35 protein-coding genes, 2 pseudogenes and 1 riboswitch are annotated in these 49,042 nt (G+C 69.1%); of the genes and pseudogenes, 28 read left to right on the forward strand and 9 right to left on the reverse strand.

All coding sequences use genetic code 11. The annotated features are described in order from the left end of the window. Positions 1–1,260, forward strand: a 1,260-nt coding sequence (locus tag QZ772_RS06310) for a putative inorganic carbon transporter subunit DabA (RefSeq protein ID WP_295524084.1), incomplete at its 5' end; no start/stop codon positions are given. Between the two features lie 178 nt (positions 1,261–1,438). On the opposite strand, the gene QZ772_RS06315 is transcribed toward QZ772_RS06310, so the two are convergent. From QZ772_RS06315 to QZ772_RS06325, 3 genes are all read right to left on the reverse strand, one after another. Beyond that, positions 1,439–2,005 carry a fasciclin domain-containing protein gene (locus QZ772_RS06315; RefSeq protein WP_295524086.1) on the reverse strand — a complete coding sequence of 189 codons (567 nt, stop codon included), beginning with the start codon at positions 2,003–2,005 and terminating at the stop codon, positions 1,439–1,441. 985 nt (positions 2,006–2,990) lie between these two features. Further along, complete coding sequence (locus tag QZ772_RS06320; RefSeq protein WP_295524088.1) at positions 2,991–3,740, reverse strand: anti-sigma factor; 750 nt, start codon at positions 3,738–3,740, stop codon at positions 2,991–2,993. Positions 3,741–3,783: 43 nt separating this feature from the next. Next, positions 3,784–4,362 carry a sigma-70 family RNA polymerase sigma factor gene (locus QZ772_RS06325; RefSeq protein WP_295524089.1) on the reverse strand — a complete coding sequence of 193 codons (579 nt, stop codon included), beginning with the start codon at positions 4,360–4,362 and terminating at the stop codon, positions 3,784–3,786. A gap of 239 nt (positions 4,363–4,601) precedes the next feature. Here QZ772_RS06325 and QZ772_RS06330 point away from each other — a divergent pair, with 239 nt between their 5' ends. From QZ772_RS06330 to QZ772_RS06375, 10 genes and pseudogenes are all read left to right on the forward strand, one after another. Beyond that, positions 4,602–5,150, forward strand: a complete 549-nt coding sequence (locus tag QZ772_RS06330; protein ID WP_076511607.1) for a DUF3455 domain-containing protein — start codon at positions 4,602–4,604, stop codon at positions 5,148–5,150. 177 nt (positions 5,151–5,327) lie between these two features. Further along, a complete protein-coding gene (gene glgB / locus QZ772_RS06335; protein WP_295524091.1) occupies positions 5,328–7,277 on the forward strand; it encodes a 1,4-alpha-glucan branching protein GlgB in 1,950 nt (649 codons plus the stop codon). Then, positions 7,274–9,340, forward strand: a complete 2,067-nt coding sequence (locus QZ772_RS06340; protein ID WP_295524093.1) for an alpha-1,4-glucan--maltose-1-phosphate maltosyltransferase — start codon at positions 7,274–7,276, stop codon at positions 9,338–9,340. Before glgB ends, QZ772_RS06340 begins: the two co-directional genes overlap by 4 nt. Before the next feature lie 34 nt (positions 9,341–9,374). Continuing rightward, positions 9,375–12,728, forward strand: coding sequence for a maltose alpha-D-glucosyltransferase (gene treS / locus QZ772_RS06345; protein ID WP_295524094.1), 3,354 nt, complete (start codon positions 9,375–9,377; stop codon positions 12,726–12,728). Beyond that, positions 12,725–13,381: pseudogene (locus QZ772_RS06350) on the forward strand (hypothetical protein); the annotation flags it as partial. The gene treS and the pseudogene QZ772_RS06350, both read left to right, overlap by 4 nt. A gap of 280 nt (positions 13,382–13,661) precedes the next feature. Then, positions 13,662–15,572, forward strand: a complete 1,911-nt coding sequence (gene treZ / locus QZ772_RS06355; RefSeq protein ID WP_295524096.1) for a malto-oligosyltrehalose trehalohydrolase — start codon at positions 13,662–13,664, stop codon at positions 15,570–15,572. Positions 15,573–15,664: 92 nt separating this feature from the next. Beyond that, entirely contained in the window at positions 15,665–20,764 is a 5,100-nt protein-coding gene (treY, locus tag QZ772_RS06360) for a malto-oligosyltrehalose synthase (protein WP_295524098.1), read from the forward strand. A 95-nt stretch (positions 20,765–20,859) separates the two neighbouring features. Next, the gene (locus QZ772_RS06365; protein ID WP_295524100.1) at positions 20,860–21,099 is read left to right on the forward strand and encodes a DUF3606 domain-containing protein; all 240 of its coding nucleotides are present in this window, start codon (positions 20,860–20,862) and stop codon (positions 21,097–21,099) included. Between the two features lie 70 nt (positions 21,100–21,169). Beyond that, positions 21,170–22,336, forward strand: a complete 1,167-nt coding sequence (locus tag QZ772_RS06370; protein ID WP_295524102.1) for a DUF3182 family protein — start codon at positions 21,170–21,172, stop codon at positions 22,334–22,336. Beyond that, positions 22,320–23,096: an alpha/beta fold hydrolase gene (locus QZ772_RS06375; protein WP_295524104.1), complete on the forward strand. Its 777-nt coding sequence runs from the start codon at positions 22,320–22,322 to the stop codon at positions 23,094–23,096. The genes QZ772_RS06370 and QZ772_RS06375 overlap by 17 nt, the downstream gene beginning before the upstream one ends. Positions 23,097–23,118: 22 nt before the next feature. Here the strand turns inward: QZ772_RS06375 and QZ772_RS06380 are convergent, their stop codons facing one another. Beyond that, positions 23,119–23,919, reverse strand: a complete 801-nt coding sequence (locus tag QZ772_RS06380) for an IclR family transcriptional regulator (RefSeq protein WP_295524105.1) — start codon at positions 23,917–23,919, stop codon at positions 23,119–23,121. Between the two features lie 188 nt (positions 23,920–24,107). Between QZ772_RS06380 and QZ772_RS06385 the strand changes: the two genes are divergently transcribed. The 9 genes from QZ772_RS06385 (at position 24,108) to QZ772_RS06425 (ending at position 32,669) form a co-directional block, all read left to right on the forward strand. Further along, the gene (locus tag QZ772_RS06385; protein ID WP_295524107.1) at positions 24,108–25,076 is read left to right on the forward strand and encodes a tripartite tricarboxylate transporter substrate binding protein; all 969 of its coding nucleotides are present in this window, start codon (positions 24,108–24,110) and stop codon (positions 25,074–25,076) included. 3 nt (positions 25,077–25,079) lie between these two features. Further along, positions 25,080–26,279 carry a CoA transferase gene (locus tag QZ772_RS06390; protein ID WP_295524109.1) on the forward strand — a complete coding sequence of 400 codons (1,200 nt, stop codon included), beginning with the start codon at positions 25,080–25,082 and terminating at the stop codon, positions 26,277–26,279. Next, positions 26,276–27,157 (forward strand): citryl-CoA lyase, encoded by an 882-nt coding sequence (locus tag QZ772_RS06395; protein WP_295524110.1) that lies wholly within the window; start codon positions 26,276–26,278, stop codon positions 27,155–27,157. The genes QZ772_RS06390 and QZ772_RS06395 overlap by 4 nt, the downstream gene beginning before the upstream one ends. A 285-nt stretch (positions 27,158–27,442) precedes the next feature. Beyond that, positions 27,443–28,141, forward strand: a complete 699-nt coding sequence (locus QZ772_RS06400; RefSeq protein WP_295524111.1) for an HAD family phosphatase — start codon at positions 27,443–27,445, stop codon at positions 28,139–28,141. A gap of 59 nt (positions 28,142–28,200) precedes the next feature. After that, positions 28,201–28,533: a hypothetical protein gene (locus tag QZ772_RS06405; protein WP_295524112.1), complete on the forward strand. Its 333-nt coding sequence runs from the start codon at positions 28,201–28,203 to the stop codon at positions 28,531–28,533. Between the two features lie 154 nt (positions 28,534–28,687). Beyond that, the gene (locus QZ772_RS06410; RefSeq protein ID WP_295524114.1) at positions 28,688–29,308 is read left to right on the forward strand and encodes a hypothetical protein; all 621 of its coding nucleotides are present in this window, start codon (positions 28,688–28,690) and stop codon (positions 29,306–29,308) included. Then, entirely contained in the window at positions 29,305–30,543 is a 1,239-nt protein-coding gene (locus tag QZ772_RS06415; RefSeq protein WP_295524116.1) for a PrsW family intramembrane metalloprotease, read from the forward strand. Before QZ772_RS06410 ends, QZ772_RS06415 begins: the two co-directional genes overlap by 4 nt. Positions 30,544–30,698: 155 nt before the next feature. Next, positions 30,699–31,136 (forward strand): tripartite tricarboxylate transporter TctB family protein, encoded by a 438-nt coding sequence (locus tag QZ772_RS06420; RefSeq protein WP_295524118.1) that lies wholly within the window; start codon positions 30,699–30,701, stop codon positions 31,134–31,136. 9 nt (positions 31,137–31,145) lie between these two features. Further along, entirely contained in the window at positions 31,146–32,669 is a 1,524-nt protein-coding gene (locus tag QZ772_RS06425) for a tripartite tricarboxylate transporter permease (protein WP_295524119.1), read from the forward strand. Between the two features lie 30 nt (positions 32,670–32,699). On the opposite strand, the gene QZ772_RS06430 is transcribed toward QZ772_RS06425, so the two are convergent. The 3 genes from QZ772_RS06430 to QZ772_RS06440 form a co-directional block, all read right to left on the reverse strand. Continuing rightward, positions 32,700–33,221 carry a MarR family transcriptional regulator gene (locus QZ772_RS06430; protein ID WP_295524121.1) on the reverse strand — a complete coding sequence of 174 codons (522 nt, stop codon included), beginning with the start codon at positions 33,219–33,221 and terminating at the stop codon, positions 32,700–32,702. 84 nt (positions 33,222–33,305) lie between these two features. Further along, on the reverse strand, positions 33,306–35,057 hold the full coding sequence (locus tag QZ772_RS06435) for a thiamine pyrophosphate-requiring protein (RefSeq protein WP_295524122.1): 1,752 nt from the start codon (positions 35,055–35,057) through the stop codon (positions 33,306–33,308). A gap of 9 nt (positions 35,058–35,066) precedes the next feature. Beyond that, positions 35,067–36,044, reverse strand: a complete 978-nt coding sequence (locus QZ772_RS06440) for a tripartite tricarboxylate transporter substrate binding protein (RefSeq protein ID WP_295524123.1) — start codon at positions 36,042–36,044, stop codon at positions 35,067–35,069. A 236-nt stretch (positions 36,045–36,280) separates the two neighbouring features. On the opposite strand from QZ772_RS06440, the gene QZ772_RS06445 reads away from it, so the two are divergent. Both QZ772_RS06445 and QZ772_RS06450 read left to right on the forward strand, forming a co-directional pair. After that, entirely contained in the window at positions 36,281–36,490 is a 210-nt protein-coding gene (locus tag QZ772_RS06445) for a hypothetical protein (protein ID WP_295524124.1), read from the forward strand. Continuing rightward, a complete protein-coding gene (locus QZ772_RS06450) occupies positions 36,475–36,750 on the forward strand; it encodes a LysR substrate-binding domain-containing protein (protein ID WP_295524125.1) in 276 nt (91 codons plus the stop codon). Before QZ772_RS06445 ends, QZ772_RS06450 begins: the two co-directional genes overlap by 16 nt. A gap of 51 nt (positions 36,751–36,801) precedes the next feature. Here QZ772_RS06450 and QZ772_RS06455 read toward each other — a convergent pair whose 3' ends face one another. Next, positions 36,802–40,686, reverse strand: coding sequence for a hypothetical protein (locus QZ772_RS06455; RefSeq protein WP_295524126.1), 3,885 nt, complete (start codon positions 40,684–40,686; stop codon positions 36,802–36,804). A gap of 295 nt (positions 40,687–40,981) precedes the next feature. Further along, positions 40,982–41,090: riboswitch (TPP riboswitch) on the forward strand. A gap of 116 nt (positions 41,091–41,206) precedes the next feature. On the opposite strand from QZ772_RS06455, the gene thiC reads away from it, so the two are divergent. The 5 genes from thiC to QZ772_RS06480 all read left to right on the forward strand — a co-directional run bounded on the left by thiC (position 41,207) and on the right by QZ772_RS06480 (position 46,502). Continuing rightward, positions 41,207–43,072 carry a phosphomethylpyrimidine synthase ThiC gene (gene thiC, locus QZ772_RS06460; RefSeq protein ID WP_295524128.1) on the forward strand — a complete coding sequence of 622 codons (1,866 nt, stop codon included), beginning with the start codon at positions 41,207–41,209 and terminating at the stop codon, positions 43,070–43,072. Positions 43,073–43,184: 112 nt separating this feature from the next. After that, a complete protein-coding gene (locus QZ772_RS06465; RefSeq protein ID WP_295524129.1) occupies positions 43,185–43,391 on the forward strand; it encodes a hypothetical protein in 207 nt (68 codons plus the stop codon). Between the two features lie 251 nt (positions 43,392–43,642). Then, positions 43,643–44,464: a DUF3047 domain-containing protein gene (locus tag QZ772_RS06470; protein WP_295524131.1), complete on the forward strand. Its 822-nt coding sequence runs from the start codon at positions 43,643–43,645 to the stop codon at positions 44,462–44,464. 10 nt (positions 44,465–44,474) lie between these two features. Continuing rightward, positions 44,475–45,467, forward strand: coding sequence for a VTT domain-containing protein (locus tag QZ772_RS06475; RefSeq protein WP_295524133.1), 993 nt, complete (start codon positions 44,475–44,477; stop codon positions 45,465–45,467). A gap of 108 nt (positions 45,468–45,575) precedes the next feature. After that, a complete protein-coding gene (locus QZ772_RS06480; RefSeq protein WP_295524135.1) occupies positions 45,576–46,502 on the forward strand; it encodes a class I SAM-dependent methyltransferase in 927 nt (308 codons plus the stop codon). A 77-nt stretch (positions 46,503–46,579) separates the two neighbouring features. Here QZ772_RS06480 and QZ772_RS06485 read toward each other — a convergent pair. Continuing rightward, positions 46,580–47,623: pseudogene (locus QZ772_RS06485) on the reverse strand (AraC family transcriptional regulator). Between the two features lie 118 nt (positions 47,624–47,741). On the opposite strand from QZ772_RS06485, the gene QZ772_RS06490 reads away from it, so the two are divergent. After that, positions 47,742–48,923, forward strand: coding sequence for an isovaleryl-CoA dehydrogenase (locus tag QZ772_RS06490; RefSeq protein WP_114804611.1), 1,182 nt, complete (start codon positions 47,742–47,744; stop codon positions 48,921–48,923). Positions 48,924–49,042 lie beyond the last annotated feature (119 nt).

Genomic DNA, 49,042 nt, shown 5'->3' on the forward strand with positions numbered 1-49,042 from the left:
GACGCGGACGCCGACCCGTCGTTGCAGCAGCAGGTCGCGCAGGCCCGGCAGCATCGTTTTGCGATGGGCGACCAATGGCACGCCGCCAGCCGCTGGCCGGGCGCGGCCTTCTCCTTCGTCGAGGCCGCGGGCCTGGGCTATCTGGGCCGGCTGGGCCGCTGGCTGCGGCCGGGTGTGCAGGAACGCGCGCGCGACGACCTCGATGGCCTGCCCGCGCGCTACCGTTCGGTGTGCCGGCCGCAGCTGCTGGGCCTGGATGCCGACGCACGCGTGGCGCTGGCGGCGCGGGTGCTGCAGTCCATGGGCCTCGTGCGTGGGCTCGCGCCCCTGGTGCTGCTGGTGGGCCATGGCAGCCAATCGGCCAACAACGCGCATGCAGCGGCGCTCGACTGTGGGGCGTGCTGCGGCCAGACCGGCGAGGTCAATGCGCGCAGCTTGGCGCAGCTGCTCAACGATGCAGCCGTGCGCGACGGCCTGAAGGCGCAGGGCATCGACGTGCCCGCGGCCACCGTGTTCGTGGCCGCGCTGCACAACACCTCGACCGACGAGATCGAGGGCTTCGACCTCGACCGGCTCCCGCCCGACGCCCGCACCCGCTGGGACCGGCTGCAGCCCGTCATCGAGGCCGCCGCGGACCAGGTGCGCCGCGAGCGCGTACCGCGCCTGGGCCTGGATCCGAAGGCGCCGGCAGAGGTGCTGCGTCGTCAGCTGCGCCGCCGCGCCAACGATGGGGCGCAGACGCGTCCGGAGTGGGGTCTCGCGGGCAATGCCGCCTTCCTGATCGCACCACGCCATCGCAGCCGGAACGTGGACCTGGGCGGGCGTGTCTTCCTGCACGACTACGACGCCGCGCAGGACCCGCAAGGCCAACTGCTGACCCAGCTGATGACCGCGCCCATGCTGGTCACGCACTGGATCAACTGGCAGTACCACGCCTCCACCTGCGACCCCGTGCGGCTGGGCAGCGGCAACAAGCTTCTGCACAACGTGGTGGGCGGCACGCTGGGAGTGTTCGAAGGCAATGGCGGCGACCTGCGCATCGGCCTGTCGCGTCAGTCGCTGCACGATGGCCAGCGCTGGGTGCATGAGCCGCTGCGGCTCACCGTGGTCATCGACGCGCCGCGGGCGGCCATCGATGCGGTGATCGCCGGGCATGCCGTGGTGCGCGACCTGCTGGCCAATGGCTGGCTGCATCTGTGGCGCTTCGAGGGCCAGGCCTTGCAGCGTCTGGCGCAAGGCCAGTGGCACATGCTGGCCTGAAGGCACGGACGCACAAAAGAAAAAGGGCCCGCCGTAAAGCGGGCCCCAAGACAGTCCGGGTGTGGAGGGGAAGCAAGAGTCGGAGAAGATCGGACTGCCGAGAACGAAGTATGTCGGGGTGCCCTGAGTGGCACCTGACGGTCCGCACGCAAAGGTAACGGACCGTTCTGCGCCTTCGTTACTTGGGCAGCAGGACCTTGTCGACGACGTGGATCACGCCATTGGACTGGTAGACATCGGCGATGGTCACGTCGGCCGAGCCGCCCTTCTCGTCGGTGATCTTCACGGTGCTGCCGCTGCGCGTGGCCTTGAGGCTGCCGCCCGCCACGGTCTTGAGCATGGCCTGGCCCTTGCCGTCGTCGATCATCTTCACGAGGGCTGCCGAGTCCACCTTGCCGGGCACGACGTGGTAGGTCAGGATGGTCGTCAGCTGGCCCTTGTTCTCGGGCTTGAGCAGCGTGTCGACGGTGCCGGCGGGCAGGGCCGCGAAGGCCGCATTGGTGGGCGCGAAGACGGTGAAGGGGCCCGGGCCCTTGAGGGTGTCGACCAGGCCGGCGGCCTTGACGGCGGCGACCAGCGTGGTGTGGTCCTTGGAGTTGACGGCGTTGTCGATGATGTCCTTGGTGGCGTACATCGGGGCGCCGCCCACCGTCACCTGGGCCGATGCGCCGATGGCGGCACCGCCGAGTGCGAAGGCGGTGAGGGTGGCGGCGAGGATGCGGGTGGTCTTCTTCGAGAAAGTCATGCAAGGCTCCTTGGGCTGTTGTACCGCCGGATATGCGGCAGGCTCTCCAGATACGGGCCTGTGGCAAGGCTGGATGGCATCGGCCTGTACGGCGTCGGGGAATGCATCCGGCGCGCGTCCTTTTGCGTAGACGCGCGCGAACTGCGGGTGCACGTTGGCGTTCGCAGGTGCTGTGCTGTGCTGTGCTGTCCTGTTGAGCGCTCTGGAATGGGCTTTCGCTTGCGTTGGTTGATGGGGCGCAAGTGCTGCGCCGCGAAGCGGCAGAGGGCACCGGCATGCGCGCTCCCGGTGCACGCTCGCGCTGACCGACTTGTTGCACGAGTGATGTGCTCGCCCTCCACCGACGTGCTTTCGGCACTGCGCGGCGCCGCGAATAGCACCTCCGCACGCACACCGGCGCCCTCCGCCTCGACGGTGTGTCCGAACGGCCGTGTTTGGCGCTCAAGGCTTTCAAATCCGTTCGGCCAGAACCGCCGGGTTTGGTGCTCAGGGCTTTCCAATCCGTTCGTCCTGAGCCTGTCGAAGGGCGGAACGGCGCCGTTCGCGATGCCCGATGTTCCCCCGATCGATGCATCACAACCCCCATGGGGTGGGGCTTCGACAGGCTCAGCCCGAACGGTGGTCGGTAGGCTGGGCTTGAAGTTAGTCGGTTGGCCCGGCCTGAACAATCTAGGGCCGGCTCCCCTGCGTGGCGCCTGGGCCCAAACCCCACGACCCGGAAAAGAAAGGGTTCGCGCGCAGCGTCGAGGCGGAGGGCGCCGGTGTGCGTGCGGAGGTGCCATTCGCGGCGCCGTGCAGTGCCCCAACCATGTCGGTGGAGGGCGAGCACTCATCTGGCAAGGCAAGCCGGTCAGCGCGAGCGTGCGCCGGGAGCGCGCAGGCCGGCGTCCTCTGCCGGTTAGCGGCACAGCAGCGACACGCGCAGAACCGCAAGCGACTCAGGTGCCGCCCGACCCCATCTACCCAAGCACCGCAACGAACCCCATCACAGCGTCTTCTCGATCAACGCCCCATGGAACAGCACCGGCCCCGTCGGCCCACGGTCGCCGGGCACGCCGCCCTTGGGTTCCAGGCTGACCGCAAGCGCCGGTGCCTGCTGCAGCATCTGTGCGCTGGCCGCCAGGCGCATGCCCGCGGGCGAATCCACCACCCCCAGCGACTGCGGCGTGCGCCCGGGCGGCAGGGCCCACAGTTGCAGCGACCGGTCCGGCGCCACGTTGAAGTCGCCCACCCGCTGCAGCGTGAGCTGACGGTGCTTCGCATCGAAGGTCACCAGCATCGAGGCGGCCGAACGGTCGTCGTTCAGCACAGCCACGTACTTCACCTGCTGCGCCTCGCGCGCCTGATGCCAGAACTGCAGGCCGATCACGCCCGCCAGCACCGTGGCCGCCAGGCCCGCGGCCGAGGCCCCGCGCCATATCGCCAGGCTTCCCCACCAGCCGGTGGTGCGGGCCGGCGGCGTCGATGCCGCCTTCTGCTGGGCCAGACGGCTCTCCTGCAGGTCGGCGTCGACCAGGTTGCGGATGCGGGTCCACACCGCGGCGGGCGGGTTCACCGCGGGCGCGAGTTCGACGAAGCCCGTGAGCCGCTCGCGCCACAGCAGCGCGCTCGCCCGCACGGCGGGCTGCTCGCGGGCCAGGGCCTCGAAGCGTCGGCGTGCGCCGCCGCGCAGAGTGCCCAGGGCATGGGCGGCCGACAACAGGGCCAGCAGGCGGGCATTGGCGGCGATGTTCATGAGAGTCTCCTCGGGCCGTTGGCGGTGGAAGGACGAGGCCGGGTCATGACGCCTGCTCCATGCAGCCGCGCAGCTTTTCCAGCCCGCGCCGGATCCAGGTCTTGATGGTGCCCAGCGGCTGCGCCAGTCTGGCGGCCAGTTCGCTGTGGCTCAGGTCGCGCAGATAGGCCAGCGACAAGGCCTCGCGCTGGGCATTGGGCAATTGCTGCAGGCACTGGTGCAGGAGCCAGGCCTGCTCGCTCGCATCGGCCAGCTCCTGCGGACCGGGTTCGGCCGCGGGCAGGGTGTCGGCCAGCGTCTCGCTGAACTCCTGCGTCACGTCGCTGCCCTGGCTGGTCTGGCGGCGCAGCAGGTCGAGTGCCCGGCTGCGCACGATCAGCGACATCCAGGCCATCGGCGGGCTGAGCGTCGCGCGGTAGTCGGGCGCCGAGCGCCAGATGGTGAGGAAGGCCTCCTGCAAGACGTCCTCTGCCCACTCGTGCTGCCGCACCACGCGCATCGCGAGGCCGAAGAGCCGGGACGAGGTGCGTTCGTACAGCACCTGGAGGGCGGAGGCGTCGCGGCGGGCGACACGGTCGAGCAGACGCAGCAGCTCGTCGTCGGGCGTCGTGGCAAAAGGCATCAGGGGATTGTGCTGGAGCGGCGGCCATCCGTCGGGTACGCACGCCACGACCGGACGGATGCGGGTCGCTGCCGCCGTCGAATTCACAAATCCTTCAACTTTCGCAGGGTATGCATCCGCACCATGGCAGCCGCCGTAAGTCGAGGAGGGGCAGGCAGCAAGGACAGGTCGCGGAGGGCGACCGCCGACTGCCACCCCTGAACCTCAACCCTGTTGCTGCCCATCGAAAGGAGCATTCCATGCGCATGACCGCCCCCCTGGCCACCGTGGCCGCCGCCGTCCTTCTGTCCGCCTGTGCCACCGCGCCCATGCCGGCCCCGTACTCCCAGGCCAGCCTGCCCGCACCGGTGCAGGTCCCGGCCGGCCAACGCGTGGCCCTCGAGACGGTGGGCGCCGGCACCATCACCTACGAATGCCGTGCCAAGGCCGACATGGCCGGCCAGTTCGAATGGTTCTTCGTGGGCCCCGACGCCCGCCTGATGGACCGCAGCGGCAAGGCCATCGGCCGTTACTACGGCCCGCCCGCCACCTGGGAGAGCATGGACGGCTCCAAGGTCACCGCCACGCAGGTCGCCGTCGCGCCGGGCGGTGCCGGCAACATCCCGCTGCAGCTGGTCAAGGCCAACCCGGCGATGGGCATGGGCGCCATGCAGGGCGTGAGCTACATCCAGCGCGTGGCCACCAAGGGCGGCGTCGCACCCATGATGCCCTGCGGCCAGGCGACCCTGGGCCAGAAGCAGGTTGTCAACTACCAGGCCGACTACATCTTCTACAAGCCGACGATGTAAGGCACATTTCCCTCTCCCCTTGCGGGAGAGGGTCACAAGACGGGGCGGCGGCCGGACCCCCCGTGTTGTTCGGGCAGGACGTGGGCATCCGTCCGACAAGGCACCGCGGCTTTGCCGTCCGGCCTCCTTCCTGCTGGCGGGGTACAACCTTCGTTGACCTTCACGCCCCCCGGCATCATGTCCTCAGCCTCTGCTCCATCCTCCCGATTCGGCCCCCTGGACGTGCACCTCTTGCGGGAGGGCAGCCATGCGCGGCTGTACGAGCGCCTAGGCGCGCACCCCGACGGAAGCCATGGCTTCCGTTTTGCCGTCTGGGCTCCGAACGCCAGCCGTGTCAGCGTCATCGGTGACTGGAACGGCTGGAACGACGAAGCCGACCGGTTGCAGGTTCGCCCCGACGGCAGCGGCGTGTGGGAATGTGAGGGCATCCCGGCCAAACCCGGTCAGGCCTACAAGTACCGCATCTGGGGCCCCGATGGCCGCTATGTCGGCGAGAAGGCCGACCCCTTCGCCTTCAGTGCCGAACTGCCTCCGGCCACCGGCTCACGCATCTGGGCCGGCGCGCATGAATGGGGCGACGCCGCCTGGATGAAGGGCCGCGCAGCGCGCAACGCCCTCGACGCGCCCATGAGCACCTACGAGTTGCACATGGGCTCCTGGCGCCGGCGCGACGGCCAGTTCATGGGCTACCGCGAGCTGGCGCATGCCGTGGGCGAATATGTGGGCTGGATGGGCTTCACGCACGTGGAGCTGATGCCGGTCACCGAGCATCCCTTCTATGGCTCCTGGGGCTACCAGACCACCGGTTACTTTGCGCCGACGGCACGCTACGGCTCGCCCGAGGACTTCATGTACTTCGTCGATCACCTGCACCAGCAGGGCATCGGCGTCATCCTGGACTGGGTGCCCTCGCACTTTCCCACCGACGCGCACGGCCTGGCCGAGTTCGACGGCACGCACCTCTATGAGCATGCGGATGCACGGCAGGGTTTCCATCCGGAATGGAACTCGGCCATCTTCAACTACGGCCGCAACGAAGTGCGCGCCTTCCTGATCTCGTCGGCGCTCTACTGGCTGGACCGCTTCCACATCGACGGCATCCGCGTGGACGCTGTGGCCTCGATGCTTTACCTGGACTACGCGCGGCAGCCGGGCGAATGGATCCCCAACGTGCATGGTGGACGCGAGAACCTGGAGGCGGTGTCCCTCCTGCAAGACCTCAACCGCGCCGTCTACCGCGAGCATTCCGACACCTTCACCGTGGCCGAGGAATCGACCGCGTGGCCCAACGTGTCGCGGCCCATCGAGATGGGCGGGCTGGGCTTCGGCATGAAGTGGAACATGGGCTGGATGCACGACACGCTCGACTACGTGCACGACGACCCGGTCTACCGCCGCTACCACCACCACCGCCTCACCTTCTCGCTGGTGTATGCCTTCACCGAGAACTTCGTGCTCCCGCTCTCGCACGACGAGGTGGTCTATGGCAAGGGCTCGCTGATCGGCAAGATGCCCGGCGATGAATGGCAGCAGTTCGCCAACCTGCGGGCCTTCTTCGGCTACATGTGGGCGCACCCCGGCAAGAAGCTGCTCTTCATGGGTGGCGAGTTCGGCCAGCGGCGCGAATGGACGCACGAGGGCGAGCTGGAATGGTGGGTCAGCGACCAGTGGGGCCACCGCGGCGTGCAGCAGTTCGTGCGCCAACTCAACCGCGTGCTGCGCGAAGAGCCGGCCCTGCATCAGCTCGACTTCGACCCCGCCGGCTTCCAGTGGCTCGAGGCCGACGATTCGGACCGCAGCCTCTACATGTTCCTGCGCAAGCCGCAGGGCGGTGGTGCGCCGGTGCTCGTGATCTGCAACATGACGCCCGTGCCCCGCCCGGGCCTGCGGGTGGGCGTGCCGGTGGCCGGCAACTGGACCGAACTCATCAACAGCGATGCACAGGAGTTCGACGGCAGCGGCTGGGGCAACCTGGGCGGCGTCCAGACGGTGCCGGTGCCCTCGCACGGCCAGGCCCAGTCGCTGGTGCTGGCGGTGCCCCCCCTGTCCACGCTCTACCTGCGGGCGCCGCTGTCGCCCGATGTCTCCGACGTCTCCGGTGTTCTCGAGAAAGGTCCTGTCCGATGAGCGCTCCCGTTCTGCTCAGCGCCCAGCCCCTGGTGCATCCCATCGGTCTCGAAGACGGCCGGCAGCGTGCCGTCATCGATGCGGTGCTGCCCTGCGTGGACAACGGCCGCTTCGCCGCCAAGTGCGTCGCCGGCGAGCCCTTCGCGGTCGAGGCGCACTGCTTCGCCGAAGGCCATGACATGCTGCGCGTGATGCTGCACTGGCAGCGCGAGGGCGACACCACCTGGACCGAGGTGGAGATGGCGCTCAAGTGGAACGACGAATGGCATGCGCGCTTCGTGCCGCCGGTGCCGGGCCGCTACCGCTACACAGTCGAGGCGTGGGTCGATGCCTTCGAGTCGTGGCATCACGAACTGGAGCGGCGCGTGGACGCCGCGGACATCCGCATCGCGGCCCGCGTGGGCGCGGCCGAGATCCTGGCCGCCGCCGGCAGGGCGCGCGAGGCCGGCCAGTCGCAGGACGCCACGCGCCTGCAGGGATGGGCGCATGCGCTGGAGGCCCGCGCGGCCGACGCGAGCGAGGATGCCGCCCTGCTCAAGGCCCATGCCCTGGACGAGGGCTTGGCGGCCATCGTTCGCCGCTATCCCGACCGCAGGCATGCCACGGCGCTCAAGCCCGGCTTTCCCCTGGTGGCGGACCGGGCGCTGGCCCGCTACTCGACCTGGTACGAGCTCTTTCCCCGCTCCGCTTCGCCCGAGCCCGGCCGCCATGGCACCTTCGCCGATGTGCAGGCGCTGCTGCCCGGCATCGCGAAGATGGGCTTCGACGTGCTGTACTTCCCGCCCATCCACCCGGTGGGCCGGATGCAGCGCAAGGGCCGCAACAACGCGCTGGTGACGGAGGAGGGCGACGTCGGCAGCCCCTGGGCCATCGGCGCGGAGGAGGGCGGCCACGACGCGATCCTGCCTGCCCTTGGGACGCACGAGGACTTCCGCGCGCTGGTCAAGACGGCCCGCGGCCATGGGCTGGAGATCGCGCTGGACATCGCCTTCCAGTGCGCCCCCGACCACCCCTGGGTCCAGGAACATCCGGCCTGGTTCAAGTGGCGCCCCGACGGCACCGTGCAGTACGCCGAGAACCCGCCCAAGAAATACCAGGACATCTATCCCTTCAACTTCGAGAGCGAGGATTGGCAGGGCATGTGGGTCGCCCTCAAGGGCGTGCTGGACCACTGGATCGCCCAGGGCGTGACCGTGTTCCGCGTGGACAACCCGCACACCAAGGCCTTCCCCTTCTGGGAGTGGGCAATCACGGAGGTCAAGCGCGAGCACCCGGAGGCCATCTTCCTGGCGGAGGCCTTCACCCGCCCGAAGGTGATGCACCGGCTGGCCAAGCTGGGCTTCTCTCAGTCGTACACCTACTTCACCTGGCGCAACACCAAGCAGGAGCTGGTGTCGTACTTCACCGAACTCTCGACCCGTCCGGGGCTGGACTACTTCCGCCCCAACGTATGGCCCAACACGCCCGACATCCTGCATGCGCAGCTGCAGACCGGCTCGGACGCCATGTTCCGCCTGCGGCTGGTGCTGGCCGCCATGCTGAGCGCGAGCTACGGCATCTACGGGCCGGCCTACGAGCTGAAGGAGCATCTGCCGCGCAACGAAGGCAGCGAGGAATACCTCGACTCCGAGAAATACCAGCTTCGCCACTGGGACCTGGGCCGGCCGGACAGCCTGGCACCCTACATCGCGCATCTCAACGCCATCCGCCGCGCGCATCCCGCGCTGCAGCGCAACGACGGCCTGACCTTCCTGCCCATCGACAACGCCCAGCTCATCGCCTGGGCCAAGCAGTCGCCGGACGGGCAGGACGTGATCGTCACCGTGGTCAACCTCGACCCGGACCACGCGCAGTGGGGCATGCTGGACTTCGACCCGGTGGCGCTCGGCCTGGGCGTGGAGCCCGGCCAGTGGTTCCAGATGCACGACCTGCTGGGCGGCGAGCGCTTCCTGTGGCAGGGCGGGCGGCATTACATCCGCCTCGATCCGGCGGTGAACGTGGCACATGTCATGCAACTGCTGCGCAAGACGCGCAGCGAGCGCGACTTCGACTACTACCAATAACAGCAACAAGTCACTGAAAGAGGAGGCGCGCCGCATGACGCAGACCGCACCCCGCCTGGCTCTGGAGAACGTCGAGATCGACAGCTCCGAGGATCCCACCTGGTACCGCGACGCGGTCATCTACCAGCTCAACGTCAAGGCCTTCAACGACACCAACGGTGACGGCATCGGCGACTTCAAGGGCGTGACCGAGCGCCTGGACTACGTGAAGGAGCTGGGCGTCAACACCATCTGGCTGATGCCCTTCTATCCCTCGCCGCTGCGCGACGACGGCTACGACATCAGCGAGTACTGTGCGGTCAATCCGCAGTACGGCACGCTGGAGGACTTCAAGGAGATGCTGGACGCGGCCCATGCCCGTGGCCTGCGCGTGATCACCGAGCTGGTGATCAACCACACGTCCAGCGACCATCCCTGGTTCCAGCGTGCGCGCCATGCGCCGGCCGGCTCGCCCGAGCGCAACTTCTACGTCTGGAGCGACACCGATCAGATCTACCAGGGCACGCGCATCATCTTCACCGACACCGAGACCAGCAACTGGGCCTGGGACCCGGTGGCCAAGCAGTACTACTGGCACCGTTTCTTCAGCCACCAGCCCGACCTCAACTTCGACAACCCCGAAGTGCTGGAGGCGGTGTTCGGCATCATGCGCTTCTGGCTGGACATGGGCGTGGACGGCTTCCGGCTGGACGCCATTCCCTACCTGATCGAGCGCGACGGCACCAGCAACGAGAACCTGCCCGAGACGCACGACGTCATCAAGAAGCTGCGCGCCGCCATCGATGCCAACTACACCAACCGCTTCCTGCTGGCCGAGGCCAACATGTGGCCCGAGGACGTGCGCGAGTACTTCGGCACCGGCGACGAGTGCCACATGTGCTATCACTTCCCGTTGATGCCGCGGATGTACATGGCCATCGCGCAGGAAGACCGCGACCCCATCGTCGAGATCCTGCAGCAGACCCCCGACATCCCCGAAGGCTGCCAGTGGGCGATCTTCTTGCGCAACCACGACGAGCTGACGCTCGAGATGGTTACCAACCGCGAGCGCGACTACATGTACAGCACGTACGCGGCGGACAAGCAGGCGCGCATCAACCTGGGCATCCGCCGCCGGCTGGCCCCGCTGATGGGCAACGACAAGGACCGCATCAAGCTCATGAACGGCATGCTGCTGTCCATGCCCGGCTCGCCCATCATCTACTACGGCGACGAGATCGGCATGGGCGACAACGTGTTCGTCGGCGACCGCAACGGCGTGCGCACGCCCATGCAGTGGAGCAACGAGCGCAATGCCGGCTTCTCGAAGGCCGATCCGCAGCGGCTGTACCTGCAGCCCATCATGGACCCGATCTACGGCTACGAGGCCGTGAACGTCGAGTCGCAGCTGCGCGACCAGAGCTCCCTACTGCACTGGACGCGCCGCATGCTGGCTGTGCGCAAGACCAGCCGCGCGTTCGGGCGCGGCCGCAAGACCTTCCTCAAGCCCGGCAACCGCAAGGTGCTGGCCTACCTGAGCGAGTACGAGGGCGAGGTCATCCTCACCGTCTTCAACCTCTCGCGCGCCGCGCAGCCGGTGGAGCTGGACCTGAGCGCCTTCAAGGGCCGCGTGCCGGTGGAGCTGCTGGGCCGCACCGCCTTCCCGCCCATCGGCGAGCTGCCGTACATGCTGACGATGCCCTCGTACGGCTTCTTCTGGTTCCGCCTGGCCACCGACGTGGACGTGCCCAGCTGGCACCAGGAAGGCCTGCAGCTGCGCGACCGGCCAGTGCTGGTGCTGTTCGACGGCTGGTCCAGCCTGTTCCGCGAGCGTGTGATGCCCTGGCGCATCGGCATGGCCGACCGGCTGCGCGAGCAGTTCGAGGTCGACGTCATGCCGCGCCACCTGGAGGTGCAGCGCTGGTACGCCGCCAAGGGCGAGCCGATCCAGCGCGTGGGCATCGCGGACCACGCGGCCTGGGACGGCGGCGAGCGCGCCTATGTGCTGCCGCTGCTGGACGTGCAGGCGGGTAGCGGCAGCGGCCGCTACTTCATGCCGCTGGGCATCGCCTGGGAAGAGCTGGACGAAGAGACCATCAAGCAGTACGCCCCCGCCGTCGTCGCCAAGGTGCGCCAGCAGGCGCAGGTGGGCGTGATGGGTGACGCCATGTACGACCCCGCCTTCGCGCATGCCGTGGCGGTGGCGATGGCGCAGGGCCTGGTGCTGCCGGCCACCGGCGGCGAGATCCGCTTCACCGGCAGCCGCGACCTGACGGGCGTCGATGCCGCTGCCATCCAGGCGCTGCCCGTCAGCCGGCCCAGCGTGGCCAGCAGCAACACGGCGCTGACCTTCGGCGACCAGCTCTTCTTCAAGTGCTACCGCCGCGTGCAGCCGGGCATCAATCCCGAGCTGGAGATCGGCCGCTTCCTCACGGAGACGGTGCGATTTGCCAACTGCGTGCCGGTGGCTGGTGCCATCGAGTACCACGGCAACGACGGCACCGTCATGACGCTCGGCCTGCTGCAGGCTTTCGTGCCCAACCAGGGCGACGCCTGGGACTACACGCTGGCCTATCTGGAGCGGGCCCTGGCCGAACACCAGGCCGCACCCGAGGCCGCACAGGTGGACCACGGCGCCTTCCTCACGCTCATGCGGCTCCTGGGCCAGCGCACGGCCGAGATGCATCTGGCCTTCGCTTCGGCGCCCGCCGACGACGCGGCCTTCGCGCCCGAGCCATTGACCACCGAGGACCGCGAGGCGCTGCGCCTGCGCGCCCACGACGATGCACGCGCCACGATGAGCCTGCTGGCCGAGCGCCTGCCCACGCTGGGCGAGGGCGCCCAGGGCGACGCCCGTCAGCTCATCGAGCGGCAGTCGCAGTTGTTGGAGCGCATCGCGGCATTCGACGGCGTCGGCACCGGCGGCATCAAGACTCGGCTGCATGGCGACTACCACCTGGGCCAGGTGCTGGTCTCGCGCAACGACTTCATCCTCATCGACTTCGAAGGCGAGCCGGCCCGCAGCATCGACGAGCGCCGCGCCAAGGGCCCGGCCCTGCGCGACGTGGCCGGCATGCTGCGTTCGTTCAACTACGCGCGCTGGTCGGCCCTCAAGCGGGTGGCGCAGAACGTGGACGAGCTGGCGCGCCTGAATGCCGTGGCCGCCGACTGGGAAGCCGCCGTGCGCACTGCCTACCTGGGCGGCTACCGCGACACGTTGGCCCATGCCGGCGCCGAGGCGCCGGACGAGGCGCTGATGTCGCTCTTCGAGATCGACAAGGCCCTGTACGAACTGCGCTACGAACTCAACAACCGCATCGACTGGGCCCAGGTGCCGCTGCAAGGGCTGCTGGCCCTGGCACGCGCGCCGGGCACATCCGATGCTTCACGCGGAGGTGAGCAACCATGAACGACTTCAGCATGCAGCTGCTGCCCCTGCGGGCCTTCCTGTACCAGATCGCGGCCTTCCTGCCGCGACTGCTGTTCGCGGCCCTGGTGTTGGTGGGCGGCTGGCTCATCGCGAAGGTGGTGCGCTTTGCCGTCACCAAGGCGTTGCGGGCCGTCAACTTCCCGGTGCTGACCGAACGGGCGGGGCTGGACGGCTTCCTGCGCCAGGGCGGGGTGAAGGTGGACACCACTGGCCTGGTGGGACTGCTGGCCTATTGGGCCGTCATCCTGGCGGCGCTGATCATCGCCTTCAACAGTTTGGGGCTCACCTACATCACCGACCTGCTCGGACGGGTGATCTGGTTCGTACCCAATGTGTTCGTCGCGCTGCTGGTGCTGGCCTTCGGCGCCTACTTCGCGCGCTTCGTGGGCGATGCCGTGCGCACCTACGGCCGCAACGTGGGCATGCCCGACGCGACCTTCTTCTCGCGCATCGCGCAGTACGCCATCCTCGTGTTCGTGATCCTGATCGCGCTCGACCACCTGCGCATCGGCGGCGACATCGTGCGCGAGAGCTTCCTGGTGATCCTGGCCGGCTTCGTCTTCGCGCTGGCCCTGGCCTTCGGTCTGGCGGGCAAGGACTGGGCAGCGCGGCACATCCAGCAATGGCTGCCGCCGGAGGGCGACGGCGCGCCGCGCACCGGCAGTGCCGTGGCTGCCGCCGTGGCGGCCTCGTCGCCGGCGGCCCAGGCGGCTGCGGCCGATGCCGCCGCCGCCACCACGGTGCTCGACCCGCTGCCCGAAGTGCAGACCACCCCAACGCCGGCCGCGCCACAGGTGGATGGCGAGACGCTGCCGCGTCCCGCCTCGGCCCGCGGCGCGGACGATCCGCTGATCCCGCGCCGACCGGTCGATCCGCCGCCCCCTCTTTGACATGGAAAGCTGAAAGCGAACGATGAGACGTGAGCACAAGATGCCCTTCGGCGCCACGGTGCTGGAGGGCGGAGGCGTTCGTTTTCGCCTGTGGGCGCCGGGCGTGGCCGAGGTGGTTCTGGAGCGGCGCGCACGCGGAGCTGCCTGGGCCACCCACCCCATGAAGGCGATCGGCAGCGAGGGCTGGTTCGGCTGCGATGTGCCCATGGCCGCGGCCGGCGACGACTACCGCTTCGTGTTGCCCGACGGCCTGAAGGTGCCCGACCCGGCGTCGCGCCACAACCCCGACGACGTCCATGGCCCGAGCCGCGTGGTGGCCCCTGCCGCCTACGAATGGCACGACGACGACTGGCAGGGCCGGCCCTGGCGCGAGGCGGTGGTCTACGAGCTGCACATCGGCAGTTTTACGCCCGAAGGCACCTTCGACGCCGCCCGCAAGAAGCTGCCCGAGCTGGCCGCGCTGGGCGTGACGGCCATCGAGATGATGCCGGTGGCCGACTTTCCCGGCACCCGCGGCTGGGGCTACGACGGCGTGTTGCAGTTCGCGCCCGAGGCCTCGTACGGCCGGCCCGAGGCGCTCAAGGCCTTCGTCGATGCAGCCCATGGCCTCGGCCTCATGGTGCTGCTAGACGTGGTCTACAACCACTTCGGCCCCGAAGGCAACTACCTGCATGCCTACTGCCCGCAGTTCTTCAACCCGGCGCACCAGACGCCCTGGGGCGCCGCCATCAACTACGACGGCGACCATGCGCGGCCGGTGCGCGACTTCTTCGTGCACAACGCGCTGTACTGGATCGAGGAGTTCCGCTTCGACGGCCTGCGCATGGATGCGGTGCATGCCATCCGCGACGACTCCGATCTGCACATCGTGCGCGAGATCACCGAGGCCCTGCACAAGGGGCCGGGCCGCGAGCGCGCGGTGCATGTGGTGCTGGAGAACGAACACAACCATGTGCACCTGCTCACCCGCGATGCCGAGGGCCGTCCTCGCGACGCCACGGCGCAGTGGAACGACGACTTCCACCACGCGGCCCATGTGCAGGCCACCGGCGAGATCGACGGCTACTACCTCGACTACGCCAGCGAACCCAAGGCGCTGGTCGGCCGATCGCTGGCGGGCGGCTTCATCTACACCGGCCAGCCTTCGGTGATGCGCGACGGCGATCCGCGCGGCGAGCCGGCCGATTCGCTGCCGCCCACGGCCTTCGTGTCCTTCCTGCAGAACCACGACCAGATCGGCAACCGCGCCTTCGGCGAGCGCATCGAGGCGCTGGCGCCAGCCCACCGGCTGCGGGCCCTGCGCGCGGCGCTGCTGCTGTCGCCGCATGTGCCGCTGATGTTCATGGGCGAGGAATGGGCGGCCAGCGCGCCCTTCCTGTACTTCTGCGACTTCGGCCCTGAACTGGCCCAGGCCGTGACCGACGGCCGCCGCCGTGAGTTCGGCCGGTTCGAAGGATTCACCAGTGCCGAGGCGCGGGCGCGCATCCCCGACCCCAATGCCGAGAGCACCTTCACGGCCAGCCGCCTCGACTGGGCCGAGCGCGATCAGCCCGGCCACCGCGAGCGCGTGCACGAGGTGCGCACGCTGCTGGCCGTGCGCAAGCGCCGCGTGGTGCCGCATCTGCCGGCCAAGGCCGGCAGCGGCCGCTGGCAACTGGCCGGCGACCTGCTCTTCCTGCAGTGGGAGATGGTTCCCTCGCAGCCGGACGGTCTGTGCTGGCTGCAGATGGTGATCAACCTGGGCGACACCGAGCAACTGGGCGCCGCCCCCACCGGCCGTGTGTTCCACAGCTGGGGCTGCCATCTGGCACCGGGGCCCAGCCCGCGCCTGCCATTGCTGGCACTGTCGCCAGGCGGCGGCTGTGCGGCCCTGCTGCAGCTGCCTTCCTTCGACGACGACGACGACGCTATTTCCGTGTTCGAAGCGCCTTGAGAAGATGTGAACGATCCGCCAAGCCCGCCCGGCCAGGACGGATCATTCGCACCCTCTGACCCTCTCACCGTTCCTTCTGCGACTGCACTTCCATGCTCGACGCCCTTTATCGCGCCTGCGCCCGCTGCGGCCTTGCTCCCCGCTATCACGACGTCTGGGGCCGCGAGGTGACCGTCGAGCCGCAGCACCTGGCCAGCCTGCTGCATGAGCTGGGGCTGGGCCGCCACGGTCCGCACGACGAGGCCGCCTGGCAGGCGGAGATCGACGAGCTGGACGCCGCCGAATGGCGCAGGCCCCTGCCGCCGGTGGTGCTGGCGCAGGCCGATTCGCTGCGGGTGCCGCTCACGCTGCGCTGGCCCGAAGGCGAGATCCCGCCGCCCTGGACGCTCCAGCTGGAGCAGGGCGGCGCGCACGAGGGCGTGATCGACTTCGGGCAGGGCGAGAGCGGGCGCCGCCACGTCGACGGGCGCACCGTCATTGAGCGCCCGGCAGTGCTGGATCTGCCCGAAGCGCTGCCCATGGGCTATCACCGGCTGCGCGTGGGCACGGCCGAGGTCCTGGTCATCGCCGCGCCCGCTTGCTGCCAGCCGCCTCCGGGCGATGCCGAGGGCGTGCGTCATTGGGGCGTGGCTGCGCAGCTCTATGGCCTGCGCTCGGACACCCAATGGGGCATGGGCGACTTCGCCGACCTCGGCCGGCTGGTCGAGCAGGCGGCCGGGCTGGGCGCCCAGGCGGTGGGTCTCAATCCGCTGCATGCGCTGTTCCTGGACGATCCGGCGCAGTGCAGCCCGTACAGCCCGTCGTCGCGGCTGTTCCTCAATCCGCTCTACATCGCCATCGAGGCGCTGCCCGAATACGCCGACTGCCTGGAGGCGCGCCGCCTGGTGGAGTCGGAGCCCTTCCAGGCGCGGCTCAGCCACCTGCGTGCGCAGTCGCTGGTCGACCATGAAGGCGTGGCCGCCGCCAAGCTCGAAGTGCTGGCGCTGCTGCATGCGCATGTGCAGGCCCGTCGCAACACGCCGGAGCCCGGCCTGGTCGCCCGGCAGCGCGAGGAGGCCTTCCGCGCGTTCTGCCGGGAGCGAGGCGAGGCCCTGCAGCGCCACGCCACCTTCGAGGCCCTGCGCCGCCATCTGCGTGCCCGCGACCCCGACTGCTGGGGACCGCCCTGCTGGCCCGCGGCCTACCGCGATGCTGGCTCGGCCGAAGTCAGGGCCTTCGCCCAGCAGCATGCGACGCAGGTCGAGTTCCAGGCCTGGCTGCAGTGGCTGGCCGCCAGCCAGCTCGATGCCGCCGCACGCCAGTGCCAGAGCCGCGGCATGGCCCTCGGCCTGTACCTGGACCTGGCCGTGTCGGTGGACCGCCATGGCGCGGACGCGTGGGCCGGCGGCGACGTGTTCGCACCCGGCGCCAGCGTCGGCGCACCGCCCGACGCCCTCAACCAGCTGGGCCAGGACTGGGGCCTGCCGCCCATGCGGCCCGCCGCCCTGCGCGCCAGCGGCTACGGCCTGTTCATCGAGGCGCTGCGTGCCAGCATGCGCAACGCCGGCGCGGTGCGCATCGACCATGTGATGGGGCTGACGCGGCTGTTCTGGATCCCGCCCGGCGAGAAGGCCGCGAGCGGCGCCTACGTCGCCTATCCGGCCGAGGAGATGATGGCCATCGTCGCCCTCGAAAGCCGGCGCCAGCGCTGCGTCGTCATCGGCGAGGACCTGGGCACCGTCACCGACGAGACGCGCGCCCTGATGCAGCGCTATGGCCTGCTGTCGTACCGGCTGATGGTGTTCGAGCGCGAAGGCGCGGCCTTCAAGCGGCCGGCGGCCTATCCGGCCCAGGCCCTGGCGGCGGTGAGCACGCACGACCTGGCGACGCTCGAAGGCTGGTGGTCGGGCGACGACCTGCGCGAGCGCATCCGGCTGCAGCTCTATCCCAGCGACGAGATGGCGCGCCAGCAGCTGGCCGAACGTGCCGCCGACCGCGTTCAGCTGGCCTTTGCGCTGGAGGACGCCGGCCGGCTGGATGCCGAGGCCGGCGCGCGCCTGTTGGGCAGCGGCGACTTCGGCACCGAGGCGGCAGCGGCCGTGCATGGCTGGCTGGCCCAGGCGCCTTCTCGGCTCCTGATGGTGCAGGCCGAGGACCTGCTCGGAGAGCGTGGCCAGGCCAACCTGCCGGGCACGGTGAATGAGCATCCCAACTGGCGCCGGCGCCTGGCGTTGCCGGTGGAGCAGTGGGCGCAGGCGCCGCGTGTGGCGGCCATCGCTGCCGCCGTCGCGGCCGAGCGTCCCGCGGTGGGTGGCGCGGCGGCGGCGGAAGGCCCGGTGCGGCATCCGCTGCGCCTGCCGCGGGCCACCTACCGGCTGCAGTTCCATGCCGGCTTCACCTTCGACGATGCCATCGCCATCCTGCCCTACCTGCAGCGACTGGGCATCAGCCATGTCTACTGTTCGCCGCTGCAGCGGGCGCGGCCGGGCAGCACGCATGGCTACGACGTGGTGGCGCATGACCAGATCAATCCCGAGCTGGGCGGCGAGGCCGGCTTCATGCGCTTCTGCGCCGCGCTGCAGCGCCATGGCATGGGCCAGATCCTCGACCTCGTGCCCAACCACATGGGCGTGCTCGGTGGGGACAACCCCTGGTGGGAGGACGTGCTGGAGAACGGTCCCGCCTCGCTCTACGCCAACCATTTCGACATCGAGTGGCAGCCCGCCGATCCAGAGCTGGCGGGCAAGGTGCTGCTGGCGGTGCTGGGCGGCGCCTATGGCCAGGTGCTGGACGACGGAGAGCTCAAGCTGGCGCTGGACGCGGCCACCGGCCGGCTGTCCATCCACTACCACGACCACTGCTGGCCGGTCGCGCCCGAGAGCTATGCGCCCGTGCTGCGTTCGGCCGAGCCGTTGATGGCCGGTACTGAGGACTCCGCGGCGCTCGCTGGCGTGGCGCAGGCCTTCGCATCGCTGCCCACCGGCGCCGACGAGGCCGCGCGGCGCGCCCGCGACAAGACCGCCGCCCAGGCCCGCCTGGCCGCGCTGCTCGGTGAATCCACCGCCTTCGGCAGCGTCCTGCAGTCGGCCGTGACGCGCTGGAACCATCCGCGCCACCGCGAGGCGCTGCATCAGCTGCTGGAGGCGCAGCACTATCGGCTGGCCTTCTGGCGTGTGGCCTCGGACGAGATCAACTACCGACGCTTCTTCGACGTCAATGAGCTCGCCGCGCTGCGCATGGAGCGGCCGGAGGTCTTCGAGGCCACGCATGCCCTGCCGCTGGACCTGGTGGCGCGCGGGCTGGTCGACGGCCTGCGCATCGACCACCCCGACGGCCTGCACGATCCTGCGGTGTACTTCGACCGCCTGCAGCAGGGCTTCGCGCGGCGCACCGGCCGCCGCCTCGCGGCCGACGACGGCAGCGGCCGGCCCGAGCGGCCCCTGTACGTCGTCGCAGAAAAGATCGCCGCCGGCCACGAGGAGGTGCCCGAGGCCTGGGCCATCCATGGCACCACCGGCTACCGGTTCGCCAATGTGGCGGCCGGTGTGCTGGTGGACACCGAAGCCGAGGCCGCCTTCGAGCGCATCTGGCGCGGCTTCACCGGCGAGCTGGCGCCGTTCCACGAGGTCGAGTACCAGGGCAAGCGCGCCGTGACGCGCAATGCGCTGGCCTCCGACCTGACCATGATCGCCGCCGCGGCACTGCGCATTGCCCGCGCCGACCGGCGCACCCGCGACTACACCCTCAACAACCTGCGGCGCGCCCTGGCGGAAGTGGCCACCTGCATGCGCGTCTACCGCAGCTATGTCACCGCGCGCGGCCTCTCCGACCAGGACCGGCACTACATCGACGATGCCATCGAGGCCGCGCGCGAGCGTGGCGAACTGGCCGACGACAGCATCTACGACTTCGTGGGCCAGGCCCTGCGCGGCGAGTTGCATGCCGGCAATCCTGTGCTGCATCCGCAGGTGCTGGCCCTGGCGGCGCGCTTCCAGCAGTTCAGCGCGCCGGTGGCGGCCAAGGGCGTGGAGGACACGGCCTTCTACCGCTGGTACCCGCTGGCCTCGCTCAACGAGGTGGGCGGCGATCCGGCCACCTTCGGCTTCACGCTGGAGGAGTTCCACGAAGCCAGCGCCGACCGGGCCCGCCGCTGGCCGCACACGCTGCTGGCCAGCTCCACCCACGACAACAAGCGCGCCGAGGACGTGCGCATGCGGCTGCATGCCCTGTCGGAGCTGCCGGCCCTGTGGCGCCTGGCCCTGCGCAGGTGGCATGCGCTGACCGAGCCCGAGGCGCAGGTGGCCATGCTCGAACATGGCGTGTCGCCCTCGCGCGCCGACGAGTACCTGCTGTACCAGACCATGCTTGGCATCTGGCCGGCGGCCGGCGCTGACCAGCAGGCCCGCGAGGACCTGGCCGAGCGCCTGGTGCGCTACATGCACAAGGCTGCCCGTGAAGGCAAGCGCCACACCAGTTGGGTCACGCCCGACGAGGAATACGAGGGCGCCCTCGAGATGTTCGTGCGCGGCGTGGTCGACAGCGAAGAGTTCCGCGCCGACTTCGAGCCGCTGGTCGCACGGCTGGCCTGGTGGGGCGGCCTGAATTCGCTCGTGTTCACGGCGCTCAAGTTCTGCTCGGCCGGCGTGCCGGACACCTACCAGGGCACCGAGTGCCTGGACTTCAGCCTGGTCGACCCCGACAACCGCCGCCCGGTGGACTACGAAGCGCGCAGCGAGTTGCTGGCTGGCCTGGAGGCGCTGGCCGCACGGCCCGAGCGCATGCCCGAGGCGCTGGCGGAACGCATGACGCCCGCACGCCTGGGCGAGGCCAAGCTGTGGACGGTCTGGCGCCTGCTGCAGATGCGCCGCGAGCAGGCGGCGTTGATGCGCGACGGCGACCATCGGCCGCTGATGGCCAGCGGCGATGCCGACGACGCCGTCATCGCATTCACCCGACAGGCGGGCCAGGATGCGATGGTCTTCGTGGCCGGCCGCTTCTTCGCCAGCCAGGACGCGGACCGCCGCGATGCGCCACCGCCTGCCGGCTGGGACGCGCACCCGTGGGCGGGCACCCGCCTCACGCTGCCGCGCTGCGACGGCGGATGGCGCGACGTGCTCAGCGGCCGCCATGTCGAAGGCGGCGAGGTCGCCGTCGACACCCTGCTGCAGACGCTGCCCTGCGCCGTGCTGGTGCCCGCGGAACACGCCGTGTAGGCCCTGTCCTGCGCGGGTGCCCGCCTGCGCCTGCTGCGTTTGGTCACATGGCGCCGTCATCATGGATGTCTACCCAAGGTCCGACGGAGACAGCCATGACCACTCTGCAAAGTGCCGTGTTCCCCGGCAGCGTGCTGCAGCACCCCGAGCGCATCCACCTCGACTGCCGAGAGGACGTGAGCTACTGGATGGGCGAGTTCGGCGTCACCGAGTCGCTGCTGCGCCTGGCGGTGGAGCGCGTGGGCGATTCGCCCGGTGCCGTGCGCCGGCTGATGCGCGATGGCTGGGGTGCCCGTCCGCCCGCGGCCGCACCGTGGCCGACGCTCACTGCCTGAAAGCACCTACGCGGCCGGCCGGCCGCCTTCGCAGCATCGGTCCATTGCCACCGGACACTGGAGAGCACCGATGCCCGTTCTGGATCTCGAGGATGGCCGCGCCCATCCGCTGATGCCCGCGCCGGGCGCTCCGCCTGGCGAAACCTGGCTGTGGCACATGGCGGGCCGCGGTTACGACAGTGCCCATGAGCGCGCCGCCCGCACCGATTTCGCGCAGCGGCTGGCCAGCCTCCAAGGCTTCCGCTTCGTCGGCGACTTCGACCCTCAGCGACCCGCCAGCGCGCCGCAGTACGTGGTGCCCAACGACACCCTCACGTCTTCCGATGCCACTGCGGCCGGCATCCAAGGCCCGCATGACCTGTTCGGCGGCGTGGTGCCCCATCCCTTCGTCGCCACCAAGGCCATCACCCATCCGCTGGTGGCGCCGGATGCGGCGCAGCCCGAGGGCTGGTCGGCCGACTTCCACACCCACGCCGCCGATGCCGTGCTGCATGGCTACACCGCATTCAGCCTGGCCGACGCCCGCCGCGCCGGCCGGCTGGTGCTGGCCCGAGGGCCGGTGCGCGTGAAGGCTGTGCGCGGCACCGCCGGCCGTGGCCAGAGCGTGGCCCACGACACCGAGTCGCTGGACCGCCAGCTGGACGCGCTGGGCGACCCTGCCATCGCCGCCGACGGCGTGGTGCTGGAAGAGAACCTGCGCCATCCGGACACGGTGAGCGTGGGCCAGGTCATCGTCGGCAGTCTGGTGCTCAGCTACCACGGCCATCAGCGGCTGACCTACGACAACCAGGGCGAGGCGGTGTATGGCGGCTCGCAGCTCACGCTCGTGCGCGGCGGCCTGGACGTGTTGATGGCCGAGCCCTTCCTGCCCGACGCACTGCGTCTGGCCGTGGCGCAGGCCCGCAGCTACCACGCGGCGGTGGAGCGCTGCTACCCGGGCTTCTTCGCCTCGCGCATCAACTACGACGTGGCCCAGGGCATGGACGTGCACGGCCAGTGGCGCTCGGGCGTGCTGGAGCAGTCGTGGCGGCTGGGCGGCGCCACCAGCGCCGAGATCGCCGCGCTGGAGCGCTTCCATGCCGACCCCACCCTGCAGCGCCTGCGCGCCGCCAGCGGCGAGTGCTACGGCGACGAGGTGCCGCCCGAAGGTGCCCAGGTCTACTACCGCGATGTGGACCCGAGCGTGGGCCTCATCACCCGCTATGCGCTGATCCTTCCCGATGCAGACCCAGCTTGAGACCCTGCAGATTCCTGTCGACGGCCAGAGGATCGACGGCACGCTGGTGGCCGCGGCCAAGGTGCCCGGCGTGCTGCTGGTGCACGGCTGGGACGGCAGTCAGGAACAATACCTCGCCCGTGCCCGCGAGATCGCCGCACTCGGCTGCGTGTGCCTGACCTTCGACCTGCGCGGCCATGCCCGCCATGCTGCCCAGCGCCTGGATGTGACGCGCGAGGACAACCTGCGGGACGTGCTGGCCGCCTACGACACGCTGGCCGCCCATCCCGCCGTCGACCCCACCGCCATCGCCATCGTCGGCAGCAGCTACGGCGGCTATCTGGCCGCACTGGTGACGGGCCTACGCCCCGTGCGCTGGCTGGCCATGCGCGCGCCCGCCCTGTACCGCGACGAGGACTGGGAGGTGCCCAAGGGCCAGCTCAGCCGCAGCGATCTGGCCGCCTATCGCCTGACCTCCATCGCGCCGGAGGCCAACCGCGCACTGGGCGCCTGCGAGGCCTTCCGGGGCGACGTGCTGGTGGTGGAGTCGGAGCACGACAGCACCGTGCCGCACCCGGTCATCGCCAACTACCTGGGGTCGTTCCGTGCGGTCCGCTCGGTCACCTACCGCGTGCTGTCGGGCGCCGACCATGCCCTGTCCAAGGAAGGCTGGAGAAAGGCCTACGGCGCGCTGCTGGTGACGTGGATGACGGAGATGATGCGCGGGCTGCATGTGGCGCCGGACATGGCCGCCTCGCGCGCTCCGGTCAGCCCGCCCTGAGTCGCCCGCCTGCCACCCGCCTTCAGGTGGGTTCGTTCGTGGCCTGCTGGTGCAGCGCGTCCAGGCTCGCCGCGAAATTTGCCGGGTTGCCTCCCAGCGCCGCCGTGGCATTGCGGGCGGCCTCCAGCACCTGCCGGCAGGCGCTGCGCATGGCGTCGCCCTGTTCGAGCCGCTGGCGCGGGCCGGAGATGGCCAGCACGCCCTGCAGCTCGCCGCCCACGCCGAATACCGGCGCGGCGGCGGAGGCCGTCTCGGGGTCGCGCTCGCCCCAGGAGGTGGCCCAGAACTGGGCGCGGATGGCGTCGGCTTCCGGCAGCTCGGGAAGGTCGGGCTCGCCTTGCAGGCCGAAAGCCATCAGCACCTTGCCGGATGCGCCCTGGCCGATGGCGTAGCCCTGGCCGATCTGCACCGAGGCGCGCACCGAGCGCGCCGGCTCCACGCGGAACAGGGCCACCCGCTGCAGACCGTGCCGCACGTAGAAGGAGGCCGTCTCGCCGCTGGTGGCGCTGAGCCGCTCCAGCAGCGGCTCGATCACATGCCCCACTTGGAAGGAGTGCTGGTACACCGCCGCCAGCCGCAGTGGCTGCGGCCCGATGGCGTACTGCCCGTCCGGCAGGCGCCGCACGAAGCCGCCGTGCTCCAGCGCGCCCAGCAGGCGCAGCACCGTGCTCTTGTACAGGCCCGTGCGGCGCGACAGCTCCGACAGCGTCAGCCGCGGGTTGTCGGCGTCGAAGGCGGCCAGCAGCGCGAAGGCCCGGTCGAGCACGGCCACGCCGCTGGACTCGGGGGCGTCGGCGGGAGAGGAGGCGTCGTCGTCGGTCATGGCGGCAGCGGGGCAGAAGGGGCGGTTCGCGGGAGCGGCGCGCAGTGTGACATGCCCGCGCTCCGGCCTTCCTGCGCGGGATGTGCCGAGGGTTAACCCGATAGTCCAAGCGGATGAGGCGGCCTAGAGTTCTGTCTAACGGATTTGAGTTCTGTGCAACAGAACAGCCGCCATCCAGGAGACTCCCCTTGAAGACCTTCCCCCGTCTGGCGCTCTGCGCCACGCTGGCGCTGCACGGCGCCCTGGCCGCCGCGCAGGCCGGCTTTCCCACCCAGCCCATCAAGATCGTCGTGCCCTTTCCGCCGGCCGGCGGCACGGACGTGCTCACGCGGCTCGTGGTCAACGAGATCACGGCCAAGGACACGCGCTGGAACTTCGTCATCGACAACAAGCCGGGGGCCGGCGGCAACATCGGCCTGGACGCCGTGGCCAAGGCCCGCAAGGACGGCTACACCTTCGGCGCCGGCCAGACGGCCAACCTGGCCATCAATCCCGCGCTCTACAGCCGCATGCCCTTCGATGCGGCCAAGGACTTCGCGCCGGTGGTGCTGTTGGCCTCGCAGCCGGTGGTGCTGGTGGTGCGGGCCGATTCGGCCATCCACACGCTGGCCGACCTCAAGACCCAATCGAAGAGCCGCCAGCTGACCATGGCCTCGGCCGGCACCGGCACGGTGGGCCACGTGGCCGGCGAAATGTTCGCGCGCCGCGCCGGCATCCAGGTGATGCATGTGCCGTACAAGGGCGCCGGCCCGGCCATCACCGACATGCTGGGCGGGCAGACCGACATCTATTTCGCCACGCCGCCCAGCGTCATCTCGATGGTCAAGGCCGGCAAGCTGCGCGCCGTGGCCGTCACCTCGGGCCAGCGCATCGAGGTGCTGCCCGACGTGCCGACGGTGGCCGAGTCGGGCTACCCCGGCTTCGTCGCCGAGGACTGGAAGGCCCTGGTGGCGCCCGCAGGCACGCCGGCCGAGGCGGTGGATGCGCTCAATGCCGTGGCCAATGTCGCGCTCAAGCGCCCCGACGTGATCGCCCGCCTGCGCGACGAGGGCAGCGCGGCCCGCGGCGGCACGCCGGCCGAGCTGGGTGCCTTCATGAAGAGCGAGCAGACGCGCTGGGGCACGGCCGTGCGCGAGTCCGGCGCGCGGGTGGATTGAAGGATGGGTGCTTCGTTGCAGGGCATCCGCGTCCTCGATCTCACCAATGTGCTGGCCGGGCCCTTCGCCTGCCACCAGCTGGCCCACATGGGCGCCGACGTCATCAAGGTGGAAAGCCGCCAGGGCGGCGACCTGGCCCGGCAACTGGGGGCCGACCCCGAACTCAACCGCCGCCACATGGGCGTGTCCTTCCTGGCGCAGAACGCGGGCAAGCGCTCCATCACCGTCGACCTCAAGAAGCGCGAAGGCAAGGAGGTGCTGCGCCGCCTGGTGCGCACGGCCGATGTGTTGGTGGAGAACTTCCGCCCCGGCGTGATGCAGCGCCTGGGCCTGGGCTACGACAAACTGCTGGCCGAGAACCCGCGGCTCGTCTACTGCGCCATCTCCGGCTTCGGCCAGGACGGCCCGCTGCGCGACCTGCCGGCCTATGACCAGATCATCCAGGGCATGTCGGGCACCATGAGCATCACCGGCGCGCCCGACAACGCGCCCTACCGCGTGGGCTACCCCATGGCCGACACCATCGGCGGCATGACGGCGGCCTTCGCCATCGCGGCGGCACTGGCCGACCGGCAGCGCACCGGCGGCACCTTCATCGACGTCTCCATGCTCGAAGCGGTGATGGCGACCATGGGCTGGGTGGTCTCCAACCACCTGATCGCCGGCCGCGCGCCGCAGCCCATGGGCAACGACAACTTCACCGCCAGCCCTTCCGGCACCTTCCGCACGGCCGACGGGCTGCTCAACATCGCCGCCAACAAGCAGGAGCAGTTCGAGGCCCTGTGCCGCGTGGTGGAGCGGCCCAACCTGCCGCAGGACCCGCGCTTTTGCGAGCGCCAGGGCCGCCTGCAGCACCGCGCCGAACTCAAGGCCCTGCTCGAAGCGGCGCTGGCCGCGCGCACCACCGAGGCCTGGTGGCCGCTGCTCAACCAGGCCGGCGTGCCGGCGGGGCCGGTCTACACCGTGGGCGAGGCGCTGGCGCATCCGCAGGTGGCCGGCCGCGGCATGATCGGCCGCTTCGACGACGTGCCGGGCGTGGGCCGCGACATCCGCGTGGTGCGCACCGGCTTCAAGATCGACGGCCAGGCGCCGCGCGTCGACACGCCGCCGCCCACGCTGGGCCAGCATTCCAGCGAGATCCTGGCCAGCCTCGGCTACTCGGCCGGGGAGATCGCGCAACTGCAAGACGAACAAGCCATATGACCGATCCCGCATCCCTGCCGGCTGGCGCTTCCGCCGGCGGCGCCAAGCCTGCCCCCGATGCCCGCCGCACCACCGAGGACTGGTGGCGCACCTCGATCATCGACATGTCGCCGGGCGTCATCCGCTACCGCGGCTACCCGATCCAGGACCTGATCCGCGAGCGGGTGAGCCTGGCCCAGATGATCTGGCTGATGACCCGCGGCGACCTGCCCACGCCCGGCCAGGCCGCGCTGCTGGAGGCCGCGCTGATGGCCGCCGTGGACCACGGCCCGCAGGCGCCCAGCATCGCCATCGCCCGCATGGCCGCCACTTGCGGCGTGGGCCTGAACAGCGCCATGGCCTCGGCCGTCAACGTGCTGGGCGACGTGCACGGCGGCGCCGGCGAGCAGGCGGTGGAGCTCTACGAGGACATCGCCGCCCGCATCGATGCCGGTGCCGACGAGGACCGCGCCGTGCAGCAAGGCCTGAACGCCTTCATCGCCGCGCGCGGCAAGGTGGTGGCGGGCTTCGGCCACCGCTTCCATCCGGTGGACCCGCGCTCGGCGCCGCTGCTGGCGCTGGTGGACGAGGCCGCGGCGGCCGGCGAGGTGGGCGGGCGCTTCGCCCGCATCGGCCGCGCGGTGGAGGCGCGCCTGTCTGCCACCAAGGGCAAGCCCATTCCCATGAACATCGACGGCGCCACCGCCGTCATCTATGCCGAGTTGGGCTTTCCGGCGCCGCTGGCGCGCGGGCTGTTCTGCCTGTCGCGCTCGGTGGGCGTGCTGGCGCATGCGTGGGAGCAGACCGCGCAGAACGTGCGCATCAAGGGCCCGATTCCGCGGCAGTACCAGCCCACCTACGACGGCCCGCCGCAGCGCGAGGTGCCGGCCCGGCGCTGACGATGGCGCACCGTCGTCTGCGGGCGCGGCGGCGGGGCAGGGGCGCGGCGGCGGGGCAAGGGCGCAATGCCAGTCAGATAGCCCGTTCGCCCTGAGCTTGAGACAACCCGTTCGCCCTGAGCTTGTCGAAGGGCTTGCGCCAGGCTTCGACAAGCTCAGCCCGAACGGACTTTGATGAACTGCCTGGCATTGGGGCAGGGGCGTGCATGCGGGGCGCAGAGGGGCATCGGCGGCTATGCTCGCCGGCTTTCCGTCGTCTTCCTTTCCCCAGCCTGACTGCCCCGCATGTCCTCTGCCGCATCCCCCTTCCCCTTCGACGCCGTGCTCTTCGACTGCGACGGCGTGCTGGTCGATTCCGAGCCGATCACCCACCGCGTGCTGGTGACGATGCTCCACGAGCTGGGCTGGGCCATCACCGAGGAAGAGGCGATGCAGGTCTTCATCGGCAAGGCCGTGAAGGACGAGGCTGAGCTGATCTACCAGCGCACTGGCGTGCGCATCGACCGCGCCTGGCTCGACCGCTTCTGGGCCCGCCGCAACGAGGCGCTGGAGCGCGAGCTGGTGGCCATTCCCGGTGCTGTGGAAGCCGTGCGCGCGCTGCACGACCGGCTGGACGGCCGCATCGCCTGCGCCTCGGGCGCCGACCGGCGCAAGGTCGAACTGCAACTGGCCAAGGTCGGCCTGCTGGACCTGCTCGAAGGCCGCATCTTCAGCGGCCACGAGACGCCGCGCAGCAAGCCGCATCCCGACGTGTACCTGGCCGCCGCCGCCGCCCTGGGCGTGCCGGCCGCGCGCTGCGCCGTGGTGGAAGACACCGTCACCGGCGCCACCGCGGGCGTGGCCGCAGGCGCGACCGTCTTCGGCTACAGCCCGGGCGGGCCGGGCCACAGCGGCAGCCAGGCCTTGCTGTCGGTCGGCGCGGCGACCACGTTCGAGGACATGGCCCGGCTGCCCGCTCTGCTGGCCGCGTGGTCCGGCCGCTGAGCCCGGCCTCTGCCCCGCGTCCGTCGCGCCGCCGCCCTCGCCGCCTTGCCCCTGCCACCATGGGCGACCCCCGACCCCATCGCGTCATCCACCTGCAGCCCGAAGCGCCGGAGAAGCCGCCCTATGGCGCCCCGTGCAACGGCTGCGGCGTGTGCTGTGCGCATGCACCCTGCCCGTTGGGCATCGTCGCCAGCCGGCGCACGCAGGGCGCCTGCGCCGCGCTGGTCTGGCAGGGCGAGGCGCAGGTCTACCGCTGCGGGCTGATCGTGCAACCCGAGCGCTGGCTGCCGCGCCCACTGCGCCGCGCCGCCCCGCTGCTGGCGCGCCTGGCCCGGCGCTACATCGCGGCGGGCAAAGGCTGCGACGCGCACTTGGAGACCGAGAAGGGATGAGCGCCCGCCCGGCCGCTCCGAAGGGCGCTCGCACCGCAGGCGAAGCCGGAGGTTCCCGATGCGCCCGCCCGGCCGCTCCGAAGGGCGCTCGCACCGCAGGCGTCCCAATGCTCGCCCGCCCAGCCGCTGGCATGCGCGTTGCACGCCGGTCGCCATGACCTCGCCATCCCGTGTCAGCGCCGTGCAGTCCGGCCATGGCAGCATCGCCGGCATGCCCGCCGCTCCTCGTCCTGGCCAGTCCACCTGGCCCGCCACGCTCGCCCTGGCGGCCGCCATGGTGCTGTACGTGGGCGGGCTGCAGCTGTGGGACCAGCTCACTCCGAGCGCGCGGGCCGTGGCCCAGGGGCAGCCGCTCACCATCGGCCCCGCCCGCTTCGTGCCCGCTCCCGGCTGGCAGATGGACGTGGCCCGCTCGCGGCCCGGCCAGTCCTTGGTGCTGGTCAAGAGCGGCCACAGCTTTTCGGTGCAGACCGCCGCCTGGCATGGCGACGCCGACGGCCTGCTGCGGCGCGAACAGCGGCTGCTGGAGCGCGGCTACCGCCTGCGCGTGGAAGGCGAGCCCTCGGGCTTCTTCACCGACTGGGGCCTGCAGGGCACCACCTTCGCCTACTACGGGGCGCGCACGAGCGGCCGGCTGTGGCTGGTGATGGACGAGGCGCGTGCCACCGTCGTCACCGTCGACTTCTACGGCCCCAACCAGGACACCGACGCCGGCGCGCAGGCGCTGACCGAGGCGCAGGACATGCTGGCCTCGATGGACCTGGGTGCCGCATGAGACCGCTTGTCGTGCCGGTCGCGCCTTCACCCGCATCCGCCCATGAGCCCAAGGCCCTGGCGCGCCTGCAGGCCTTCGAGGCCGAGGAGCCCTTCTTCCAGCCGCGGCGCGCCGCCTTCTGGCTGATGGTGGCGCTGCTGCTGCTCGGGCTGTGGTCCATGGGCCAGCTCTACCTGTCGGGCCTGCGTGTGGTGCCGGTGGCGGCGCTGCTGGCCACGCTGGCCTGGGCGCTGTATGCGCGCCTGTTCATGGCCGCCTTCGGCGCCATGGACCTGCTGGCGCAGCACCGGCCCGCGGCCTACGGCCTCGCCTTTGCCTGGGGCGGCCTGGCCGCGCCCACGCTGGCGGCGCCGGCCAACCGCGCCATCCAGAGCCTGGCGGCCAAACAGGTCTCGCCCGAGTTCGCCGCCACCTGGGGCCCGGCCCTGGCCGGCCCCATCACCGAGGAATTCCTCAAGCTCGCGGGCGTGCTGCTGCTGGTGCAGATGGCGCGCCGGCAGTTCCGCACCGAGCTGTCGGTGCTCATCGTCGGCGCCATGGCCGGCCTGGGTTTCCAGGTGGTGGAGAACCTGGCGTACACCGTGCGCGCGGCCATCAACTTCCCGCTGGAGAACCAGGTCTACCCGGTGTTGTGGAACCTGCTGAGCCGCGGCGTGCTGTCGGGCCTGTGGACCCACGCCGCCTTCAGCGCGGTGGCCGCCTATGGCGTGGCCTGGTACCTGCGGCACACCGAGCGCAGCCGGCCGGTGCGTGTGGGCGTGGCCGTGGCCTGTTTCGGACTGGCCTGGGCCATGCACTTCGTCTGGAATTCGCCCTGGCTCGAAAGCTGGTTCCCCAACAGCAGCCTGGGCGTCAGCCTGCTGATGGTGACCAAGGGCCTGCCCCTGCTGCTGGCCGCGGTCCTGATCTGGCGCGCCGCCACGCGCGAGACCGGTGCCTACCTGCATGCCCAGGCCGAGGCGCTGGTGCCCGAGCGCGACCTGCTGGCCGACGACGAGCGCGAGCGCCTGGGCGATCCGCTGGAACGCCTGCGCGCCCGGCGTGCCATCGGCCGCGACTACGGCCGCCGCGCGCGGCGGCTCAAACGCCGGCTGCAGCGTGAGCAACTGCGGCTGGTGCTCAAGGCCTCCATCTATGGGCGGGGGCGCAGGACGCTGAAGAACGAGCGGCGAATCCGGCGCCTGCGCGAGACGCTCGGCGTGCTGATGGAGCCGCGGGTGGGGCGCCTGCCCTGAGGGCGTCAGACCACCGGTGCGGGCGGATGAAAGCTTGCCAAACGGCAATGTGACGTTCACGTGCTGCGCGAAGGGCGCGACCTAACATTCTTCGGCACCCCCCAGGGTGGCGGCACTGCGCGATTTTTGGCAGTGCCGAAGCAACGAAGGAATCCATGAAGCACAGAGACACGCACGACCTGGTCGGCGGCATCGCCCTGGTCGTCATCGGCGTATTTTTCGGCCTGTATGCCAGCCGCTACACCATGGGCACCGCCGGCCGCATGGGCCCCGGCTACTTCCCCATCGTCCTGGGCTGGCTGCTCGCGCTGCTGGGCCTGCTGGTGGCGTTGCCGGCGTGGTGGCGGCAGGGTTCGCCCATCAAGGTGCAGTGGCGCAACCTCGCGACCGCTACTGCCAGCATCGTGCTGTTCGCGGCGCTGCTGCAGACTGCGGGCGTGGTGGTGGCCTCGGTGGCCACGTCGATGGTGGCGCTGATCCCGGCGTGCATCCCGATGCGGCAGAAGCTGATGGTCTCCGTGGCCGTGGCTGTCCTGACCGTGCTCATCTTCGTGGTCGGCCTGCAGATGAACGTCCCCACCTGGCCCTGGTAAGCAAGACCCATGGATCTGGCGAACAACCTTCTTCTCGGGCTCCAGGTGGCGATGGAGCCGATGACCCTGGCCTATTGCTTCTTCGGCGTGTTGCTGGGCACCGTCGTCGGCGTGCTGCCGGGCATCGGCGCGCTGGCGGCCATCTCGCTGCTGCTGCCCATCACGTACCACATCGAGCCGACGGCGGCCATCATCATGCTGGCGGGCGTGTACTACGGCGCGCAGTACGGCGGCTCCACCGCGGCCATCCTGCTCAACCTGCCGGGCACGCCGTCGTCGGCCGTCACCTGCCTCGACGGCTACCCCATGGCCCAGAAGGGGCGGGCGGGTCTGGCCCTGTTCATCACCACCATCGCGTCGCTCGTCGGCGCGATGACGGGCCTGGTGCTGCTGGTGCTGTTCTCGCCGGCCATTGCCGAGATCGGGCTGAGGTTCGGCCCGGCCGAGTTCTTCTCGATGATGGTGCTCGGCCTGGTGGCCGCCTCGTCCATGAGCATCGGCTCGGCGGCCAAGGGCCTGGCCATGGTGGTGCTGGGGCTGCTGATGGGCATGGTGGGCACCGACGTCAATTCGGGCGTCGCCCGCTTCGACTTCGGCATCATCGAACTGACCGACGGCATCAACCTCGTGGCGCTGGCCATGGGCCTGTTCGGCGTGGCCGAGGTGGTGCGCTGCATCAACTCGCCGGACATGGAGCGCAAGCCCGAGCCGGTGTCGATGAAGTCCATGGTGCCCTCGCGCGCGGAGTTCCGCGAGAGCGTCGCGCCCATGATGCGCGGCTCCGCCCTCGGCGCGGCGCTGGGTGCGCTGCCGGGCGTGGGCCCGTCCATCGCGGCCTTCATGTCCTATGCCATCGAGAAGCGCGTGGGCCGCGACCCCAAGGCCTTCGGCAAGGGCGCCATCGCCGGCATCAGCGCGCCCGAGTCGGCCAACAACGCCGCGGCGCAGACCGCCTTCGTGCCGTCGCTCTCGCTGGGCATTCCGGGCGATGCGGTCATGGCGGTGATGCTGGGCGCGCTGATCATCCACGGCATCCAGCCGGGGCCGATGCTGATCAGCGAACAGCCGGCGCTCTTCTGGGGCCTGGTCGTGAGCTTCGCGCTGGGCAACATCATGCTGGTGATCCTGAACCTGCCGACCATCGGCATCTGGGTCGCACTGCTGCGCATTCCCTTTGCCTGGATGTATCCGGCCATCCTCGTCTTCGTGGCGCTCGGTGTGTACAGCGTCAACAACAACGAGTTCGACATCTACATGGTGGCCGTGCTGGGCGTAGTCGGCTACGCGCTCATGGTTCTGAAGTTCGAGCCCGCGCCGCTGCTGCTGGGCTACATCCTCGGCCCCATGCTCGAAGAGAACCTGCGCCGCACGCTGCTGCTGTCCCGCGGCGACCCGATGGTGCTCATCGAGCGCCCGATCAGCGGCAGCCTGCTGGGGGTGACGGCGGTAATGCTGGTGTGGACGATCTGGAGCACGGTGCGCAGGCAGATCGCCGCAAAGCGGCAGCTGGACCTGGCGGAAGCCGCCGCCTGACGCCTGCCGGCGCGCAGGCCGGCGCCGTCATCAGACGGCGTCGTCCTCGGCCGTCAGTGGCCCCTCCGAGGTCTTGAGCACGTCGAGCACCGTGTCGCACATGGCGTACATCTGGTCCACGAAGGCCGGGCCCAGGGCCGCTTCGAGTTCCTGGTAGACGGCCTCCATGTCCTCGCTCACATCCGCGAACATCTGGTTGGCCCGCGGCGAGAGCGACACATGCTGCCGGCGTTGATCGTCCGGGTGCCGCTCGCGCTGCACCAGTCCCATGCCTTCCATGCGCGCGAGCACGCCGCTCAGGCTGGGGCTGGAGATATGGCAGATGGCGCAGAGCTCCCGCGGCTCCAGCGTGCCGCGCACATGGAGCGCGCGAAGGATGCGGAACTGCTGCTCCGTCAGCCCCGTCTTCTTGAGCACATGGCGGAAGCGGCCCACGATGGCGGCACGCACCTGCAGCAGCAGCAGGGGAAGGTTGCGCCGCGGCTGCGCGCGGGCTGAAGGGGCGGGGGAGGGTCGACGCTGGCTGCTGCGCGCGGCGGGCTTGTTCGTCAAGATGCGGCTTCGGTCGGGCGGCCTCCCGATGGGGCGGCCTGCGGGTCGCCCGGATGGTACTGGAGCCCCCTTGCTCAGCACTCCTCAGAGCGGCGCGATACGCGCGTGCAGCAAGGCGCTGCGCCCTTCGTCCAGCGCGCGGATGCAGCGGGCGACGGCCGCCTCGACATCGGCCGGATCGACCAACCGCTCGCCATGCGCGCCCGCCGCCTCGGCCACGCCGGCGAAGTCCATGCCGGTGGGCAGCACCGAGGCGTACTCGTCCGTCGCGTAGGCCCGGCCCTTGGGGTACATGCGCAGGGTGGCTTCCTTCACCGCGGACCAGCCGCCGTTGTCGAGCACGACGGTGAAGATCGGCAGGCCGTACTCCCGCGCCACGGCCAGCGTGGAGGTGGCATTGCTGAAGTAGAAGGTGCCGTCCCCCACGAAATGCACCACGCGGGCGTCCGGCCGCGCCAGCTTGACGCCCAGCGCCGTGCCGGCCGAAAAGCCCAGCCCCCCGCCCGGCAGCCCCAGCAGCGTGCCCGGCTCGTTGCGGGGCACCTGGTCGAACACCGTGAGCGTGTTGCGGATGCCTTCGTTGATCACGGTGTCGCGGCTGTCCAGCGCCCGGTGGATGGCGGCGCACAGGAAGGCCGGGTTGATGGCGCCGCGCTCGCCGGGCGCCTGCGCCGCGGCGTCGATCCTGCGCTGGCGCTCGGCATGTTCGCGTTCGAGCTTCCTCGTCCGCTCGGCCGCCCGTGCCTCGAAGGCCGGTGTGGCGAGCGACTTCACGGCGTCGATCAGCTGGGCCAGCAGCAGTTCGCTGTCGCCCTCGACGCGTGCGTGGGTGGCAAAGCCCCACATCGGCATGTCGCGCTTGATGGCGTCGAGGTCCATCTGCGCCCACCAGGCGTTCGGGTTGACGCGCGTGGTCTTCGGCACCCAGGGCACGTCGACGTCCAGCATCAGGCCGACGTCGGCCTTCTCTGCGAAGGGCCCAGGCAGGTAGCCGGCAAAGCAGGGGCTGTCGCGGCGGATGTTCAGGTGCACGCTGTTGAACTCGCACACGCGCATGCCGATGAGCCGCGCCAGCGCGTCCACCAGGGCGGGCGTGCGCAGATGGCGGCCGGCATAGGCGGTGACCAGCAGCGGGTCTTCGCTGGCCACGAGCTTTTCCGCGATCTGCTGGATCGGCGCCGGATGCGTGCCGCCGGCCTTGACGGGCCGATGGCTGGCCGCCGGAAAAGGATGCAGCTCCTGCGGCGGGCAGGGCGCGGCCAGCATCTCGCGCGGCAGCATCAGGTACACGGGGCCCGGCGGATCGCTCTGCATCACCGAGTGCGCGCGGGCGATGACTTCGGCGGCCATCGATGGCCAGGGCAGCGTGTATTCCCACTTGACGTAGGGGCGCACCACGCTGCCCTGGTCGAAGGGTTCCTGCACGAAGTGCACATAGGTGTCGCGCCCGCCATCCACCTGGTTGAAGGTGGTGGCCGGCGCGCGGCCGGCCATCAGCAGCACCGGCACGCGCGCGCGGAACAGGTTGTGCATGGCCATGGCCGAGTTGGCCGTGCCGGCATCCACATGCACCAGCACCGCCTGGCCGCGGCCGGTGGCGATGGCGTAGCCCCCGGCCATGTGCAGGGCCGTGTTCTCGTGCGGGCAGAGCACCACCTGGGGCAACGTCCGCCCTTGCTCGCGCCACCGCGCCATCTCTTCGATGAGCGGCGCGTGGTCCGTCCCCAGGTTGCAGAACAGGTATTCGACGCCGTGGTTCAGCAGCGCCTGCAGCAGATGATGCGAGGCCGTGTGGGCGGTGGTGTCGTCGTCGTCGGGGGAGCGTTGGAATTCCATGGGGCGTGGTCAGTTGGTCTGCGCGGCGAGGCCAGCGGCCCGCACGGCCGGCGCGAAGGCGCTCTGCTCGGCCTGGATGCGCTTGCGGACGGCATCGGGCGCGGCGTAGTCGGCCTCGTGGCCCAGACGCACGAAGGCCTCGCGCGTGCCGGGGTTGGCGAGTACCTTGTTCAGCTCGGCGGACAGCTTGTCGACCACGGCCCGCGGCGTCTTCGCCGGCGCGTAGAGCGCGAGCCACACCTCGAACTCGGTGCCCGGAAAGCCGGCCTCGGCCAGGGTCGGCACGTCCGGCAGAAAGGGCGAGCGCTTCTCGGATGCGACGGCCAGCGGGCGCAGCTTGCCGTCCTGGATCTGCGCGTTGAGCGGCGCCAGGTCGGCCATCACCATCACGGTCCGCCCGGTCACCAGATCGGCGATGGCGGGCGTGAAGCCGTTGTAGGGCACGTGGATCATCTTGGCGCCGGCGCGCTGGATCAGCATCTCGGTGCCGATGTGCGCCATCGAGCCGATGCCGTTGCTCGCATAGGCCAGCGCGCCGTCGCGCGCCTTCGGGTCGGCGAGCAGGTCCTTCGCGCTCTTGTAGGGCTGCGTGGCCGACACCGCGAGGAAGTAGGGCAGGCGCGACACCTGCCCCACCGGCGCGAAGTCGTTGAGCGGCACGAAGGGCAGCTTGGCCTGCGTGAGCGGCAGCAGCGTCATGGTGGAGCCGCCCGTCAGCAGCAGCGTGTAGCCGTCCGGCGCCGCGCGCGCCACGGCCTCGGCCGCGATCACGGTGTTGCCGCCGGGCTTGGACTCGACGACGAAGTTCTGGCCCATCGCTGTCCCCAGCGACTGGGCCACGAGGCGGGCAGCGGCATCCACGCCGCCCCCGGGGGCGTAGGGAATGAGGATGCGCACGGGCTTGGACGGATAGGCCTCCTGGGCCAGGCCGGCCCCCGCGACCACGGACAGCGCGACCGCGAGGACGTAACGAAGTAGCTTCACCATGTCTGTCTCCTGAGTCGTGACTGCCTGGGGCGTCGCTCGGGTGGCAGATCACTAATATGTGAGCGATTTGGGGATGCTAGGGGGGAAGGGGGGGTGGGGGGTCAGCAGTTACCCGGAGGGGGCTTCGCCGCGGCGATGTGCGCGGTGGCCGCTGTGCGACGGACAGGCGCCTGTTCCCCTTGACGCAGCGGGGGGCCGCCATCGCGTTCCGGATCGTCCCCCTTCACGAGCTTGACGTGGTGCAGCGCAAGCTGGTGCGTCTGCCGTACAGCGTCCACGTCGCGACAGCCTCACCCGACCCGGTGCTCGGCGATGGCGCCGGCTTTCGGCTCATTACGCACGACACCTCGACCGGCCAGTTCCCGGACATCGCGTGGCTGAAGAGCCGCTTTCCCAATGCCCGGCCGCTGCTGGCGTCCAACAACGCAACGTGCAAGCTCGCATAAGCAGCCAGGGCATCGGCATCGCCGTGCTGCCCCAGGTGATGGGCAAGCAGCTGGGCGGCCTGCGCCGGCTGAGCCTGCCGGAAGAGCCGCCCGCCCGGGAGATCTGGATGGGTTACCGCGACCTGCGGCGGCTGAACCGTCTGCGGACATTCATTGCGATGGTGAATGAGCATTTGGCGGGGCTCCAGGGGGTGAGCTGTGTTTGCCTGCTGCGTAGTTGGTGCCAGCGTCACAGGGCGAAGATGGCAGTAAGGCGCTGATTTGAGCGCTCTGGGACCGCGGTATGTGGAGCGGTAACGCCTCATCAATTCCTACATGACGACGCAGTCCTTGGCCGACCATTGAGAAAACGCCCGATGAATATGTGCGTAAGTCTGAAAGACACGCTGTCTCTCCTCGGTGCGTAGCAATTTAGGCCCGTCCATCTTTTTGAGCCAATCACGCTCGCCCCAATTACACCAAACTAGAACCTGGCGGGTTTCATTTAGGTAATGGCGAAGCAGGTCTGCCCGAATATAGAACAACTGGTGCTTGTTGCCAAAATAGCCCTCACCTGCTCGCCGATAGAGTGTGGCGGGCCGTCCACTTGAATCGAAGAAGTCGATTCCACGGTCTCGACAAGAGATACCAAGGCGCTGGATTAGACTCGGCGCGGGAATGTCGAATCCTGAGACAGTGTTATGCGGGGAGTGATAGGACTCCCATCTGAACCCGATGGAGGGTAGCTCAATTTTGACACCTGGAATATGGCGGGTGACGGGAATTTTGAATTCAAGAACAGAACCCTCTTGGTCGCCAGTTGCTGCATCTGGCAATGAAATGCGCTTAATGGTGAGCGACTGCTGTTTTCCGACGCTGAAGTCCTGCTCATAGTTTTCGAACGCCCATCTCAGTTGCCGGCGGTATCGATCATTGCGGTTTAGAAGAGACTGCGCAAAGTTGTGACGGTGACCTGGTTCGCCAGCGAACAAGTAATACTCATCGGCTCCATCTGGGATCTTGTGATTTCCAGGGTAATCAATCGACATGAACTTCGAGCGAAGTGTGTCTACATCCTTCTTGGCAACGAAAACGCCTCGCAGGAAAGCAAACAGTTCACGGTCATGAGCAGCATCAGTCCCTTGGACAAATCCTTCAACGAGCACCCAATCGCCTTGGTGTCCGTTGATTTCCGGGACCACCAGGAGGGACTGCCAACTTGGGGTGTAGCCGCCTGCAACCCAGTCCTCAGTGCTCGCAGCAGGTGACCCGAATAGGTCCGGCAAAGGCGGTGTCCAGTCGGGCGGCGCTTTGGGAAAAGTGGGATCTGCCCCACAGTCGGCAGGCCGGACGTCCTGGCGCCAATCCGGTAGCTTTCGGTGCGCATTGCGTTCTCCCCACATCTCAAAGTATGCGATCCAAGAGTACTTTTTCCCGTAGCGGTCGACCTTGTTTTCGTCGCGGGCATTCCAGGAGGTTTGGCCGATTTCGGAATCTAAGCGTTTGAATCGCTCGTCTCGATATCCTAGGTCGAATATGCGGCGCTCGATCTTTGCTCGTACTTGTACGTACTCAGGTTTCGTCTCGTCATAGTTCGCCCTATTGGGTATTAGAGAGCCGATCGTGTAGTTGCCGAAATCCATCTGGATGGCGTGGCCGATGGCATCCTGGATCGACGCGTCAGGCTTCCCGTCGCTAGCGAACCGCGACAGAGTGTTCGGGAATGGCCGACTTAGGTGGCGGGTAGCCGTCTTCGGCAACTTTACACACGCGGCTCGGTGGGCAACTTCAATGATGCCAAGCGCGTAGTCCCGCATAAGGGCGTGGTGCGTTGCATAGCGCGCTCGCGGAGCGAACATTCGCCGATAAAGCTTCTGCGCCAAGTCTCCAAGCTGCGGTCGAAAAGATGACGCATTCTTTGAATCGATTAAAGAGAGGGTCGTACCGTAAGCGGCTGCAAGCACTCGCTCTGGCAGGTATGGGTCGTTGAAGTCTAGGGATTTCACAGCGTGGGAGAACAATACGTCCGGATATTGCTCTCCGATTAGCACGAGTGCCTTGGTCGCCAAGTCGCGGTCGGCGCGAACAACCGTAGTTAGGACCAAAGAAAACAGCACAACAAGTTCGGCGGCTGTGGCCCGCGTCATTGTCACGGCATCCAGCTTCTCCGCCCACGTCAGCAGCCGATGAATCGTCGGCGAGGCATATCTACGTCGCAAGTATTCTGACCAGCGCAGGTCGCGGTCCGCCATGGGAAAGCGCGACAGAAACTTGTACAGTCGCTCGGCATGATAGGGATGATCGGGCTTTGTCGCGACCGCGGCCAACGCGTCTACGACGCGCTCCCAGGCCCGCGAATCGGCGCTCAAGTAATGGTTGATGACCAACCGCGTGCCCTCGGTGAATGCGGTCGGATTTCTCCAGAACAGTCCCTCAATGAACGGCTCGAAATACGCGTCGAGGTTTTGTGTTTCCCTTGGCAGTAAGAAAAGAAGCTCGCATTGCCTGGGAGGGAGCTTGGTCCTTACGCGCTCTGGGAATTCAGTGATCAGGGCTTGCGCCCACCCAGGCTCTGCGTATTGGCCGAAATTTGGATCAGTCAGCCGGAAGACCCTCGCGAGAGGGGAGGTGGCTGCAAGACTGCTTTTGATGGCCGCGGGGGTGGACGTATCCAGGTATGCCTTCAGCAGGTGCCTAGCGATCAAATGATCGCTGAACCGTTGATAAGGCATCCGATACACCAATCGAGACTTGTACTGTCCGGACCGAGTTGAGTACCAGATGACGTCCTCCTCGATGAGCCCATTTGTTCGCATCGCTTCCAGAAGCTGGCGCCGTTGAACAGGGCGTAACGCAGGTGCGCTTGCCCCAATGATTCGGTCAGCCTCTGACGGGAGGACATAACCGCGGAATTTCGCTGCCATACAAGGTGCGAAGCCGGAAACCCGTTTGTCGGCAAGCCGGTCGTCTCCCTTCAGCAAGATCCAACATCCTTTATCTTGCAGCCCGAAGGCTCGCTCGATCGGCTGCGCAACGCGATTGACGAACGACTCCAACACGAACGTCATTCCCCGCTGTCCGGAGGCAATCCCCGCAAACCCTTTCGCAAGCTTCTTGCCCGAAAGGCTTTGTAGCGATTGGCAAATGAGCTTCAGCGTAAGCGGGCGAGAGAACTCGCGATCCAGCAGCGGAACCTCAGGGAGCGGTAGTTGGTAATACTGAAAGAAGGCTGCCTGTGCATCGAACTCCTGGTCGTCGAAGCCAGAGTGCCGAAGGCGGTGAAATTTCTCCAGGTCGGTCTTCTCAATGGCCATTGCCTCAAACGGCGTCCGACACGTCACGACCAACCCGACGTTGGGATGGTCGGCGACAAGTAATAGCAGTGTGCGGATCGCTTGCCGCCACTCGCGCCTTCGTCCCTCATTTACTCCATCGACGATGAAGACAGTCCGACCCTTTGCTCCTCGACCAGCGTCCTCCAGCTCGGCAAACCTTTCATTGATCGATGCTGGTGCGCCTAGACGTGCGCATAAATCTGCAAGTACGTGACCCTCGAAGTTCTTTGCTAGCACTAAGACTGTTGGAGACCCGTTAGCAAGCCGTTCGCTGGTGACGTCGCACAAAAAGTGCGTTTTGCCAGTGCCCCACTCACCACGAATTAGGAGGCTGGGGTCGAAAAGCAGCTTGAACGAGGCGCTTTTGGCGTATTCTGTCTCGTCACGAATGACGCTCAGGCAGCGGCTGATAGCATTCAAGTTGGTGCGCGCAGCGTTGCGCGCGGCAGAAGAACTTTCGTCCGGCGCAAGTTTGGCCTCCTCGGCCCGCCAATGGGCGACGTCCTCCAGCAATCTGACTTCGATCTGGGTGAGGCGTGCAACCCACTCCTCGCCAGCGTTGGCATCACGCGAACGCAGACGGCTCATCATTGCTGGGAGTGAAATGCTGGCTGTCTCAAAAATTTGGTCGATGTCCGCTCGTCGCTGGCTATGACTCTTCGCATGGCTCCATGCTTCGCCGAAATCATCGAGGACCGCCTGGAAGCGCCGTCTCGCAGGATCGCCACATGAGATGTTGTCGATGGCGGTGGATAACGCGGCGATCCGAAGATTAGGCGCTCGTGGATCTACGCCGGGCGTATATCTTTGCCCTGCTAGGCATATTTGTTCTCTGCAAAGACTGGTCAGGGCCGCTGAGAGGGATGGCTGATCAAAAGGCATTTTTGTCCTTTACCAGTAGGAGTGCCTAGCTGTCCCTGCGGGACGGCTTTACTTGCGCTTCTTGGATCGTCGAACGAACGCGTGTAGTTCGCAGGAACAGCAACTACGACTTGTATCGTCACAACGGGCTGGACCACGCAGCGTATCCACCAACGTCACGCTATTTGTTCGCCCTTGGTCTGTCATGGCCCAGCGATCCCGATTGTCTGAACAAGCCGCCTAAGCGTCCGCTCAACCGTATGGTTCACCCAGCGGCGGACGCTCGCCCCACATCATCCACCCCGCGCCTAGAATCGCCCCCGCTCCGGGGTGCACGTATGGCGTGCTGAGACGGCGGACCTGACCGCCGGAACCGCGAACTTGATCTGGTTAGTACCAGCGTAAGAAGAGCTGCAGCGCCAAGGCGCGTGTGTCCGTCCATCCGTCCGTCGATCCATCGGCGGGGCCGGGCCCACTCGCATCCCCCTTGGCGCCGATGGCGGGGCATCCATCCACCCATGTGCTTTGGAGAGTCCGCCCCATGAACGCCCCCGACAAGTTCGCCCATCTGCTCGCGCTGACGCGTGAGCCCTTTCCCGCTTCCATCAAAGGCCGCATCGCCGGCAGCCGGCCCGACCTGCAGGTGCCGGTGCGCGACGTGCGCCTGACCAACGGCGAGACGGTGTCGCTCTACGACACCTCCGGCCCCTACACCGACCCCAACGCCGAGATCGACGTGCGCCGCGGCCTGGCCGGCGTGCGCGCGGCCTGGATCGACGAGCGCGGCGACACCGAGAGCTACGAAGGCCGCATCCGCCAGGCGCTGGACGACGGTGCCAAGCATGCCGAGCAGCAGGCCCCGCAGGAGCACGAGCGCATCACCCAGCTGCGCGCCGAGGCCGCGGCGCTCCAGCGCCAGCCGCGCCGCGCCAGGAGCGGCATGAACGTCACGCAGATGCACTACGCCCGCCGCGGCATCGTCACGCCCGAGATGGAGTACGTGGCCCTGCGCGAGAACGGCCGCCGCGAATGGATGGCCGAGTACCTGGCCGACGAGGAGCGCGCACGCCGCGTGGCGGGCAACCCGCTCGGTGCGTCGATCCCCAAGATCATCACGCCCGAGTTCGTGCGCGACGAGGTGGCCCGCGGGCGCGCCATCATCCCGGCCAACATCAACCACCCCGAAGTCGAGCCGATGGCCATCGGCCGCAACTTCAAGGTCAAGATCAACGCCAACATCGGCAATTCGGCCGTCACCTCCAGCATCGAGGAAGAGGTCGAGAAGCTGGTGTGGGCCATCCGCTGGGGCGCGGACAACGTGATGGACCTGAGCACGGGCAAGAACATCCACACCACGCGCGACTGGATCGTGCGCAACTCGCCGGTGCCCATCGGCACGGTGCCGATCTACCAGGCGCTCGAGAAGGTGGGCGGCGTGGCCGAAGACCTGACCTGGGCCATCTTCCGCGACACGCTGATCGAGCAGGCGGAGCAGGGCGTGGACTACTTCACCATCCACGCCGGGCTGCGGCTGCCCTTCATCCCGATGACGGCCAGGCGCATGACGGGCATCGTCTCGCGCGGTGGCTCGATCATGGCCAAGTGGTGCATCGCGCACCACCGCGAGAGCTTCCTCTACGAGCACTTCGAGGAGATCTGCGACATCATGAAGGCCTACGACGTGAGCTTCTCGCTGGGCGACGGCCTGCGCCCCGGCTGCGGCGCCGACGCCAACGACGAGGCGCAGTTTGCCGAACTGCGCACGCTGGGCGAGCTGACGCAGATCGCCTGGAAGCACGACGTGCAGACCATGATCGAAGGCCCGGGCCATGTGCCGATGCACATGATCCAGGCCAACATGGACGAGCAGCTCAGGCATTGCCACGAGGCGCCGTTCTACACGCTGGGTCCGCTGACCATCGACATCGCCCCGGGCTACGACCACATCGCCTCGGCCATCGGCGCGGCCATGATCGGCTGGATGGGCACGGCCATGCTGTGCTACGTGACGCCCAAGGAGCACCTGGGCCTGCCCGACCGCGACGACGTCAAGCAGGGGATCATTGCGTACAAGATCGCGGCCCACGCCGCGGACGTAGCCAAGGGTCACCCCGGCGCCCGTGCGCGCGACGACGCACTGAGCAAGGCGCGCTTCGAGTTCCGCTGGGAAGACCAGTTCAACCTGGGCCTGGACCCGGACACGGCCCGCGACTTCCACGACGAGACGCTGCCCAAGGATTCGAGCAAGGTGGCGCACTTCTGCTCGATGTGCGGGCCCAAGTTCTGCTCGATGAAGATCACGCAGGAAGTGCGCGAGTACGCCGCGCAGGGCATGGCCGACAAGTCGCGCGAGTTCCGCGAAGGCGGCGGCGAGTTCTACGTGCCGATCCAGCCGGCCAAGGGCTGAGGCCGGGCGGCGGCGGGCTCAGCCGCCCGCCGCCGGCTTTGCTGGTCTGACCGACAGCTGCGTAGGACGCGGCTGACAGCCTGCCGTGCTTCGGGAGGATCACGGTTTGCGCATGACCCATCCTGCACTCAAACTCATCGTGGAGGAGCCGCAACCCGGCGCCTTCGTCTGGAAGCTCCAGCAGACCGACGCCGACGGCCAGCCGATGCGCACCGTGCGCGAGGGCGAATCGCCGGCCGACAGCTACGAAGCCGCACTGGCCAGCGGCACGCGCGCGCTGCAGACCGCCTTGCGCGAAGGCGAGACCTCCCCCGCTTGATGGCCGGCGCGGTGCCCGGTCCCCGCACCTCTTTGACCAGAGCCGGCGCGCGCTGACGGATTGATGCCTACCGCACCCCAAGAAAGGGCGCGAGCGGCGGCGGATTGTCCCCATGCGGGAGACAAAGTAATTCCTTTTGCAGGATTTATCGGCGGGCGTCCCTGCGGCACACTTTCGGCTGCCCGCGCGCGACCGGTTCCCTACCGTTTCGTCGCCACCCGAGCGCGAGGCGTCACCTGCGGGGACCGTCCATGCACATCGCTTCCGTTTTCGTCTCTGCCCGCCGTGGCGCCGGCCTGCTCGTCGGTGCCGGGCTGGCCCTGGCGCTTGCTGCGCCGCTGGTGCAGGCGCAGGAGCCCAATGCGCTGACGCCCTTCTCGACCGCCGCCGGCGCGGTCCCGCCCGCACCCTGGCACTTCAGCACGCTGCCCAACAAGACGCCCACCCACTTCGACGTCGTCTCGGAAGACGGGCGCCGCGTCCTCAAGGTCGAGGCCAACGATTCCTATGGCCTGCTGTCGCACCGCGTGCAGGTGCCCTTGAACGAGTCGACGGTGCTCAGCTGGCGCTGGCGCGTCGATCAGTTCGTCGATGGCGCCGACCTGCGCACCCGCACGGGTGACGATGGCGCGGCCAAGCTGTGCGTGTTCTTCGACTTCCCGGCCGACCGCCTGCCGCTGCTGGAGCGCACGCGCCTCGGGGCGGCGCGCACCGTCTCGGGCGAAGACGTACCCAGCGAAGCCCTGTGCTACGTGTGGGACGCCAAGGAGGCCAAGGGCCAGATGCTGGTCAACGCCTTCACAAAGCGCATGCAGATGGTGGTGCTCGAATCCGGCCCCGCCGCCCAGCCCGGCGCCTGGGTGAGCGAGCGCCGCAACGTGCTCGCCGACTACCGCCGCGCCTTCGGCAGCGAGGCACAGGGCGCGACGCCCGGCGTGGCGGCGGTGGTGGTTTCGGCCGATGCCGACAACACGCACGGCCACGGCCTGGCGTACTTCTCCGACCTGAGCCTCGTCGGCTCGACCGCGGCGCGCGCCGAGGCGCGGCCCACGGCCAGCGGCACAGCCGAATAGCGGAGCTGCCATGAACGACCTCATCTCGCTGCTCGCCACCCAGGGCCCCGCCGTGGTCCTGGTGGTGACGCTGGCTGCGCGGCTCGGCGCACCGGTCCCGGCCGTGCCGTTTCTGGTGGTGGCGGGTGGCCTGGCGATGGGCGGCTCGGCGCTGAATGCCGTGGCCATCGTCCTCGCCTCGCTGCTGGGCAACATCCTGGGCGACGGCGCCTGGTTCCTGGCCGGGCGGCGCTGGGGCTATGCCGTGATGCGGCTGCTGTGCCGCGTTTCGCTCTCGGCCGACACCTGCGTCTCGCGCAGCGAAGCGATCCTCGGCCGCTGGGGCGGCCTGTCGCTGATCGCGGCCAAGTACGTGCCTGGCGTGTCGGTGGTGGCACCGCCCATGGCGGGCGCGCTGGGCATGTCGAACGCCCGCTTCCTGGCCTTCGAGACGGCCGGCGCCCTGGTCTGGACGCTGGGCTACCTGCTGCTGGGGGCGGTGTTCCATGCCGCCATCCGCGACGTGCTGGCGGTGCTCGCCAACGTGGGGCTGGCCGCCACCGTGCTCGGCGGCGTGCTGCTGGTGGCCTTTCTGCTGTGGCGCTACCAGCAGCGCCGGATGGCCCGCCGTGCCGACGACATCGTGACCATCAGCGTCGATGCGCTGCGCGCCGCACTGGCGCAGGGGAATGCGCCGACGGTGCTCGACATGCGGGGCGAACCGGTGCGGGCGATCGACCCGCGCGCCATTCCGGGCGCGGTCGGCTTCGCGCTGCGAGAGCTTCCGCAGGCACTCGGCCCATTGGCCGATGGCCGCGAGCTGGTGGTGTTCTGCGACTGCCCGGACGATGCCTCGGCCGTCGCGGCAGCGCGCGTGCTGATGGCCGCCGGACTGCCCCGGGTGCGCGTGCTGGAAGGCGGCCTCTCGGCCTGGACGGCCTCCGACCTCGCCGGCCGGGTGGAGGTGGTCGAGGTGCCCGCGCCGGTCGTTCCCGCGTCGCTGGGCGCGAGCGGCGCGGCCTGAGCGGGCGGGGTCGCGCCCGTCGTACAGCACGGACGGTGCACGGCGCCGGCCTCGGATGCGCCGCGGGGCCGCGCCGGAAGCAAGGCGTTTTCGTGGCACCCTCGCCCCATGCAAGCGCTTCTCGATGCCATCCATCACCTGCAACCGGGCGCCGACGCGCACCGCATCTTCCACGGCCGCGGCGGCCTGTACGCCGGCTGCGAACACCTGACGCTGGACGCCTACCCGCCGGTCTTCGTGCTCACCAGCTTCAGGCCGCTGGCCGACGACGAACTCGCGCAGGTGGGCGATGCGTTGCAGGCCCGCTGGTCGCAGGTGGCGCCCGGCGAGCCGCTGAACTGGGTCTACCAATGCCGCCACGAGGGTCGCAGCGAGACGCGGCTGATGGCCGGCGCCGTGCCCGAGCCGCATGTGGTGAGCGAAGACGGCGCCCGCTACCGCGTGCATGTGCTGCGTGGCCAGAACCACGGCCTCTTCCTCGACATGGCCGAGGGGCGGCGCTGGGTGCGGGCGCATGTCGCGGCCCGGCCGGGCGCCGCGGTGCTCAACCTCTTCGCCTACACCTGCGCCTTCTCGGTGGTGGCGCTGCAGGCGGGCGCGGGCCGCGTGGTCAATGTGGACATGAGTGCGGGCGCCATCGCCATCGGCCAGCAGAACCACCGGCTCAATGGCGTGGAAGGCGGCGCCAGCTTTCTGCCGCACGACCTGTTCAAGACCTGGGGCAAGGTCACGCGCGGCGGGCCCTACGACCTGGTGGTCGTCGATCCGCCCAGCTACCAGAAGGGCAGCTTCGTGGCGACCAAGGACTATGCGCGGCTCATGCGCCGCCTGCCCGAGTTGTTGGCGCCGGGCGGCCATGCGCTGCTGTGCCTCAACGCGCCGGAGCTGGGCGTGGCCTTCCTGCAGGACCAGATGCGCGAGCTGGCGCCATCACTGCAGTTCGTCGAGCGGGTGGCCAATCCGGCGGCGTTCGCGGACGTGTCGGCCGACCGGGCTTTGAAGGTGCTGGTGTACGCGGCGCCCGCGGGCGCGTAGTTCGCCGGGGGCTTGCGTGCCGGTGCGCCCGGGCGCACTCAATGCGCGGGGCCGAGGCCAGGCGATGACTGCGCCGCTCAGGCCTCAGGCTTCTGCTGCGCCGCCGCGGCCCGGAACGCACCCGGGCTCTGTCCCGTCCATTCCCGGAAGGCGCGCGAAAAGCTCTTCTCGTTGCGAAAGCCCACCGCCAGCGCCACCTGCTTGACCGGCCGCGCCGTGCGCTGCAGCAGCTAGATGGCCTGCTGCTGGCGCACCTCGTCCTTCAGGCCCTGCAGGCTCAGCCCTTCGGCCAGCAACTGCCGGTGCAGGGTGCGGCTGGAGATGTGCAGCAGCGCCGCCAGGCCCTCCGCGGTCGCGGCCTGCGCGCCATGGGTGCGCAGCGCCTCACGCACGCGCTGGCCCAGCAGCCGGTCGCGCCGGTACTGCAGCACGGTCAGCGGCAGGGCGCGGCGCAGCATGGTGCGCAGGGCGGCCTCGTCGCGCAGCAGCGGCAGCGCCAGGTAGCGCGCGTCGAAGCGAAAGCCCGCCCGCGTCGCGCCGAAGTGGATGCGGCCGCTGAACATCAGCCCGTAGGCATCCGCATGCGGGGGGGCGTCGAAGGGAAAGTGCGCCTCCTGCAGCCACAGCCGCGAGTCGATGGCCCAGCTGGCAAAGCCATGCAGGAAGCGCAGGCTGGAGACCAGGCAGAACTCACGGAAGCTGCCGAGTGGGCGCCGCTCCTCGATCCACACCGAGGCGACCTCGCCCTCCACCTCCAGCCGCAGCGCAATGTCGTCCACCAGCAGCCGGTGGTGGCGGCACCAGCGCTTGATGGCCACGCCCAGGTCCGGCGCGGTGATCGAAGCGCGGCACAGCATGCCGTGGCTGCCCCAGGGCAGGCGTCGGCTGAACCAGCCCAGGGCCTCGTCGTCCAGCTCCTGCATCGCATGCTCGTTGAGCGCCTCGAACTGCGCCGCGGTGACGCGGGCCTCGGGCCGCCACAGCTCGCGCGGCGTGATCTGTGCCGCGCGCAGGGCCGCGCCGGGGTCCACGCCATAGCGGGCATAGCCCTGCACGATGGCTCGCACGAAGGCCATCGGCGTGGCCGCACGCTGGGGTTTGAGGAAGCGGGGAGAGGGCATCTAGTGGATAACCCGAGACATCGGTCGATGGCGGGATTTGCAACCATTGTGTCGCCAAATGCGAATCCCCCAGGCGTAAGCTGGACCGGCTTTCGCACACTTTCCACGGAGACGACGCATGTCCGCACAACGCCTGCCCGGCCTGGACTTCGGCCTGGGCGACACCATCGACGCCCTGCGCGAGGCCATCGCCGATTTCTGCGCCCACGAGATCACGCCGCGTGCCGCGGACATCGACCGCGAGAACCTCTTTCCGCGCGACCTGTGGGCCAAGCTCGGCAGTCTGGGCCTGCACGGCATGACGGTGAAAGAAGAATTCGGCGGCACCGAGTTGGGCTACCTGGCCCACATCGTCGCCATGGAAGAGGTGTCGCGCGCCTCGGCCTCGGTGGGCCTGTCGTACGGCGCGCATTCCAACCTGTGCGTCAACCAGATCCATCGCAACGGCAGCGAGGCGCAGAAGAAGAAGTACCTGCCCAAGCTCGTCAGTGGCGAACACGTCGGCGCGCTGGCCATGAGCGAACCCAATGCCGGCTCCGACGTGGTGAGCATGAAGCTGCGCGCCGACAAGAAGGACGGCTACTACGTCCTCAACGGCAGCAAGATGTGGATCACCAACGGCGGCGATGCCGACACGCTGGTCATCTACGCCAAGACCGAGCCCGAGATGGGTGCGCGCGGCATGACGGCCTTCCTGGTCGAAAAGGGCTTCAAGGGCTTCAGCGCCGGCACCAAGCTCGACAAGCTGGGCATGCGCGGCAGCAACACCTATCCGCTGTTCTTCGACAACTGCGAGGTGCCCGAGGAGAACATCCTGGGCGGCGAGGGCAACGGCGCCAAGGTGCTGATGAGCGGCCTGGACTACGAGCGCGCCGTGCTCTCCGGCGGGCCGCTGGGCATCATGGCCGCCTGCATGGATGCGGTGATTCCGTACGTGCACGAGCGCCAGCAGTTCGGCCAGGCCATCGGCGAGTTCCAGCTGATGCAGGGCAAGGTCGCCGACATGTACAGCACCTGGCAGGCCTGCCGCGCCTACGTGTACGCGGTGGGCCGCGCCTGCGACACGGCCGACCATGCGCGGACCTTCCGCAAGGACGCGGCCGGCGCCATCCTGTACGCGGCCGAGAAGGCCACCTGGATGGCCGGCGAGGCGATCCAGGCCCTGGGCGGGGTGGGCTACACCAAGGACTTCCCGGTCGAGCGCCTGTGGCGCGACGCCAAGCTCTACGAGATCGGCGCCGGCACCAGCGAGGTCCGCCGCATGCTGATCGGCCGCGAGCTGTTCGCAGAAACGGCCTAGCCTTTGCTCCCTCCCCCTCTGGGGGAAGGTTGGGATGGGGGCCTGCCACGGCTGCAAGCGCGGCGCCACGGTCGAATGCCGCGGCCCCCACCCCTGCCCTCCCCCAGAGGGGGAGGGAG

The sequence above is a fragment of the uncultured Pseudacidovorax sp. genome, assembly GCF_913773995.1.
GTDB lineage: Bacteria > Pseudomonadota > Gammaproteobacteria > Burkholderiales > Burkholderiaceae_C > Xenophilus.

Coding starts and splice junctions, on each gene's coding strand:
- QZ772_RS06315 (WP_295524086.1), bottom strand. CDS start 2,005: ATGACTTTCTCGAAGAAGACCACCCGCATCCTCGCCGCCACCCTCACC.
- QZ772_RS06320 (WP_295524088.1), bottom strand. CDS start 3,740: ATGAACATCGCCGCCAATGCCCGCCTGCTGGCCCTGTTGTCGGCCGCC.
- QZ772_RS06325 (WP_295524089.1), bottom strand. CDS start 4,362: ATGCCTTTTGCCACGACGCCCGACGACGAGCTGCTGCGTCTGCTCGAC.
- QZ772_RS06330 (WP_076511607.1), top strand. CDS start 4,602: ATGCGCATGACCGCCCCCCTGGCCACCGTGGCCGCCGCCGTCCTTCTG.
- glgB (WP_295524091.1), top strand. CDS start 5,328: ATGTCCTCAGCCTCTGCTCCATCCTCCCGATTCGGCCCCCTGGACGTG.
- QZ772_RS06340 (WP_295524093.1), top strand. CDS start 7,274: ATGAGCGCTCCCGTTCTGCTCAGCGCCCAGCCCCTGGTGCATCCCATC.
- treS (WP_295524094.1), top strand. CDS start 9,375: ATGACGCAGACCGCACCCCGCCTGGCTCTGGAGAACGTCGAGATCGAC.
- treZ (WP_295524096.1), top strand. CDS start 13,662: ATGAGACGTGAGCACAAGATGCCCTTCGGCGCCACGGTGCTGGAGGGC.
- treY (WP_295524098.1), top strand. CDS start 15,665: ATGCTCGACGCCCTTTATCGCGCCTGCGCCCGCTGCGGCCTTGCTCCC.
- QZ772_RS06365 (WP_295524100.1), top strand. CDS start 20,860: ATGACCACTCTGCAAAGTGCCGTGTTCCCCGGCAGCGTGCTGCAGCAC.
- QZ772_RS06370 (WP_295524102.1), top strand. CDS start 21,170: ATGCCCGTTCTGGATCTCGAGGATGGCCGCGCCCATCCGCTGATGCCC.
- QZ772_RS06375 (WP_295524104.1), top strand. CDS start 22,320: ATGCAGACCCAGCTTGAGACCCTGCAGATTCCTGTCGACGGCCAGAGG.
- QZ772_RS06380 (WP_295524105.1), bottom strand. CDS start 23,919: ATGACCGACGACGACGCCTCCTCTCCCGCCGACGCCCCCGAGTCCAGC.
- QZ772_RS06390 (WP_295524109.1), top strand. CDS start 25,080: ATGGGTGCTTCGTTGCAGGGCATCCGCGTCCTCGATCTCACCAATGTG.
- QZ772_RS06395 (WP_295524110.1), top strand. CDS start 26,276: ATGACCGATCCCGCATCCCTGCCGGCTGGCGCTTCCGCCGGCGGCGCC.
- QZ772_RS06400 (WP_295524111.1), top strand. CDS start 27,443: ATGTCCTCTGCCGCATCCCCCTTCCCCTTCGACGCCGTGCTCTTCGAC.
- QZ772_RS06405 (WP_295524112.1), top strand. CDS start 28,201: ATGGGCGACCCCCGACCCCATCGCGTCATCCACCTGCAGCCCGAAGCG.
- QZ772_RS06410 (WP_295524114.1), top strand. CDS start 28,688: ATGACCTCGCCATCCCGTGTCAGCGCCGTGCAGTCCGGCCATGGCAGC.
- QZ772_RS06415 (WP_295524116.1), top strand. CDS start 29,305: ATGAGACCGCTTGTCGTGCCGGTCGCGCCTTCACCCGCATCCGCCCAT.
- QZ772_RS06420 (WP_295524118.1), top strand. CDS start 30,699: ATGAAGCACAGAGACACGCACGACCTGGTCGGCGGCATCGCCCTGGTC.
- QZ772_RS06425 (WP_295524119.1), top strand. CDS start 31,146: ATGGATCTGGCGAACAACCTTCTTCTCGGGCTCCAGGTGGCGATGGAG.
- QZ772_RS06435 (WP_295524122.1), bottom strand. CDS start 35,057: ATGGAATTCCAACGCTCCCCCGACGACGACGACACCACCGCCCACACG.
- QZ772_RS06440 (WP_295524123.1), bottom strand. CDS start 36,044: ATGGTGAAGCTACTTCGTTACGTCCTCGCGGTCGCGCTGTCCGTGGTC.
- QZ772_RS06455 (WP_295524126.1), bottom strand. CDS start 40,686: ATGCCTTTTGATCAGCCATCCCTCTCAGCGGCCCTGACCAGTCTTTGC.
- thiC (WP_295524128.1), top strand. CDS start 41,207: ATGAACGCCCCCGACAAGTTCGCCCATCTGCTCGCGCTGACGCGTGAG.
- QZ772_RS06465 (WP_295524129.1), top strand. CDS start 43,185: ATGACCCATCCTGCACTCAAACTCATCGTGGAGGAGCCGCAACCCGGC.
- QZ772_RS06470 (WP_295524131.1), top strand. CDS start 43,643: ATGCACATCGCTTCCGTTTTCGTCTCTGCCCGCCGTGGCGCCGGCCTG.
- QZ772_RS06475 (WP_295524133.1), top strand. CDS start 44,475: ATGAACGACCTCATCTCGCTGCTCGCCACCCAGGGCCCCGCCGTGGTC.
- QZ772_RS06480 (WP_295524135.1), top strand. CDS start 45,576: ATGCAAGCGCTTCTCGATGCCATCCATCACCTGCAACCGGGCGCCGAC.
- QZ772_RS06490 (WP_114804611.1), top strand. CDS start 47,742: ATGTCCGCACAACGCCTGCCCGGCCTGGACTTCGGCCTGGGCGACACC.